Source organism: Streptosporangium lutulentum, assembly GCF_030811455.1.
GTDB classification, from domain to species: Bacteria; Actinomycetota; Actinomycetes; order Streptosporangiales; family Streptosporangiaceae; genus Streptosporangium; species Streptosporangium lutulentum.
The window spans coordinates 9,613,098-9,669,238 of record NZ_JAUSQU010000001.1; the positions used below are offsets into that span (position 1 = coordinate 9,613,098).

The following is a 56,141-nucleotide window of genomic DNA, read 5'->3' on the forward strand; positions in this document are numbered from 1 at the left end:
CGCTCGCTGATCGCCTACGACCACTGATCACATCGGACTTACTCGTCTAGTACGTACACCCTGGACGATGGGGAGCGAGCGATCCTGGCAGCGCACCAATCGGCTGGCAGGATGGCTCTTCGCCGGCCAGGGTCTGATCTTGCTCGTCATCGCGTTCGTCGTTCCGCCGCCCGCCCTGTTCCCGACCCTGATCGTCGGAACCGTCGCCGCCGGCGTCGTTCCGCCGGCCCACTCGTGGTGGAACCGGAACACCGACCCGGGCGGCTCCCCGGCGGACGCCGGGCGATAGGGAAAGGCCGGGAACCCGCGCGTCCGGGGCGCAGACCCGCCCCAGACGCCACCGGTTCGTGCGCCGCCTTTGACGAACGCGGTCCTAAGCGGCTCCTTCCAGCTGCTCGACCTCATCCATGGGGCGCAGCTCGTCGGCGTAGCTGACCGAGACGCGGCGCATCACGCCGCTGTCGCTGATCGAGTACTGGCCGAGGCGCCACAGCGGCGGCGAGTAGGCGTGGATCGAGACGCTGCCGTGCACGGCGCCGGTCAGCCGGTGGATGTGGTCGGGGCCGAAGGAGAAGGACTCGCCCTCCGTGACCGTGGTCTCCAGGTGCTCGCCGCCGATCCGCGGGTTGCACTCCAGCAGGGTCCCGGCCACCACCCGGACCGCACCGGAGGAGGTGTCGTGGTCGTGCCAGCCGGTGTCGTCCTCGGGCCGCCAGCACAGGAGCCAGATGTCCACGTAGGAGTCACGGTAGAGGGAGGCGTAGTGCCTGCCCCCCTCCTCGGGGAACTTCACCTCCTCCGCCCAGCGGGACGGGTCGGCGGCCAGCTCGTTGACCAGGTCGAGCAGTTCGCGCCGGTCGAGGGCGCGGGTGGGCAGGGTCTCGTAGCTCATGAGAGATCCCGGCCGGCGGATTCGGATCCCACGCTCGCTCGCGCGGTGATCGGTGTGCCTCGTTCGCCGGAAGGCCGGCCTCCGGGAGGCGCACAGCTCTCACGGCCCTTGGACTGGTTCACTTTCGCGACTCCTTTCGGTTCAGCAGACGGCTGGGATTGGTGACCGCGATGGCGTGCCAGGCGGCGTCGCCGAGCGCGGGGTCCGGAGCGGTGGCATAGGGCAGGTCGGAGCCGTTGATCACGACGTCGATGCCGAGTTCGCGGACGATCGCGTCGATGGCGCGCGGGCCGTAGGAGGAGGTCTCCAGGAACATGCCGGGGTCCACCGTCCCCCGGTTGTCCCCGCCCCGGTTCGCCAGGCGCTCGAAGTGGAGCGGGGCCAGCCCGGCCAGCAGGGAGAAGCAGACCCTGAGCTCGGGGTGGCGGGTGCGGCCGAACGCGGCGAAGGCGAACCAGGAGGCGTGCAACTGCTGCACGTACGGCACGACGGCGGGCCACCAGGCGGGCCCCTCCGGTTCGGAGGCCGGGCCGGGGTGCACGAAGAGCGGCAGGTCGCGTTCGGTGAGCACGTCGAGCAGCGGGGCGATCCGCGCGAGGTCTCTCGCGTTCCGCAGAGCCGTCGCGGGCAGTTGGAGCCCGGCGAACCGCGTGACCCCCCCGTCGAGGGCCCCGGCGAGCCTGTCCGGGTCGATGTCGCTGAGGCAGGTCGCCGCCCAGGCGCCGAACGACGAGGGCAGGACGAGGGCGTCCTCGTGGTAGGCGTCGATGATCGGCCAGGCGTCCTCGGGCGGCAGCGACTCGATGCCGAGCGGGCTGGACAGCGAGACCAGGGCCAGTTCGAGTTCCTCGTTCAGGGTGAGCCGCCGGGCGAGGTCGTGATCGTCGGGATTCACCTCGTAGGCGGGCTCGCCCTCCAGGTGCAGGGTCCAGCCGTCGAGGCGAGGTGAGGTCGCGCGCCGTCGCAGCGCGTCCACGAACGCCGGTGCCCACAGGTGCTGGTGTACGTCAACGGTCATCTCACTCCCTCCCTTCGAGGCTTACCTGCCCGCTACTTCTCGATGCATTTCCTACCTAGAATACATGCAATCCGTCTGACCACGTCATACTTCCGACTGACGCGTTTCAGTGAACCGCTTCAGTGAACCGCTTCACAAGAGGGGTGTCAATGCCCCCGATCCCGGTGATCAGGCGGTTGCCGCCCTCCCGGCGGGCCGGAGCCATAGGCTTGTCGAATGCCTCAGCCCAGGAAACGAGCGACGATCCGTGAGGTGGCGAAGGCCACGGGTCTCTCTCCGGCCGCGGTCTCGTACGCCCTGCGCGGCATGCAGGTGTCGGAGGAGACCATCGAGCGGGTGCGTCTGGCCGCCGCGGAGCTCGGCTACGAGGCCGATCCCATCGCCCGCGCGCTGGCCAGCGGCCGGACCGGCATGATCGGCCTTCTGTGCGGCTCCCTCGAAGATCTGTGGCAGCAGGCCCTGGGGGTCGGCATCGGCCGGGCACTCAAGGACAACGACCGCTACGCGTTGATCCTCGACGCCGCCGGCGACCCGATCCGGGAGCGCACGCTGGCCCGCCAGCTCCGTGACCAGCGGGTGGACGCGCTGATCGTGCAGCCGGTGAACCCGGCGGCGCCGTTCTGGGCCGAGCTGTGCGAGAGCCTGCCGGTGGTGTCGATCGGCGACGGGCTGGCCGGGGCGCGCACGGCGGGGGAGGTCGTCTTCGACAACCGGTCCGGAGTGACCCTGGCGCTGGAACACCTACGCGACCGGGGTCACGGGCGTCTCGTCCTCCTCACGCCGACCATGGCCAGCACTCCCGACCGGCCCGCCGACGTGCACTTCCTCGCCGAGGGCGGGCGGCTGGGGCTGGACATCGAGGCGGTCACCGCGCCCCAGGCGCTGGCGGCCGCCACGGAGGTCGCCCGCCAGATGCTCGTCGACGGGCACCGGGTCTTCTTCTGCTTCGCCGACTCGATCGCCTACGGGGTCTACGCGGCGGCGAGGGAGCAGGGGCTCCGGATCCCCGCCGACGTGTCCGTGATGGGCTACGACAACCATCCCATGTCGGGCCTGCTCACCCCCGGGCTCACCACGGTCGACTGGGACATCGACGGCATCGTCCGCGCGGCCGTCCGCATGGTCGTGGCCGCGGCCGACGGCAACACCCGCCGCCGCCGTATGGTCCAGGCTCCACAGCTCCGCGAGCGTGGTTCGGTCGGCTGATCCGGCCCCGCCGTCCGCCTGGAGTCGTGACGGGCACCGGCGCGCGAGCCCGGACAGCAGCCCGCGTGCCGCGTCGATGTCGCCGTCCAGGGGGCGGTCGGCCATGGCGGGATCGAGGGGGAGGCCGCAGGGGAGACCGCGCTGGCGCAGAGCCCGCACGGCGGCGACCAGCTCGCAGGCCAGGATGATCTCGAACGGTTCCACCGCGGCGAGGGCGGAGCGGGCCGCCTGCGGAGTGAAACTCGCGTGGTCCTCGGTTCCGAGCGAGAGCACGCCGGTGCCGAGGGTGACGGGCGAGGCCAGCTGGCGGAGAGCGGCCAGGGCGGAATGGGCGACGTATTCGAGGATCATCACCCCGGACAGCCCCGGGCGCTCGGCCAGGAACGGGAGCAGGCCCGTGTGGGCGGGGTCGGTCAGGGTGGTCAGCCTGGTGGCGCTCAGCGTCGCGGTCTGGACGAGCGCGGCCCTGAGGGCGTCGAGGGCGAGCGCCACCTGGGCCGAGTGGAAGTTGCCGTTGTGCCAGGCCCTGCCGTCCGCGATCAACGGGTTCTCCGGGGCCGCGTTGAGCTCCTCGGTGACGGCCCGTTCCGCGTGGTCGAGGATGTCGAGGACGGCGCCGTGGACCTGCGGAAAGGCGCGGTAGCCGTAGGGGTCCTGGACGTGCCGCGGGCTGGTGGCGCCGACCAGGGCGCGCAGCCCGGCCGCGACCGCCGCCTGGTTCGGACGGCGCTGCACGGCCTGCGCCAGCGGTTCGAGCGAGGCGTCGATCGCCCGGAAGGAATGGGCCGCGACGGCGGTGGTGGCGGTCAGCAGGAGCCTCAGGCGGTGACAGGCCAGGGCCGCGTCCGCGAGGGTCGCCGCGCCCGAACTGATGAAGGGCAGCGCGTCACCGGAGGTCAGCGCGAATCCGGGCACGTCGTCCGCGTCCCGCGCGTGCCCGTCGTGGAGGGACGGAGTCCAGGGAAGCTCGCCGAGGAGGCAGAGGGCGGTGGTGGCCAGAGCGGTGAGGTCACCGGTGCCGATGGCGCCGTAGCCGCGGATCGGGGGAGTGAGGCCGTGGTTGACGGCGGACGCGAGGACGGGCAGGAGGGCGGGATCGAGTCCGGAGCCGCCGGCGAGGAGCTGGTTGAGGCGGACGACGAGGGTGGCGCGGGCGCGGGACTCCTCGATCAGGGGGCCGGCGCCGCCCGCGTGGCTGCGGAGAAGATCGAGACCGGAGGCCTCGACCGGGACGTCCTTGTTGGCGCCCACACCGGTGGTCTGGCCGTACACCGGCCCGACGAGAGAGCCCGCCGTCCGCCAGGCGGCCTCGGCGCGCTCGGTGGAGCCCATCAGGATCCCGGAGCCGTGTGCCGCCCGGTGGACCTGCTCGCAGGTCAGGTGGGCGCCGTCAAGGACAACGACCATCGGGTCAGTCGCCGAGCACCAGGTCGAGCAGCCAGCTGATCAGACCGACGATGATCGCGCCCCAGAACGCGGCCCAGAAGCCCTCGACGTGGAAGGACAGGTGGAGCTGGGAGGCGATCCAGCTCGTCAGAAGCAGCAGCCCGGCGTTCACGACCAGGGCGAACAGGCCGAGGGTGAGGATGTAGAACGCGCAGCCGAGGGTTTTGATGATCGGCTTGAGGACCGCGTTCACGACGCCGAACACGAAGGCGACCGCGACGAGGGTGAGGAGCTGCTCGGTGGTGGTCGCGGCGGAGACGGTGATGCCGTCCACGAGCTGTGTCGCCGCCCACAGGGCGGCTGCCACAACCAAGATCTTGATGATGATTTTCACGTTTCGGCATCCTCGCATGGATGTTCTGACGAGCGATAGGCCCGCAACCTTAAAAACAGATATATGGGGACACTAGCTATTTGGTAGCCATTTTGGCGGTTCTCCGTGCGACGGGGGAGTGCGGGGACAGGGCCCGGACCGGCGGTTTCGCGGTACGGAGAGCCGGACGCGTGCGAAAAGCCCTCGGCTCGTCGTGACCGTTGGAGCGTAGGGGCGAGGTTCGCCGTCTCTCGGGGGGAGAGATTCAATCGGAGGGGAACGGTTCCCGGCAGGGGCACACACCGCGGAGAGGGTTCGATCATGTCGGACGACGCTGGATTCGCAGACGGTACGAGAACTCGGGAGATCAGGCTCGCCTCGCGGCCCGAAGGATGGCCGACGCCGGAGAACTTCGAGCCGGCGGAGGTGGAGCTGCCCGGCCCCGGAGAGGGGCGGATCCTCGTCCGGAACCTCTTCATGAGCGTCGACCCTTACATGAGGGGACGAATGAGAGACGTCAAGTCCTACAGCCCTCCCTTCGAGGTCGGAAAACCCCTCCAGGGAGGAGCGGTCGGCAGGGTCGTCGAGTCGCGTTCCCCCGGTCTCGCCGCCGGTGACCTCGTTCAGCATGGGTACGGCTGGCGCGAGCACGCGGTCCTCGACGCGAGCGAGGCCCGCAAGATCGAGGAGATCCCCGGCCTTCCGCTCTCTGTCTATCTCGGGGTGCTCGGCATGCCCGGTCTCACCGCCTACGCGGGCCTGCTCGACGTCGCCGCGTTCAAGGAGGGCGAGGCGGTGTTCGTGTCGGGCGCGGCCGGGGCCGTCGGCAGCCTGGTCGGGCAGATCGCCCGGTTGAGGGGTGCCTCGCGGGTCGTGGGCAGCGCCGGGTCGGACGAGAAGGTCGCCTACCTGACCGGGAAGCTCGGTTTCGACGCCGCCTTCAACTACAAGAAGGGCCCGGTCCACGAGCAGCTCGCCAAGGCGGCTCCCGACGGGATCGACGTCTACTTCGACAACGTCGGCGGCGAGCATCTGGAGGCGGCCATCGGCGCGCTCCGGAGGTACGGCCGGGTCGCGTTGTGCGGGTCGATCTCCGCGTACAACGCCACCGCCCCCGTCCCGGGGCCGCGCAACCTGGGCAGGGCCGTCGGCGAGCGTCTCACCCTGCGCGGCTTCATCGTGGGCGACCACGCCGAGCGCATGCCCGACATGATCGCCGAAGTGGGCGCCGGGCTGCGTGAGGGAAGGATCACCTTCGAGGAGACCGTCGTCGACGGCCTGGAGAACGCCCCCGCGGCCTTCATCGACATGCTCCGCGGCGCCAACGTGGGAAAGATGATCGTCCGGTTGGCTCCCTGATCGCGCATGATCGCCGCATTCTCGGGGCAGAAGGGGCCTGAGGGGGTGGGTCAGTTGGAAACGGATGATCTTGAGGCGCTGTCGGCCCAGGAACTACATGAACGCGCGGTCCACTACGCCGTGCGCCACGCGGATGTCGGCTTCCTGTGGGAACTGCTCAGCATGATCCCCCCGGCGCAGGCGTCCAGCGGGAACGAGGACGAGACGGCCAACGACCTCAGCCGGCTGTCGGCTCTGCTCAGCGACGCGATGGCGTCGGGGCAGGGCGAGCTGGGTGAGGCCCTGCGGCCGTTCTACATCCGCTACCTGTCCGAACATCCTGATGCCTGAGGTTCTCGCTCCACTCTGACCGCCGCCATGACCGGGCTCCGCTCGCGTTCCGGTCGCCTCGATAAGGTGACCGGCAACCAAAGGGAGGAATGTCATGGCGTCGGTGAGAGTGGAGCGGACAGAGAGCGGCGGCTTCGTGGCCCGCAACGGCCGCGGGGCCGAGGTCGCCATGGGCGGTGGTGACGAGCAGGGGGTGTTCACCCCCGTGGAACTGCTGCTCGCGGCGCTGGGCGGTTGCAACATCGTCACCGTGGAGCCGCTGACGGCCCAGCGCGGCCATCGGCTGGTCCGCCTGGCGATGACCGTCCAGGGGGAGAAGATCGAGGCGACGAGGCTCGGGCCGATCACCGTCACCTACGACGTGGAGTTGCCCGAGGGCGACGAGAAGGCCGCCGAGGTCTTCAGTGCGGTGGCTCGGCGGGTGGAGGAGAAGTACTGCACGGTGAGCCGGGCGCTGCGGGACGAGACCGAGGTGCGGCTCGAACTGCCCGATTTCTCCGCGGGATCCGGGGCGGTCGATCCGGCGAGGGCGTGACGGTCTTGCCGGACTGGTTTGGCAATACCGGGCGAACCTTGGGTGTAGGCGCAAAATCAACCGTTGTATGGGCTGCTCGTTACATTTGGCTCGGTAATGTTGAGGCAGGTCAAGGGGGTCTGCGAAGCCCGGGGGAGCGTTGCAGAGACTTTTCACCGGATAAGGGCGCGAGGGGGATCGCGTCCCTGAGCGGCGCCGCCGGAGTCTTGGGGGAGACGACGGAGAGGCCCGTGAAGAGGCCGGGGCCGGACAGTTGGGGGACTGTCCGGCCCCGAGTCCGTTTTCTGGGGGTTTCTGATGTGCGAGGGTGCCGACACTGCTGCTAGAGTTTCCACCGTTGCAAGCGCCGCTAGCTCAGTTGGTTAGAGCAGCTGACTCTTAATCAGCGGGTCCGGGGTTCGAGTCCCTGGCGGCGCACCAGCTCGCAGGGCTGAGACCTGTGGTTCATCAAAACGGCTCGCCTTCGGGCGGGCCGTTTTGCGTTCTCCGGACTCCCGGCGGGCCCGCGCGTGCGGATCGTGTGCGCCGGTGATCGTCATGCCGCCTCGCGCGGGGTTCGACGACCGCCGTCCGCGAAATCCGGTGTGCCGCAGTTGTGGCCGGTGAGATCGCGTCGTCCGTGGTGGCGCACCTCCTGGCCGTGCAGGACGACGCGCACGTCGTCGCCGCGGGCCGCCGCCAAGCCGGCTCAGCCGTCCCCGACCCCGACCCCGACCCCAACCCCGACCCCGGCCCCGGCTCGGCGCCCCCGCCCCCGTGACCCCCGACCCCCGGCCGCCGGTCACGGGGGCGGGTCCGCCGAGCTCTGGAGGCCGGCCGTACGCCCTGACCCGAGCCGGCCGCTCCACCGTTCGGACAGCGTGTGCGGGACACCGATCACGTCGAGGACCTTTCCCGCCACGAAGTCGATCAGCTGCTGGACGTCGCGCGCCCCCGCGTAGAAGCCGGGCGAGGCGGGCAGGATCACCGCTCCCTCACCCGCGAGATCGGCCATCTGCTGCAGCGCGACGCGACGCAACGGCGTCTCGCGCGGTACGAGCACGAGCGGCCGGCGCTCCTTCAGCGTGACGTCCGCCGCGCGCTGGATCAGGTCCTTGCTCATGCCGGTCGCGACGCCGGCGACGACCGCCGTCGTGGCCGGCACGATGACCATCCCCCGGGCCGGGTACGTGCCGCTCGCCGGTCCCGCGGTGAAGTCGGCGGCCTTCCACACGACCATGTCACCCGGGTCGCGCCCGAGGAACGCCTTCACGTCGGTCCGCCACCGCGCCTCCCGGAACGACAGGCCGGTCTCGTCGAGCATCGTCAGGCGCGCCGCCTTGCTGACGATGAGGTCGATCGCCTCGCCCGCGTCGAGCAGCGCCCGGATGACCGCCGCCGCGTACGGGGTCCCGCTGGCTCCGGTGATTCCGACGACCCACGGCACCCGGAGTGTGGTGTGGTGATTCATGGTGAGACCCTTCAGAAGAGCGACGAGGCGGTGGGTGGCGATGACGACCGACGAGAGGGACCACGACCTCCGGCTGCGGGCCGGATCGTCGCCGACCGCCGGAGAGCGCGAGATCCTGAGGGTGCTCGGACGGGCCGAGGACGCCGGCGGCGTCGGCGCGCAGATCCTCGTCTCGCTCGGCACCGCGATCGTCGAGGGCCGGCTCAGGCCCGGAGACGATCTCAACTCGGTCGAACTCGCCAGGCGCTTCAACAGCAGCCGCACCCCCGTCCGCGAGGCGCTCCTGACCCTCGAACGCGAGGGCCTGGTCGAGATCGTGGCCCGCAAGCGGCCCCGGGTGCGCCGCCTGGAGATCGCCGAGGTCCGTGAGATATACGAGCTGCGATCGGAGCTGTACGCCCTGGTGAGCCGGCGGATCGTCGCCCGGTGCGGCGCGCGGGACCTGGAGGTGTTCGGCCGGATCCAGGAACGGCTTGAGGACGCCGCGGCCGCCGAGGACCTGGACCGGTACTTCTGGCTCGTCGTCGAGTTCCGCAACACGGAGGCCCGCCTGGCCGGGAACGAGACCGTCCGCAACGTCCTCGACTCCGTCGGCATCCGAACCCTCCAGTTACGCCACTTCAGCCTGTCCCTGCCCGGACGGATCGCCACGTCGGTCGACGACCATCGCAGGCTGGTCCGGGCGTACGTCGAGGGGGAGGCCGAACTGGCGGCCGCCCTCACCCGGTCCATCGTCAGCCGCGGGCTCGCAGCGGTGGAGCGCTCGGGATGGACCGGCTCGCCCCGCTGACCTCGCCGAGCAGGCCCGCCCCGCGAAGGACGGCCTCGCGCTCCGGCCGGTCCAGTCCCGCGGCGTCGAGCGCGCCGACCGGATGGTCGAGGCCCATCGCGAACGGGTAGTCGCTTCCCAGCACGACATGGTCCGGGCCCGCGAAGTCCAGGAGGTAGCGCAGGGCGCCGTCGTCGTGCACCACCGTGTCGAAGTAGAGCCGGTCCAGGAGCAGGCGAGGGCCGAACGCGCCGCGCGGGCGGACCGCCGGCGGGGCCGCGACGAAACCCCGGTCGAGCCTGCCGATCTGGTACGGGACGAAACCTCCCCCGTGGACCAGCATCACGCGCAGGCGCGGATGGCGTTCCAGGACCCCTCCGAGCAGGAAGGCGGCCGCCGCGAACGTCGTCTCCGACGGGTTGCCGACGAGGTTGTTGAGGAACAGCCGCCTGAGGCGCTCGGGCACGTCGGACCCGCCGGGGTGCACGGTCACCGGGATGCCGAACTCCTCGACGGCGTCCCAGAAGACGTCGAGGCTCTCGTCGTCGAGCCCCAGGTCGTTGACGCGCGCACCGATCTGCACCGCCTCGTGGCCGAGGTCGGTGACGGCGCGGCGCAGCTCGCGTACGGCCAGGTCCGGCCGCTGCAACGGCACCGTCGCGGACGCCCGGAACCGATCGGGATGGGCCGCCGCGAGGGCGGCCACGGAGTCGTTCTGGACGCGGGCGAACCACGCCCCGTCCGGGCCGTCGAGATCGTAACCCGCGAGGTCCATCCACGACGAGACCAGCTGGACGTCGATCCTCTCGGCGTCCATCCAGGACAGCCGGGCCTCCACGTCGCTGAGCCGGGGGAACAGCGGTTGCCCGCTCGGCCGCCCGGCCACCTCGATCCGGGTGGCCGCCTGGTCTGTGACGAGCCGGACGCCGTGCCCGGCGCCCTCGTCGCGGATGCGTTCGACGGCGTCCACGCCTATGTGATGGGCGTGGAAGTCGATGGTCTTGGTGCTCATGAGTGACTCCTCTCGGCCGTTCGTTCCAGAAGATCCGTCAGCGCGCCGGCCACGGCCCCGGGGTTCTCCAGCGGGGTGAGGTGCCTGGTCCGGGGCACGACGACGGCGGCGCCGTCCCCGATGCGGTTCGCGAGGTCCCGCGCCATCGCCGGGGGCGTCGCCTGATCGTCCTCTCCCACCAGGACGGTCGCGGGATGAGCGATCATGGACGCGGACCGTCGCAGGTCCGCGGCGCCGAGCATCTCGCACGCCGCGTCGTAGCAGGCGAGGTCGTTGGCGGTGAAGACGCCGGCCAACCGGTTCATCAGCTCCGGCTCGGCCTCGCGGAACGCGTCTCCGAACCAGCGGGCCAGCTGGAGCGGGACCAGCGCCCCCAGGCCCTTCTCCCGTGCCGTCGCGGCGCGGCCGGCCCAGTCTCGCGGCGCGTCGGGTCCGTACCACGCCGTTGTGTCCACGAACAGCGCGGCCCGCGTGCGATGACGGTACCGGGAGGCGAACGCCTGCGCGGCGCAGCCGCCCATCGAGCACCCGGCGACGACGGCGTCCGTCCAGCCGTGGTGGTCGAGCAGGTCGGCGAGGTCGTCGGCGAACTGCCCGGTCGTGTACGGCCCGCCGGGACGGCCCGATCGTCCGTGTCCCCGGCAGTCATAGGTGATCATGTCGGCACGCCCGCCGAGGGCCTCGGTCACACCGGACCACAGCGACCGGTCCAGGGCCAGGCTGTGCGCGAAGACGATCCGTGGGGCCCCCTCGGCCGCCGGATGCCTGGTGAAGGACAGTGCGACGCCGTCCCGCGTGCGGGCCTCCCCGTGAACGGCCGGCATGGTCATGGGTCTGCTCCTTCCCCGCATGGCGGCTCCTCGGCGCGGCGGGCCGCCCTGGTCATGGCGCGGCGCGAGAACTCGGCGATCATGCGGGACTTGTACTCCGCGGAGCCCTTGACGTCGTTGTACGGGCGGGTGGCGGCCGCCGCGCGCCGGGCCACCTCGTCGATGAGCGCGCTGTCCACCACGTCGCCCCGCAGCTCGGTCAGGTCGACGGTGACCGGCCCGCCCTTCACCGACCCGACGGCGAGCGAGAGCCGCCGCGCCGCTCCGGCGTCGTCGAGCCGGACGACCGCGCCCACGTTCACGCAGGCGTACTCCCACACGCCGCGGACCAGGAACTTCTCGTACGCCGAGCCGGTGCGATCCGGGGGCGTCAGGAGCCGGACGTCCTGGATGAGCTCGTCCTCGCCCAGCTCGTTCGCCTCCCCGACGCGGAGGATCCTCAGCGAGGAGGCGCTGCGCACCGTCAGGGTGGCGCCGGCGGCGGCGAGCGCCACGGGAGGGTCGTGGCCGTCGTCGCCCGCGGCGATGTTCCCGCCGAGCGTGACCAGCCTTCGGACCCGGTCCGTCGCCACCGACCCGACCGCCTCCGTCACGATCGGCCACACCCGGGCGAGCCGCTCGTCGGCCTCGATCGTGCCGAGCCGGACGCCGGCGCCGATCGCGACGTGCTGGCCGGACCACGAGATCGCGCGGAGCTCGGGAAGGGAGCCGACCGAGACCAGCGCGGCCGGGCCGGGGCGGCGCCTGTCGTGGCGGCGCAGCGTGTGGCCCACGCCTCCGCCGAGCACGGCCGCGCCCTCGGCGGCGAGCAGGCGAAGCGCCTCGTCGAGGGAACGCGGTGTCAGCAGGACCGTCGGATCACGGGAGGTCCCGGGGAACGGGGGGCCGGGGTCGAGGGCCGTCATCACCGATCACCCTCCCGCCGGTCGGCGCGGGCCGCACACCCCGGAAGAGCTTCTCCGCGGGGATCGGACCGGATGCCCCAGAAGATCTTCTCGGCCGTGATCGGCAGTTCGTGGACGCGCACGCCCACGGCGTCGGCCACGGCGCTCGCCACGATCGACGGGACCGGGTCCAGGGCGATCTCGCCGACGCCCTTCGCGCCGAACGGTCCCGTCGGCTCGTAGGAGCCGGCGAACTCGACGTGGAGCCTCGGCATGATCTGTGAGGTCGGCAGCTTGTAGTCGGCGAAGTTCGGACGCGCCGGCGCGCCGTCGGCCCAGTCGAGGCGTTCGGTGACGGCCATCCCGAGCCCCTGGGCGATCGCGCCCTCCACCTGGCCCTCGGCGAGGGGCGGGTTGAGGACGGTCCCGCAGTCGACCACCGCGGCCAGCTCCAGCACGGTCACGGCGCCGGTGGCGGGATCGACCTCGACCTCGGCGGCCTCGGCGGCGAAGGTGTAGGCGCCGGACTCGTTGCCGTACCTGACCTCGTCGGGAAACTCCGAGGGGTTGTCGAACGAGCCGAGGCCGACGATCGGTTCGCCGCCCGGCCGGTAGAGCTCGGCGCGGACGACCACCCCGACCGGCAGCCGGACCGGTTCGTCCCCGCCCGGCGCGGTCGGGGCGCACACGAGGCCGTTCTCGACCCAGAGCTCCGGCTTCGACCGCCCGAGCTGCCGTGCCGCGGCGGCCAGCAGCCGCTCGCACGCCTGCTCGGCGGCGCGCTTCACGGCGTTGCCGGCGACGTAGGTCACGCGGCTCGCCAGCGCGCCCAGCGCGTGGGTCGTCAGATCGGTGTCGGGGCGCGAGACCGTGACGTCCGTGACCGCGAGGCCGAGTTCGGCGGCCGCGATCTGCGCGAGGGTGGTGCGCGCTCCCGTGCCGATCTCGCCCTCGCCGGTGATGACGACGGCGCGTCCGTCCTCGGTCAGCCGGACGATCGCCGAGCTTCCGTCGTAGTCGCCGAAGCTGCGCCGGCCGGAGACGTGGACGCTGACCCCCATCGCGAGGCCGTGGTGGGGCGTGGGAGCGGCCCGCTTCTCGTACCAGCCGATCGCGTCGGCCGCCTTGCGGATGCACTGCTTGAGCTCGCAGCTGCCGATCCTGTGGTTGTGGAGGGAGACGTCGCCCTCCTCGACGGCGTTGAGCAGGAGCAGATCGGGCATCTCGATGCCGAGCCTGGCCGCCGCGAGGTCCCACGCCTGGCCGACGGCCCAGTCCGCGGAGGGGTTGCCGAACCCCCGGAACGCGCCGGTGGGAACGAGGTTGGTGTAGACGAGCCGCGAGCGCGCCCGCACCGCGCGGTAGGCGAAGAGCGCGTCGTGCCGTACGGTCGCCGCGCCGAGGACGGCCAGTGACTTGCCGGTGTAGGCGCCGTTGTCGGCGATGAGGTCGAGGTCCTTCGCGGTCACCAGGCCGTCCGAGGTGAACCCGAGCCGGACCCGGCAGCGCATCGGGGTGCGGGGACGGCCGGCGAGGAACTCCTCCTCGCGGGTGTTGAGGAGCTGCACCGGGCGGCCCGTCCTCCTCGCCAGGATCGCGCAGATCACCGAGGTGTTGTCGTCGCCCGACTTGCCCCCGAAGCCTCCGCCGACCTCGGTCTGGACGACGCGCACGCTGCGCAACGGCAGACCGAGCGCGGTCGCGTAGCGCTGGCGGGCGAGGAACGGCGTCTGGGTGTTCACCCACAACGTGACCCGGTCCTGTGACCATTCGGCGGTGCAGCCGATCGTCTCGATCGAGCCGTGCCACTGCCGCGCGCTCTGCCAGACGCCCTCGACGATCACGTCGCTGCGCGCGAACCACTCGTCGGCCCCGCCCCGGTCGAAGGAGAACTCGTGCGCGACGTTGCCCGGCGCGTCGTCGTGGACGAGCGGCGCGCCCTCGGCGAGCGCCTCGTCCAGGCCGAGTACGGCGGGCAGCACCTCGTACTCCACCGAGACGAGCTCGGCCGCGCGCCGCGCGGTCTCGGCGTCGGCCGCCGCGACGGCCGCGACCTCGTCACCGACGTAGCGGACCCGTCCGACCGCCAGCGGGTAGAGATCGGGGCGGAAGGCCCCCCATCGGATCCGCGCGGTGTCGGCGCCCGTGACGACGGCGTGAACGCCGGGCATGCGCTCGGCCCGCGAGGTGTCGATTCTCACGACGCGGGCACTCGCGTGCGGCGAGCGGACCACGGCCCCGTGAAGCATCCGGGGCAGCCGCACGTCGCCGGCGTAGACGGCCCGACCGGTGACCTTCTCCGCCGCGTCGACGCGTTCGACCGCGCTTCCGATCAGCGGAGGCGTGGCGTGTTCGGACAGCAGGTCGACGACGGGATGTTCCGTGATCGGCATCAGCGCCTCCTCTCGGCAGGCGTCGTCGCTCCGGCGCGCTTCCCCTGGGTGGCCACGGCCTCCCGCGCCGAGTCGAGGATCTTCACATATCCGGTGCAACGGCAGTAGTTGCCGTCGACGGTCCGCCGGATCCGTTCGTCGTCCGGTTCCGGGTCCTCGTCGAGCAGCGCCCGGAGCGCCATCACATGGCCCGGCGTGCAGAAGCCGCACTGCAGGCCCGCGCGTCTCACGAACGCGGCCTGGACCGGGTCGAGGCCCTCCGGGCCGTTCAGGTCCTCGATGGTTCGCACCTCACGGCCTTCGAGCAGGCCGATCATCAGCAGGCAGGCGGGGACGGCCTCACCGTCGACGATGACCGTGCACGCTCCGCAGTAGCCGATGGCGCAGCCCGACTTCGTGCCCGTGAGACCGAGGTCGTCACGCAGGACGTCGAGCAGCGTCGCGGCCGGATCCCGGACCTGGATCTCCACGTCCTCGTGATTGAGCCTGAGGCGCAGGCCGTTCATCGGGAGCCTCCCAGTATGTCGGGCCAGCGTCGTACGACGTGGTCGATCAGGTCCCTGCCGGACTCGGCCACGCGGGGGAAGTCCGGCAGCCGGTTCCAGGGACGGCACGCGTCGATCACGGCGCGGGTGTTGAACGGGGGGAGACCGGGCGCGCGGAGCGGATCGACCCGGCTGCCCCACGTCTGGCGCATGATCTCGATGTCCTCGGCCGGGTCGGTGCGGGTGCAGACGGCCCACATCACGTCGTCGAGGCTGCGGAAGTCGACGTCGGCGTCCACGACGACCACGAACTTGTTCATGTAGGCGGCGGAGGGAAGCTGCGAGGCGAGGTAGGCGGCCTGGCGCGCGTGGCCCGCGTACCGCTGGTGGAGGGCCACCGCGAGCAACTGGCGGCCGCCGCCGGCCTCGTGCGCCCACACCCCTTCCACACCCGGAAGGCCCGCCCTGACGAGCGCGTCCTGGATCATCGCCGACTTCATCACGCTGCGCATGTAGGAGTAGTCGTGCGGTGGTTTGCCGGGAGGGGCGCCGAGCTGGATCGGGTCGTCGCGGTGGTAGACCCGCTCGACGTCCATGGTGAGCACCGGCTCGATCCCGCCGCTGTAGTAGCCGGTCCATTCGCCGAACGGCCCCTCCTGCTCCCGCCGGTCCGGATACAGCCAGCCCTCGACCGCGAGCTCGCCGCGCGCGGGAATCGGCAGACCGGTCACCTCGCCGCGGATCACGTCGACCGGCCGCCCCATCACCGCACCGGCGTATTCGAGCTCCGACAGTCCCGCCGGCACCTCGGTGCCGGCGACGACGAGCAGCAGCGGATCGTGCCCGAGCGACGCGGTGACGGGAGCGCGTCCTTCCTTGTCGAACCACTCCCGGACGTGCGCGGCCCCGTGCTTGCCCGCCTCGATGTTGACGCTCACGGCCCGTCCGTCGTTCTGCACCTGCATCCGGTAGGCCCCCGCGTTGAGCGTGCCGGTGGCCGGGTCGGTCGTGAACACGGCGCACCCGGTGCCGATGTATCGGCCGCCGTCCGCCTCATGCCATCTCGGCACGGGGAAGTCGAGCAGGTTCACGTCGCCCGACGTGATGACGTTCTCGCAGACCGGCCCGGAGCCGACCTCCCGGACGGGGTATCTCGCCGCGTCGGCGATCCACTCGTTCGGGCGGTTGCGCAGCGCCTCGACCAGCCCGCGGTCGTCGAGCGAGGTGCCCAGCCGGAGGGTCATGCCCAGCCTGCGGGCGTTCGCCATGCTGGCCGTGAGGACCCGCGGGCCCCTGCCGTAGCCCACGATGTCGTCGAACAGCAGCGCCGGGGGCGACGGGCGTCTGTAGTTCACCTCCGAAGCGGCGCCGATCTCCTTGTCCCAGTGGGCGCCGGTGATGGTCCGGACCTCTCCGAGTTCGCCGGCGAGTTCGAGCCAGCTACGAAGGTCGTCCACCTCCTCAAGGGATCCCATCTTTCTTGCCTCCCCCCTGCCTCCTCATCGTTCGGGACCGCTCCGGCCGGTCTGGAGCCGGGCCGGTCTCGCGTGGGGGAACGGCCCGCGGACACCTTCCGCGGGGAGGGCGGTCATGGCGGTCCACGGTGAAGTGTCGACACTTCGATTTAAACACGCCGAATCCTGATCTCTGTCGGCCACCCCCCCGGACAGGTCGCCGGAGGCCGTCTCCCGGGAGATCACCGGTCCGCGTTCTCCTCGGAGGGAATGACGACGGGCACCGGGCCGAAGATCTCTTCCTGGGGTGATGCGCATGCTGTTGTCGACAACCGCGAACAGCGTGGGCCGCACGTGGAACCCCTCTCCGGGGCGTCGGAGCCGCCCGGTGGCGAGGCGGGCGTCTTTTGCCAACTGACTGGTTGGTTGTGCGTAGGATGGGGAGATGGCGCGGGACGCGGATCGAACCAGGAGGAGACTGCTGGAGGCCGCGACCGTGGAATTCGCCGCGCTCGGCATCGCGGGAGCCCGGGTGGATCGCATCGCCGAGGCCGCCGGATGCAACAAGGCGATGATCTACGCCTACTTCGGCAACAAGGATCGGCTCTTCGACGCGGTCTTCACCGCGCAGGTCGCCGACTTCCTCGATCAGGTGCACCTCGACGCGTCCGACCTGCCCGGTTACGCCGGACGGCTGTTCGATCGCTACGAGGACCACCCCGAGACCCTGCGACTGGCCACCTGGTACCGGCTGGAGCGACCTCGGGGAGCCCCCCTGCAGGCCGTCGTCTCGTCCAACCGGGGGAAACTCGAGGGGCTGGAGCAGGCCCAGCGGGAGGGCGTCCTGCCCGGTCACTACACCCCGGTCGAGCTCCTGACGCTGGTCCTGTCGATATCCACGGCATGGGCGTCGATGCCCCCTGAGCTGGGGGCGAGCGCCGCAGGTGATCGCGACCGCCGCAGGCACACCGTCGTGGACGCCGTACGGCGGCTGCTGGTGGAGAACCGCCCGGTGCGGTCGTAGGCGGCACGCACAGGTGACGTCCGGCCTCGCTCGCGGAGGGCGGTCCCGCCGGCGGGCCGGTGCTCGTGGTCCGACCGCGCCCGGCCCTCGCGAGGGGGACGATCCCGCGTTCTTCGCGGCCCGAATCCGAATATGTCGCGGTATGTATGGCCTGAACGAGTAAATCCTTAGTAAGGTTTCCTATCAATAACGCGCTATCCGTCGGCCGTTGGACAGCACCACCTCCCTTTTCCCCCCATCAGGAGGAGTCCACGTGCACCTGCGACACAAGGTGGCCGCCACGGCCGCCACGCTCATGGTCGGGTCCCTGCTGGCCCTGCTGCCGTCCACTCCGGCGGTCTCTCACGGAACGATGTCCAATCCCCCCAGCCGCGTCTACGTCTGCAAGAACGAGAATCCGGAAAACCCCACGTCGGCGGCTTGCAAGGCCGCTGTGGCGGCAGGCGGCACCCAGGCGTTCTACGACTGGAACGAGGTGTCCCGGCTCGACGCGGGCGGGCAGCACCGTCAGATCATCCCGGACGGCAAGCTGTGCAGCGGCGCGCGTGACAAGTATCGGGGGCTCGACCTCGCCAGGGCCGACTGGCCCGCCACGCGGGTCTCCCCGGGGCCGCTGACGATCACCTATCACGCGACCGCGCCCCACGCGAACAGCAACTTCGAGTTCTACATCACCAAGCAGGGCTGGAACCCGACCCAGCCGCTCCGCTGGTCGGACCTGGAACTCCTCAGGACGTTCAACAACCAGAACCCCACCACATTCACCAACTGGACGATCAACCTCCCGCAGCGCAGCGGACGCCAGATCATCTACTCGATCTGGCAGCGCGTGGTGGGCAGCGCGGAGGCCTTCTACACCTGTTCCGACGTGGACTTCGGCGGCGGCACCAACCCGAACCCGAACCCGACGCCCACCCCGACCCCCACGGTGACCCCGACCCCGACCCCGACGCCCACCCCGACGACGCCGCAGCCGGGCGGAACCTGGAGGGCGGGCGCCGCCTACACGGCCGGCACGCAGGTGACCTACGGCGGCCTGACCTACCGGTGTCTGCAGCCGCACACCGCGATAGCGGGCTGGGAGCCGCCGAACGTCCCCGCGCTGTGGCAGCGCGTCTGACCCGGCGGGAACAAGCGCGTCTGACCTGAGAACAAGCGTGTCTGATCCGACAGGAGCGGCGCGTCTGATCCGGCGGGAACGAACGCGTCTGATCTGACATGGAACAGCGCGCCTGATCCGGCAGGACCGGGGCGGCCACCGCCGCCCCGGTCCGAGCACGGCGGCCCGCCGCGCTCGCCCATGGCCGAAGCCCGAGATCTCCAGGCGGAAGGATGAAGATGAAGCGCGTGATCCCGGTCCTCCTGAGCGTCCTCCTTCTCACCGGTTGCGGCGCCGACAGCATCCAAGAGCTCAACGGCGGTCCCGGGGGACACGGGGGACACGCGGGACACGGCGCCGCCGCGTCCGCGTCCGCACCCGCGATCGGCGCGGATTTCAACCCCGCCGACGTGATGTTCCTGCAGATGATGACGATCCACAGCGGCCAGGGCGCGGAACTGGGACGGCTGGCGCAGGATCGGGCCACCCGCGAGGAGGTCAGGACGCTGGCCGCGGCGATCGCCGCGACCCAGGAGACGGAGGCGGCGTCGATGTCCGCCTGGCTGAGCGGGTGGAAGCAGCCCGCGACCGCCGAGCCCGACGAGCACGCCGCCCACGGCGGGATGCCGGGGGCGAGCAAGGAGCAGATCGCCGCCCTCGCCGGCGCGGCACCGGCCGACTTCGAGGAGAAGTTCCTCAACCTGATGATCGCCGAGCAGGACGACGCCATCCAGATGGCCAGGGTGGAGACGGCCACCGGCCTGAACCCAGAGGTCAAGAAACTGGCCGGCCGGATCGACACCTCGCGCACGGCGCAGATCAAGCAGATGCTGGCGCTGCTCGGCCAGTGACAAACCCGCTCCGGGACCTGCGCCGGACTCACCGCCGACGCCGTCCCGAGCCGGTCGATCCGAACATCCGATACACCCGAGGACCGATCCGAACATCCGATACACCCGAGGACCGATCCGGGCCTTCCGGTACGCCTCGAAGATCGAGGTGGGTGAAGGGGCTTTTCCCGATGGGATCGCTGTGAACTGCGTTTTTTCCGGTGAGGCGAATGCGCTCCACGATGACTTCGAGGGACGACGTTTGAGATCCGTGTGGGGGATAGGTGATGAAACGTTGGCTCGAAGGAGGGAATCCCATGACCATTGCAGGCGGAATCATTCTCATCATGCTCGGGGCAATTCTTACCTGGGCGGTCGAGTTCGACATCGCGGGCCTCGACATCAACGTCGTCGGCGTCATCCTGATGCTCGGTGGTCTCGCGGGGTTGCTGTTCGGCATCTACCGGATCAGCGTCGCCCGCCGTCCCACGGCGTCCACCACGACCGTCGTCGAGGACCCGGTGACCCACCAGCGTCGTGTTTACGAGGAGCGTCACCACACCGATCCCCCGGTCGTGTGATCGGTCGTTCCCCGGCGGGAAGCCCTTCGGGCGTCTTGCTGCAGGCATCGCCTGATGGCTTTGTCCCAGATAGGTCCGTTAAGGTCCGGCCGCGGGGGGTAGGCGGGCCAGCAGGCGGACGCGAATGGAGGAGGGGACGTTGAGCAGGGTCGTATCCCGAGGGGCGAGCGCCGTGAGCGGAATGCTCGGTGGCGCCATCGCCGGAGCCATCTTCAAGCAGGTCTGGAAGTTCGCATCGGGCAAGGACGACGCGCCCCAGGCGACATCCGATGAGTACGGCTGGCGCGAGATCCTGATCGCCTCGGCCATCCAAGGCGCGATCTTCGGTGTGGTCAAGGCCGCGATCGACCGGTCCGCGGCTCGGAGCATCCATCGAGCCACCGGTAAGTGATCTCACCTGACAGGACTCCGGCCCCGCGAACGGGGCCGGAGTCCTTTTTCGGGTTTCAGGCGGCGCCCGTCTCCATCCGGGCACAGACTCCTTCCCGTCCGTCGCGACAGGAGGCGATCACGTCCGCGTACACGGTGGCGGTCTGCGCGGCCACCCTGTTCCAGTCGTAGCGGGATCTCGCCCGGTCGGCGGCGGCGATGCCGTACGCGGAGAGCAGGAAGGGGTCGGCCAGCAGCCGCCGTAGGGCACGGCCGAGGAGGGACGCCTGGCGCGGCGGGACGAGCAGGCCGGTGACACCGGGGACGACCGTGTCCAGATGCCCGCCCACGGCCGAGGCGACCACCGGAACGCCGCAGGCCATGGCCTCCAGCGGCACGATGCCGAACGGTTCGTACCAGGGCACGCTCACCACGACGTCCGCCGAACGCATCAGTGAGGGGACGGCCTTCCGGCCCACCTTGCCGAGGAACCGGAGGCGGTCGGCCACGCCGTACCGGTCGGCGACCCGTGCGAGCCGGGTCACCTCCGGGTCGGCCGGGTCGCCGCCGGCGATGACGAGGGTGGCGCCGGGGACCTGGCCCAGGGCCCGGATCGTGGTCTCCACGCCCTTGCGCGGCACCGGCCGGCCGATGGCGAGCAGGATCGGACCGGGGCCGAGGTCCATCCGCGGACCCGAGGGGGCGAAGGCGCTCAGGTCGACGCCGCAGGGGACGACCCTCACGCGATGCCGGGGCATCCGCATCCGGCCCAGCTCCGTCACCTCGTCGGCGCAGGTCGCGATCACCGCGTCCACCCGGTGGGCGACGACCGTCTCGGCCTTGATGCGCCCGCTCGGGCTGGTGTCGGCCTTGCCCTGGTGGCGGCGCTTGACGGTGCCGAGGGCGTGGAAGGTGTGCACGACGGGCACCGAGGTGTCCCGGGCGGCGGACAGGGTCGCCAGGCCGCTCATCCAGAAGTGGCTGTGCGCGATGTCGGGAGGATCGGCCTTCCAGCGTCTGGCCAGCCATCTGCTGAAGTCGGGCATCCAGGGAAGCAGGTCGTCCTTGGAGATGACCGTGGCGGGTCCGGCCGGGACGTGGACCACGGTGACTCCGGGGGCGAAGGCGGTCTCCTCCGGCTGGAAGGGGCATTCCCGGCGGGTGTAGACGGTCACCTCGTGTCCTCGCGCGGCGAGCGCGAGGGAGAGGGCGGCGACATGGACGTTCTGGCCACCCGCGTCGGCACCGCCAACGGTGGCGAGGGGGCTTGCGTGCTCTGACACCATCGCGATTTTCATGGGCACGGCTCCGCTGACATGCGAAACAGACGTGCCTGCGTCCTAGGCATCCAGATGCTTTTTACCCCCTGCTGACGGGGTTTCAAACGAGTTTGACCTTGGTCTTCCCGGGAAGGCGAGCTGTTTTGGGGACGGAAGTCGAGGAACAGCAGTCGAGGGATGGAAGGAGTCGGACATGGAAGCTCCGCAGTATGTGGCCGCGCGCGTGCAACGCGCGCTGGCGGAGGACGAGAGGACCAACGAGCTCGGCATCCTCGTGGACATTCGGGGCGGGCAGCTCTTCCTGCGCGGCCGGGTGGCCGGCGCCGAACACCGCGCGCTGATCGCCAACGTGGCGGGGGAGGCGGCTCCCGGCCTGACCGTGCGCAACGAGATCACCGTTCTGGATGTCCGGGACCCGTGTGAGGAGGAGAAGCTGTGAGAGAGCTGCGGATCGCGGCGGTCGGAGACGTGCACCTGGACGAGAGTCTCAGGGGGTCCTATCGCAAACGACTCCACGACATCGAGGAGCGAGCCGACGTGCTGCTGCTCGCCGGTGATCTGACCCGGCACGGCACGCTGGAGGAGGGGCAGGTGGTGGCGGACGAGTTCCACGACCTGCCGATCCCGGTCGTCGCCGTTCTCGGTAACCACGACCACCATTCCGACCACCCCGCGGAGATCGCGGCCATGCTGCGCGACGCCGGGATCGCGGTCCTGCACGACGACGCGATCGTGCTCGACATCCACGGAGTACGGCTCGGCGTGGTCGGCGGCAAGGGCTTCGGCGGGGGATACGCCGGCAAGTGCGCCAGCGATTTCGGTGAGCCGGAGATCAAGGCGTTCGTCGGGCACACCAAGCGGATCGCGGACCGGTGGCGGGTCGCGCTGAAGGAGCTCGACGCCGACCGGAGGATCGTGCTGTCGCACTACTCACCGGTCAAGGACACCCTCGCGGGGGAGCCTCTGGAGATCTATCCCTTCCTCGGCAGCTATCTCCTGGCCGAGGCGGTGGACGCGGAGGGCGCCGATCTGATCGTCCACGGGCACGCGCACGCCGGGACGGAGAAGGGGGTGACCCCCGGAGGCATCCGGGTCCGCAATGTGGCGCTGCCCGTCCTGGGGCACGCGTACGGGATCTACTGCCTCTGACAAGGGCGAACCGAGTGTGTTCCGCCCGTCCGGCCGGGCGGGCAGGTTCGCTTTGTTCGGTTCGGTTTGGTAAGACCCCACCGGATGAGCGCCCGACCGTCCGGCCTTCGAGCGCGCGCCTTTCCCGGCTTTTCCGGGATCCGACGCCGGCCCCAAGGGTGTGCGACCGTCTTTCGACGGTCAAATTTGTGGTAAAGGAATGGCATCGGCCGGGGCCGGGCGCGTTCGCGCGGTTCAAAGCCGGTCCCGTGACCCGGCGGCGTTCATTCGTCCGGCGATTTCCGGCCGGTCGGAGATCGATGATTTTCCGCCCGGCGACGATCGTGACATGAAGAAGCGGGCCGGGTGGACCCGGCCCGCGAGTCTTCGGTGAGAATTCGGGGCGACTTGAGATTTCCGGAGCGGGCCTGAGAACCCGCGTCAGACATTAAAAATGCTCACACCTCCGGGACCGACAAGGAAGCCGAGGACGATAAGGACGATCCCCCAGAGGAGGTCGCGACGGGCCAGGATCACATAGATCCCGGAGATGACGAGAATGACTGCGATGATCCAGAGCAAGGTAACCATGAGAATTCCCTGCCCTCACAATTCACGACTTAACATCCTTGCTTCGATACAGATCGGCAATCGGCTGGAGGAACCAGAGCCAGGCGCTGGTCAGCGCGACCACACCGCCGAACAACGCGGCCGGCCAGGCGTTGATGACCGTCTCCGCCACCAGCGCCACCGAGCTGGTCATCGCGACCGCCAGCCCTATGGCTCCGGCGACGCCGAGTCCGTTGGCGCGGTGCACCATCTTCTCCTTCAGGCTCGTCCGGAACAGCAGACGGTGCTGGGCGGCAGGGGTGATGAAGCAGACGGAGGCCAGGGCCGCGCTCAGCAGGGCGATGAAGAACAGCCAGTAGCCGAGGGTGTCGACCTTGTTGAAGCCTGCCGCGAAGGGGAGCGTCAGAAGGAAGGCGAACAGGACCTGCACACCGGTGACCGCGACTCGAAGGCCCTGAAGGAGTTCGCCGAGCTCGCGGTCCACGCGTTCCTTGGGGGTCTCACCCGGCTCGGGCTCGTCATTTTGCGTGTGTTCGGGCTCAATCATGGAGATCGGTTACCCTATTTGCAGTTTGTCATGCCTAACCGCTGTGCTCTGCCCACCTGTTGTTATGCCTATCCATGAATCTTCGGGGTACTCGTGGGCTATGGGAAGCCACAGTCATGAGGTAACCGACGCGATCCTGGAAACGCTCAAACGCGCGAGCAGCGGGCTGAAGGACGCCGAGGTCAGGTTCGCACTCGCCGGAGGCTGTGCCGCATACGCGCGGGGAGCCGCCCCTTCACTCCACGACGTGGACTTCGTTCTGCCCGAGGAGGATGTTCCAGCCGCTCTGGAAGCACTGCGCGCGCTGGGGTTCGAGACGGTCAAGCCACCGGAGGACTGGCTGGTCAAGGCCTACGACGAGGGCAGGCTGGTGGATCTGATCTTCTCGATCTGCGACCACCCCGTCACCCCGGAACTTCTGGCGCGAGCCGAGCCGATGAAGGCGTCCGCGGTGATCGTGCCGGTCCTGGAGGCCACCGATCTGGTCATCTCGTGGCTGCTGCCGCTCTCGGAGCACAGTTGCGACTACGGCTCGCTGCTGCCGCAGGTGAGGGCACTGCGTGAGCAGGTCGACTGGAACCGGGTCGCGGCGGTCGCGGAGGACTCGCCGTACGCGTTCACCTTTCTGACCCTGCTCGAACGGCTCGACGTCATCCCCGACCCCGTCGACCCGAAGGGCGATTCGTCCTGGCCCTGAGCCGATCGGCGTACACGTGGGCACCCGGCTGTCAGCCGGGTGCCCGCCTGCGTGTTCGTCCGGCCGCCGGACGGGGCGCGCCCGTGTGTTTCGCCGGACCGGGTGACCGTCTATAGGTTCATTCTTTTTTCATGTGAATTATCGGCATTTAAGGTATTTATCTTTTTCTGTATTGGCAATGGGGACCGTGTGTCTGCCGTTGTCGCCGGGAAGCCGGAAGCGAGTCGAGACGAGCCGGAAAAGGTGAAGGGGCCCCGCCGTAAGGCGGGGCCCCTCCGTGTTCACCGTGCCGGGTCAGAAAGTGCCCGTGCCCCCATAGGGGAAGCGGCCGTAGTACTCGCCGACGCGGTCGCGATAAGCGGACTCCTTGAAGTTCGACTCGTCGAACTCCGGGGCGTCCTTGATTTCCTGCTTGGTGCGTGCGACGTAGACCTTGCGCTCCTGCGGGTCGATCTGGGTCACCGTGCTGGCGGGAAGCATGACCTTCTTACCGAAGATCCAAGGCCCGGTGTCGACGACGATGTAGCTCTCGCCGACCTCGTAGGTAGCCTCGTCGACGGAACCGATCTTTCCGTCGGTGGCTTCCACGTGATAGCCGGCGATGTCGAGACTCTTATTGACGTCGTAGACATCAGCGCGATAATTCCACAGCTCGGGCTGCATGGTGTACATCTCCCTTTGGTTTGATTCTCCGGGCTCCAGTTCCGTACCCGAGAGGAGAGGGCTAAACGGAATCAACCTGAAGTCATCTGGAATCGGCTCGTGACCTCCGGTCCTGTCTCGCGCCGCAAGGAGAACATTGCGACTCGATCAAGTAAAGGCGTCCGAAGCGGGGGTGTCCGGCATGCGTCGGTTCATGTACCGACCACGGCTGAACATCCGGTAGTCTTGTCGAGGTCAAGCGCCGCTAGCTCAGTTGGTTAGAGCAGCTGACTCTTAATCAGCGGGTCCGGGGTTCGAGTCCCTGGCGGCGCACCACGACCACAGGCTTTTGGCCTGCGGTTTTCGAAAACGGCTCGCCTTCGGCGGGCCGTTTCGTGCTTTACGGGCCTCCTCGTGTTCGCGTGGACGGATCGGGCCTCGATCGTCGCCGCGTCGCCGCGACCTCCTGGCCCGTCGTCGCGGCCACCGCCCGTCCGACGGCTCCGAGGAGCTGCGGGCAATCCGGCCAAGGAGCGTACGGCCGACATGCCCAGGTCACCGGCCCCGGCGGCGGTAATGGGCGTCCGAACGACGGGGCCGGTGGCGCGAACCGCTCACAACGGGCTGCCACATTCCAAGAGGTGCCGGACACTTACCAAGTGTCCGGCACCTCTTGGCAAGGAGACTCTGTGACATACCGAGATCGCTTCGAAGCGATCTATGACGCGTACTACCCGGCGATACACCAGTACGCCGCCCGCCGTACCGGCTCCCCCGACGACACGGCCGACGTCATCTCCGAGACGTTCCTCACCGCCTGGCGGCGCATCGACGATGTGCCCAAGGGTGAGGAGGCGCTGCTGTGGCTGTACGGGGTGGCCCGCCGGGTCCTGGCCAACCAGCAGCGCGGCGCTTCCCGCAGGGCCGTGCTCGCCGAGCGGCTGCGTGCGGAACTCGCCGCCGACCGGCCGGTCAGACCGGTCGAGCTGAACCATGTTCGCGCTGCCTTCGACGAGTTGCCCGAACGTGACCGAGAGGTCTTGGCGCTGGCCTGCTGGGAGGGCCTGACCAGCGAGCGGATCGCCCAAGTCGTGGGATGTACGGCCATCGCCGCCCGGACCCGGCTGCATCGGGCGCGCAAGCGGCTGGCGGCGGAGCTGGAGCGGCAGGCGTCCTTGACGATCGCGATGGGAGAAGCATGAGTGACATCGACAACCTGGTAAGGGCCATCGACCTCGCACCACACGCGCCGGAGCAGGGGCCCGGCGCGCGTGAACTGCGTGAGGCGATCATGGCGACCGAGACCCAGACCCAGGCACATCGGCACCGGACGCTCTGGCGGCGCCTGCCATGGCGGGCCGGTGCTCTCGGGCTCGCCGCGGCAGCGGCCGCGACGGCGGTCTTCCTCGGCCAGGTCGCCCCCACCCCGTCGCCCTCTCCCACGGCCGCACCCGGCGTCGCCTCCCTGTCGGGCGCCTCGATCCTGCTGGCCGCCGCCGCCAAGGCCGAAGCCGCCCCCGAAGGGGCCTACTGGCGCATCAAGGAGCTGTACACGCAACAGTTGCTCTGGCCGTACAGCGAGAACGGCGTCACCTACCGTCTGGAAACCTCCAGCCTCTCGGAGAGGTGGGTGGCCAAGGACGGTCGAACCTGGATCGGCCACAGGGAGCTGGCCGCACGCCCCCTGGACCTGGAGGCATGGCGCCGGGACGGCTCGCCGACCGAATGGGCAAAGGGCAAGGACCCCGCCCCCCCTTACTCCACGTCGCCCGGCCAGGGCACGTTCTTCCAGAACAAGGGAGAGCAGAAACTCTATTGGAGTGCCATGCCCATGACCCTGAAGGAGATCGAGGCGCTGCCCGCCGACCCCGAAGCGCTGAAGAAGCGGGCACTTGAGGCGATCCGCAGAGACAAGGACGCCGTCGGTCCGGCGGAGGAGTCCCTGTCGCGCACCCTGGCCTCGCTCCTGTACGAACTGCCCGCCTCCCCACAGGTGCGCGGCGCCGCCTATCGGGCGCTGGCGACGCTGCCCGCGGTGCGGGTCGAAGGCCCGGCCACCGACCCGCGGGGGCGCTCGGGTGTCGCGGTGTCCTTCCTGATCCAGGGAGACCGAACCCCCCGGGTCAGGTTGATCATCGACCCCGACACCTCCAAGGTGCTGACCTCCGAGGTCGCGGGCGTGCCGGAGAAGGCGGACGTGCCGGAGAAGAGGGTCACCGTGGTGATGGAGTCCGGCTGGACCGACACCAAGCCGTCCCCGCCCTCGACCGAGTGACGGCCACCGGGCCGGCCGGCGCGCACGATCGCCCGGCCGGCCCGGACGCGTCCACCTTCGGTGAGGGGGCGTAGGCGGGGGAGCGGCGGCGAGGTCGAGCCGGGCGTCCACGTCGGCGAAACTCCGGCGGACGGTCGTCCGGCACGGTGAACTCCTGCTTCCGGGAACCGGGGTCCCTCAGAGATCAGGTGTCCACCGAACCGGGGCAGCCCCAGCCGGGGGAAGGCCGACAGGGTGGCGGGACGCCACTACGAGTCGGCCAGGATGACCGAGCGAGTGAGGTTGCGAGGTTCGTCAGGGTTGAGGCCCTTGTTCTCGGCGATCGCCACCGCCAGCCGCTGCACCCGGATCAGGTCCGCGACGGGGTCGAGAGCCGAGACGGAGACGACCGCGCCCGCCCGTTCGACCTCGGCGGCCAGCCCGTCCGGCGGAGTCCCGAAGAACCAGACGACGCTGTTCTCGTCCGTCACGCTGATCGGCCCGTGCCGGTACTCCATCGCCGGATACGACTCGGTCCACGACCCGGACGCCTCGCGCACCTTCAGCGCCGCCTCGTGCGCGATCCCGTTGGTCCACCCCGCGCCGAGGAACGTGAACTGCGTACGGCCGGCGGCACCGGGCGGCAACGGCGCGTTCACCGCCTCCGCGGCCTGAGCGACCAGATCGGCGGGCAGCAGCGAGGGCTCGGTGCGCGCCAGATGGGCTCGCAGCAGGGTCAGCGCGGTGGTCGCGAACCGCGTCTGGACGACGGACGTCTCGTCGGCGAAGTCCAGGACGACCAGCGAGCCCGCGGAGTCCGCGATCGGCGTGGACGGGTCCCCGGTCACCGCGACCGTCGGCAGCGAGGTCGTCCGCAACAGGTTCAGCACCTCGGTCGTGGTTCCGGAACGGCAGATCGCCACCACGCGGTCGTACTCGCGCCGGTACGGGAACTCCGAGGCCGCGAACGCGTCCGTCTCGCCCAGCCCCGCGGACTCGCGCAGCGCCGCGTAGGCCTGGGCGATGTACAGGGACGTCCCGCAGCCGACGACGGCGATCCGCTCACCCGGCGAAGGGAGCTCCGGGGCGGCCCCCGACAGCTCGATCGCCCGTTCCCAGCAGGACGGCTGGCTGGCGATCTCGTTCGCGACGAACATGATCTCTCATTTCAGTGCGCATATTTGATTGATTTGCGCCTTAAACGTACAAGTATGAGCATGGGCGTGCAAGGGTGAGCGTCGGAGGCGCCGTCGCGTCTTCCGTGGCGGTCTCTTCTCCACGGGAGGTGTGGAGCGTTCCATACGCCTCCCCGCCCCGGCGGTCGGAGGGCGCGGGAGTCGGTCGAACCCCTGAACGGCGTGAATGCCGGGGGGTGGGTCGAGTCCGGTCACACGGTGGTGACGGTGACTCCGGCGTCCGCGATGCCCGCGAGGTGGTGATCGGGAGCGCCCGCGTCGGTGATGAGGTTGTGGATCTCTCCCAGACCGCAGATCTTGGCGAAGGTGACCTTCCCGATCTTGGAGTGGTCCGCCACGACGACGACCCGGCCGCTGCTCCTGACGAACGCGCTGTCGGTCGCGGCCTCCAGCTGGTCGTGGGTCGTGCACCCCTGCGCGGAGCTGATCCCGTCCACGCCCAGGAAGGTCACGTCGATGTGGTGGTCGGCCAGCGTCTTCTCCGCGATCGGGCCGATGAGCTCGTAGCTCTCGCTGCGCGCGTTGCCGCCGCTGACGACGAGCGTGATCCCCCTGTGCAGGACGAGCTCGGCGGCGATGTTGACGGCGTTGGTGACGACGGTCAGGGGACCGCGCTCGACGAGGAGCCGGGCGACTTCGGTGGTGGTGGTTCCGCCGGTCAGCCCCACCACCGCGCCGGCGGGCACCAGTTCGGCGGCGGCCCTGGCGATGGCTCGCTTCTCCGGCCGGCGGCTCTCCATCCGGCGGTGAAGCGGCACCTCGATGCCGATGCCGCCGGTGACCGCGCCGCCGTGCGTGCGGCGCAGCAGGTTCATCTCGCTCAGATACTGCAGGTCGCGCCGGACGGTGGCGCCTGAGACGGCCAGCAGCCGGGACAGCTCGCCGACGTCGACGCTTCCCCTCGCCGAGACATGCTCAAGGAGTCGCGCATGCCGCTCAGTTCTTAGCACTTCATGAGCATATCGACCCGTAGGTCGAGGACGATCTGTCCGTCCGCGCCGGTCCGGGACCGTCAGCGGCGGGTGTCCGGCCGGCCTGGATGAGCAGAGGTGCCCGGGTCGGCTCCAGGCTCGCCGAGGCTCATGATTCTGCGTGTGTTGGCCACCAGCGCGTCGGTGGTTCTGCGTATCCAGTCCGTGATCGCGTAGAGCTCGGCCTCGCTGTACCTGGTCGTTATCTCCGTCATGTCCTCGACGAATTCCCCGAACGCGGAGGCCATCAGCGCGTCCATCCGCTCGTTCGGCAGTAGCCGCACGACGACCTTGCGACGGTCGTGCGGGTCGCGTGCGCGTTGAACGTAGCCGGCGGTTTCGAGCCGGTCCACCAAGCCGGTTACGGCGCCGGTGGTCAGGCCGGTGTGTTCCGCGATCGCTCCGGCCGTCACCGGTCCCAGCCGTTGGAGCACGTCGATGCACTTTCGCTCGACCGAGCTGAGCCCCACGAGTTTGCCGACCGCCTCGTGGAACACCACGATCGCCGTCGCGAACTCGCGGCCGAGCAGCGCGGCCGCCTGAGCTTCGGGGAGTGCGTCTTGCGTCACCTTCCCAATATAGCTTAGCCTCTGGTTATCTTTGTTGCTAAGAGATTTACTGTCAAAGGCTTTAGACGATCGAACCGGGAGGCCAGGTGCGAGTAGTGGTAGTAGGGGCGGGACCGGGTCATGCCTGAGATCGGCGCCCGGCGCAAAGCCATGTACTTCATCGTGATGATCGCGAATCTGGCCGCCGATCTGCTCCTTCCGACGCTGGTCCTGGCCGCCCTCGCGCCGACCGGCATGCCCGCCGCGGTACGGCTGGCCATCGGCGGGACCCTTCTGACCGGGAAGGCGATCGGCGGTCGAGTCGAATCCGGGGAGTTCCGTTGGAGGCCGGCCGTGGTCGTGGCACTCGTGCCCACCATGGCCATCGCCGGCTGCTATCTCGCGGGCCTCGGCAGCACCGCGAGCATGGTGGCGGGCGCGGTCGCCTCCGGCGCGGTCGTCGTCGCCGATCTGCTGCGGACTCGAACGCGCGGCAAGGCCGGACATCCGATCGACGGCTTCGCCGTACTGGTGCTGGTAGAGGTCGCGGCCGGCGTCGTGCTGACCGCGATCAGCGGTGACGCGCGTTTCGCGCTCGCCCGGGGCTCGTTCTACGTCGCCATCGCGGGAGTCGTCGTCCTGGCGACCACGTGGTCGGATCGGCCGTTGATGCGCGTCGCCCTCAAACCCGTGGCCTCGAAAGGCGACCCGGCGCGCGCCGAGGCGTTCGAGCGGGCATGGCGGAACTCACGGCGGTTCCGGATGCTCTACCGGGCGATGACCGCCGGCCTCGGAGCGGTGCTGCTCGCCGACGCGGCGCTGCGCGTCGTGATCATCTACAGCAGCCCGGCGGAGGATGTGCTCCAGTCGTCCCTCACCTCCCAGCTTCCCCTGTTCGTGCTGATCGGGCTGTGGTTCGCCGTCGGCCGCGGCCTCGCGGTACCCCGAGCCGAGCGTTTGCTCGACGCCGAACTGTCGAACGCCTGAGCGCCGTGTCCCTACCGGGGCACAGGTCCCCGCCGGCACGAGGTGCGAGGGCGGGGGAGGGCGTCCGGCAACCTCGGGTTCACTCCCTCTGCCGGGGAACGCGGGACTAGATGACGGCCGGTTGCCGGGTGGGGGAGAAGATCTCTCCCAGGAGGAACTCCTCCACCACGAGGGTGGCGGCGCCGAGCGCGACCGCGTCCGGTCCGAGCCTGCCGAGCGTGATGGAGACGGACGTGTACGGCTGGGACAGGGAGTTCTCGGCGACGGCCTTCTTGATCTTGACCAACTCGTGCTGGCCCAGGAGCAGCCCGGCCCAGCCGCCGATGACGATCCGCTCGGGGTTGAACAGGTTGATCAGGTTCGCCAGGCCCGCGCCGAGATAGTCGATCGTCTCGTTGATGACGGGGCCGCCGGATCTCACCAGTTCGGCGAGCGCGGCCTGCTCGCCGGCCATCTCGGCCGTCAGTCCGGCACGTTCCAGAATGCCCTCGGCTCCGATGTAGGCCTCAAGGCAGCCGCGGGCGCCGCAGCGACAGGGGCGGCCCCCTACCGCGATCTTCGTGTGCCCCCACTCGCCGGCGCTGCTGTTGACCCCGCGGTAGGTGCGCCCGTCGGTGATGACGCTGGCCCCGACCCCTGAGCCGATCAGCACGACGATGACGTGCCGCGATCCGCGGCCGGAACCGAACCACAGCTCGGCCTGGGCCAGGGTCTTGGCGCCGTTGTCGATGTAGAGCGGCAGCGAGGTGCCCGCGCGCAGCAGGGCGCTCAGGGGAACCGCGTCCCAGCCGAAGGTCTGGGCGTGGATGAGCGCCTCCGGGCCGCTTTCGACGATGCCGGGGACGCCGATGCCGACCCCCATCACCTGGGCGGGGTCGACGCCGCCGGAGGCCATCACGGCGTCGATGCCGGTCAGGATGTGGCGCACGACCAGGTCGACGTCGTGCTCGCTGGGGCGCAGCGCGAACTCGGACTTGGCCTGCTCGTTCATGTCCAGGTCGAACAGCGCGACCTGCACGTGGGTCTCGCCGACGTCCACTCCGATCACGTGCCCGAACGTCGGGTTGACGCGGAGCAGCACCCGGGGACGTCCGCCGTCGGACTCCACCAGTCCGGCCTCGACGATGATGTTCTCGGCGATGAGATCGCTGGTCACGTTGCTGATGGAGGCGGCGCTCAGGCCGGTCAGGCCGCTCAGTTCGTGGCGGGTGGTCAGACCCGCGAAGTAGAGGGTGCGCAGCAACACCGCGCGGTTTCCGCGGCGGAGATCGCGCACCGTTCTGCGTTCGGGCGTCGCCATGTTTTCCCTTCCCCCGTCACACGCAACCCCCCGGTTACCTGCGACCATGTTAGATCGAGCCGTGAACTAAGTCATCCCGCCCCTTGTCACAAGTTGATTTCCTATTTTCACTATTAAATTAAGTTTAGAATTAAAAAATGTCATTTTCGGCTGATGTCGAGCCCGTCCGACCGGTGGGGCGTGCCGGTCGGCGTGCTCCCGAAACCGGCGCACGCGTCTCGGGCGATCTTCTCCGCGCTCCGGGTCCCGGCCGCCGTACGGCTCCGGCCGGTCTGGACGGCCGGCGGCGGATCCTTCGCGTGTCCGCACGGAGGAGACCCCTCCTGGCCTGGTATGTAGCGTGGAAGGAGCGGTGACGCGACGACCGGCCGTGTTCACCGCGGCGACGCCATGTGTTCTGCAAGGTGGGATAGGGTTCTGCAATGGTAGACTCGGGACATACAAAACCGACTCTCCCGCACCTTGGAGACGCCGGTGTGCGGTGACAACTACAGAACGGGCTGGTGACGCGATGGAGCATTCCGGATCCGAGGACGCACCGAATTACCCCATCGGATCGGTGGACAACGCGCTGCGGCTGCTCCGGCTCTTCGGCAGGCAGAAATCCGTCCGTGTGGCCGAGGCCGGCAGGGACATCGGGGTCGCCCGATCGACGGCGCACCGATTGATGCAGATGCTGCAGTACCACGGCTTCGTGAGTCAAGATCCGGAGTCGAAGGCCTATACGGCCGGGCCCGAGCTGATCGGCATGGCCGTGTCCCTCGTGGGGGGGCTGGACCTCCGGGTGGTCGCTCGTCCGATCATGGAGGACCTGGTCCGGGAACTCGGGGAGACGGTGCACATCAGCGTTCTGCGCGGCTCTGACATCTTCTTCGTCGAGTCGATCGAGACGACGAAGTCGCTGCGCGTCGGCTCACGGACGGGGATGATCCTGCCGGCGCACGCCACGGCGTCGGGCAAGGTGCTTCTCGCCGGGCTGGACTCGGGTGAGGTCCGGCGACTGCTGCCCAACGCCAAGCTCGCCCCCATGACGGAGGTGACCCTGACGAGCCGCCGCGACCTGGAGGCGCATCTGGCGCGAATCCGCGAGGTGGGATACGCCTCCAACTTCGGCGAGAGCGAGGACGAGGTGTGGTCGGTCGCGGTGCCCGTACGGGACGCGGGCGGCAACGTCCGTGCCGCCCTGGCCATCTCGGCGCCACCGTCCCGGCTGAGCGAGGACGCGGTGGCGGGCATCGCCGCGGTGCTGAGGGAAGGCGCGAACAGGATCAGCGCCGTGCTGCCCACCTGAGTCGTGCCGCTTACCTGAGGTGTGCCGTCCACCTGAGTCGTGCTGCTTACCTGAGTCGCGCCGCCCACCTGAGGTGTGCAGCTTACCTGAGTCGCGCTCCGCTCGGGTGACGGCCGTCGCCGCCTCGTGACGTCGGCCACGGCGACCTCCGGCTCCCCGGCCGGTCGCCCGCTTCCACCGTCATCGGTCGTGGAACGTCATCCTCCGATGACACGATTTCGCAGGTCAACGGGCCGGGGAGTTTCCTCTCAGGGTCTCGCCGCCATCGTCCGAAGGCGCCGTGCCTCAGCGGTCCGCACCGCCCGATCACACGGGCGGGGGAGGACCGAGCTCAGATCACGTAGGACTCGTCGATCGACGCGGGGAAGAGGTCGTCGGGGGTGAGCAGGCGCTCGCACACCCGCTGCTCGTGGGCGTAACGGAGGAACGCCTCCAGGGTGGTGCGGTTCGGTGCCGTTCCGTACGGCCACAGATCGCGCCCGAAGACCCGCTCCGCCAGGCGGGCGCGGTCCGGCCCCCACGGCAGGGGGAAGTGCGGGGCGGTCGGGTCGAGCAACCTGGCCAGACTCCGGTCCTTGGCGGCGGTGAACGCCGTGACGAGGTTCTGAGCCACCCACGGATGCCGCTCGTACACCTCGCGACGCAGCACCACCAGGTGCATGATCGGGAAGATGCCGGTCCTTCGGTAGTACTCCTCCTCGACGGCGGGGGAGTCGTCGAAGAGCTGGACGATGCGCCCCGAGCGATCCTCGAACCCGGCGGGCGGATGAGGCACCATGATCGCGTCCAGCTCGCCGTCGAGCAGCAGCCGGTTCAGCGACCGTTGCCGTTCGGGGGTGACCTTGACGCCGTCGGGCAGGCCGGCGGGCAGCGTCTCGATGCGGCCGGGCTCGTTGATCCCGCCCTGTACCCATTCGACACCGGTCAGATCGACGCCGAATTCGTGCTGCAGGAGCGCTCGCTGGTAGACGGTCGCGGTCACCGTCCATTCCGGGATGCCGATCCGCGCCCCGGCGAGCTCCGCCGGATCGTTCACGGGGCCGTCGGCGCGAACGAAGATGCCGGAGTGCCGGAAGGACCGGGAGGGGAACACGGGCAGCCCGACGAGGGAGTCGTCGCCCCGGGCGCGCAGCGAGGAGTACTTGCCCAGCGACATCTCCGAGATGTCCCACTCCCGGAACTTGGTGAACCTGAAGAAGATCTCCTCGACCTCGAGAAGGAGGCAGGTCAGGTCGACGCCGTTCACCGGCACGCGCCCTGACACCAGATCGCGAACCTGGTCGGAATCATTGATCGCGAGGGTGAGGTGGACGTTCGATCGAGACGAACTCACAGGAAATTCATCCCCCCGTCGATGACGATGCTCTGTCCCGTGATCGTGCGCGCGGCGTCGGACGCGAGGAAGACCGCCGTACCGGCGATGTCGGCCGATTGCAGGCGCCGGTGCAGAGCCTGGCCGGCGATGATCTGCTCGGCCTGGCCGGGTTTGACGGAGTCGCGGGGGATGCCGGTGTCCACCGAACCCGGCATCAGGGCGTTGACGGTGACATCGGCGGCGCCCAGCTCTCGCGCCAGCGATCGCGTCAGGCCCACCACCCCGGCCTTGGACGCCACATAGTGCATGTAGTTCGGCCGTCCCTGGAGCACCGCCGCCGAGGAGACGTTGATGATGCTGCCACCGCGCCGGGCCCGCATGTGCCCGCCGACCGCACGGCAGCAGAGGAACACGCCGGTCAGGTTGACGTCGATGACCTGCCGCCACTCGGCCGCGCTGATCTCGTCGAACGGCTTCATCACGATGGTCGAGAAGATCGCGGCGTTGTTCACAAGCGTGTCGACCCGCCCGTAGGTCTCAAGCGTCAGGCGGAGCAACGCCTCGACGCTCTGTTCGTCGGCGACGTCGACGGTCACCGCTGTGGCGTCGTGACCCTCTTTGCGCAGCTCGGCCGCGGTGGATTCGGCGCCGTCGGTGTCGCGGTCGGCGACGACGACGCGGGATCCGGATTCGGCGAAGGCGCGTGCGAAGGTGCGGCCGATGCCCTGGGCCGCGCCGGTGATGACGCAGACCTTGCCTGCCGGGTCGGGCCCGGATGTCGTCCGGGGAGGGAGAGCAGAGTGCTCCATGGAGTCCACCGGGTGTCTCCTATCTCTTCGTGACTCGCCGCCGCGCAAAGGGTCGATTTGACCCCAAATGGTCAAGAAAGGGATGTCTTGACGGTGGGCGACGTGCGTGCCTAACATCCATGGTGTTCTGCATGACGGTCTACCGTTCTCCACCGTAGAACGCAAGACTTCAGGCGAAAACACGTCGCCAGACCACTGGCCGGACGGGCCGGCGACGGCCCGGCTCTCTCGCCGGTGCGACGCGGCACCCAGGACATCTCAGCTGATCGTGAGTGGGAGGAGTGACACGCGGATGATGAGGCCACCCGACGCCCCGGCGGTCGTCGACCGGGAATGGCGCATGATCATCGGCAATCGGCCGGTCGGCGCCGTCGACGGAGGCAGACTGGACGTCGTCGACCCGGCCACCGGCCAGGTCGTCACGACGATCCCGGCGGCCACGGAGGCGGACGTCGACGCGGCCGTCGCGGCGGCGAAGGACGCGTTCGGCGGATGGAGGCGCACTCCGGCCGTCGTGCGTGCCCGCCTGCTCAACGAGATAGCCGACGCGGTCGAGACGCACGGCGAGGAACTCGCCCGGATCGACGCGATCGACAACGGCACGCCGGTCAGCATGCTGCGCAACGACATCCGCCTCGCGACCACCCAGCTGCGCTACTTCGCAGGACTGGCGCTTGAGCTGCGCGGACAGTCGATTCCCCCGCCCGCGGGCGGGCTGAACTACACCGTGCACGAACCCTTCGGCGTCGTCGGGCGGATCGTGCCCTTCAACCATCCGATGATGTTCGCCGCGACGAAGATCGCCGCACCGCTCGTCGCCGGCAACACGGTGGTCCTCAAGCCCTCCGAGCACACGTCGCTGTCGGCGCTGCGCATCGGCGAGCTGTGCGCCGAGATCCTGCCGCCCGGTGTGGTGAACGTGGTCACCGGGCTCGGCGCCACCGTCGGCGCGCGCCTGACGACGCATCCCGACGTCACCAGGATCGCCTTCACGGGCAGCGTCCAAACCGGACTGGGCATTCAGCGGCAGGCCGCCGCGGACCGCGTGAAGACGGTGACGCTGGAGTTGGGCGGCAAGAACCCGCTGCTGGTCTTCCCCGACGCGGACCTCGACGCGGCCGTCGCCGGGGCGATTCGCGGGATGAACTTCACCTGGCAGGGGCAGAGCTGCGGGTCGACCTCACGGGTGTACGTGCATCGAAGCCTGTGGGACGAGTTCCTCGGCCGGTTGAAGGTGGGGGTCGAGAAACTCCGGATCGGCGATCCCCAGCGCGACGACACCGAGGTGGGCGCCATCGTCTGCCGGTCGCAGTACGACCGGGTCGTCCGTTTCATCGAGGCGGGGAGCGCCGACCCGCGGGCGCGCCTGATCGCGGGCGGAGACGTCGAAGGCCCCGATGCCGGCCTTTTCGTACGCCCGACCGTCTTCGCCTTCGACGAGGGCGACTGCGACTCGCCGCTGCTGAACGAGGAGATCTTCGGCCCGGTGCTGTCGGTCCTGCCGTTCGACGAGTACGACGAGGTGATCGCCCGCGCGAATCGGCTCCCGCTGGGATTGACGGCCAGCGTCTGGACCACGGAGCTGAGCACGGCCATGCGGGCGACCCGGGACCTGGAAGCGGGCTACGTCTGGGTCAACGCGAGTTCGATCCACATTCCCGGCGCGCCGTTCGGCGGATTCAAGAACAGCGGCGTGGGTCGTGAGGAAGGGATCGAGGAGCTCTATTCCTACACCCAGCAGAAGAACGTCTACATCCAGTTCGAGCGAGGGGGCGATTCCCATTAACGCTGAATATGACGGAATCATCATTGGCTCCGGCCAGCACGGCCTGGTCCTTGGCAGCTACCTGTCGAAGCTTGGGCTCAAGATCGCGATTTTGGAACGGCGCATGATGTTCGGCGGCGGCTTGAGCACCGTTGAGCCGGGACCGCCGGGGTTCTACCAGAATCCGCACTCCATCAATCATTTCAACATCACCGAGACGCCGTGGTACCGCGACCTCGGTCTGGCGGCGACCGTACGGTATGAGACGCCGCGGTTCGACTTCGCCCAGCCGCACGCCGACGGCACATCGCTGGTCTTCTCCCGCGACGTCGACGAGACCTGCGCGTCGATCGGCCGGTTCTCGCAGCGCGACGCCAAGACCTTCCGCGAGTGGAACCGCCGCGCCGACGCCATCAGCGATTCGATCTTCCTCGCCGAGCGCTACTCCGAGCCCCTCGACGAGGACGAGCGCAACGAGCTGCTCTCGGGCAGTGCCGTCGGGCGCGACTTCCTCGACATCATCGAACGGCAGCCGCTGGACCTGATGAACGAGCTGTTCGAGAACGAGCGCGTCAAGCTGCTGATGCTCTTCAAGCTCTCGATTTTCGGCACCGTCCTCTACGACGCGGTGAGCCAGCGCAGCCCGATGGGAGCGGCGATCCGCGGCTTCGACCTCGCCGCCGGCTACCAGGTGTGCGTCGGCGGGAGCTGGAACCTGGCACGAGGGCTGATGGAGAGCTTCATCCGGGCCGGTGGGACCTTCATCAACCACGCCGAGGTGGAGCGCATCGTCGTCGACAACAACAAGGCGACCGGTGTCGAACTGGCCGACGGGCGCAGCCTCACCGCACGGCGGTTCGTGGCGAGCACCCTCGACGTCCCGCAGACGTTCACCAGGCTCGTCGGCCCGGACCAGTTGCCCGCCGCGTACCGGGAGAAGGTCGAGAAGTTCAAACAGACGGCCTGGACGCTGTTCGGCGTGCACCTCGCCCTGCGTGAGGCGCCCGACTACCTCGGCTCGGACTTCGACCCGAACGTGAACAAGGCGCTCAAGTACAACGTCGGGTGCGAGAGCATCGAGGAACTGTTCGCCCTGCACGACGAGGTGGCGGCGGGCAAGGTCCCCGAGCACATCTCCTTCGGCACCGGGCACATCACGCAGTTCGACCCGTCGCAGGCCCCGCCCGGGCACCACACCGCGTACGCCTGGCACGTGATGCCGTTCGCCCCCGGCGGCAGCCCGGAGAACATCGAGCCGGTCAAGGCGGAGTTCACCGAGCGCGTTCTCGACAAGTGGCGGGAGTACGCGCCGAACATGACCCGCGACAACATCCTGCACACCTGGACCCACACGGCGAACGACTACAGCCGTCAGTTGATCAACATGGTGCGGGGCGACATCTTCATGGGGTCCTTCGCGGGCGAGCAGAGCATGTGGAACCACTTCGGCTACCGGACCCCCGTCGAGGGCCTGTACATGGCCGGGTCGGCCACGCACCCGGGCGGCGCGATCTCGGGAGGCGCCGGCTACATCGTCTCGCGGATCATCGCGGAGGACCTGGGGCTCGCCCCGTGGTGGGAACCGGTCGACGTCCGGGCCGCGCTGAAGAACGCGGCGAGCTGACCCCGAGGCAGTTGAGGTAACCGGCCGCGGTCACGGCCGGGCAGGTGCTCGAACCGGTGGGAACTAAGGAAGGCTGTACATGACGGACCAATCAATCAATCCAGCGGCTGCGGTCGGATACCCCGGCAACCAGTCCGGCGAGTTCAAGGGCTGGGTGCGCTACCAGGACTGGTTCGAGATCCGGGACCTCCGGCTGCGGCCCAGGCGGCCGACCGACGTGGTGATCCGCAATCTCGCGGCGCAGGCCTGTTACACGCTCGTGCCGAACGTCGCGGATCTGTCCACCACCCACCACGACAAGGCCAGGAGCCCGGGCCACGGCGCCATGGGGGTCGTCGTCGAGGTCGGTTCCCAGGTCCGGCGGGTCAAGGTCGGCGACCGGGTCGTGACGCCGGTCCTGCCGAGCTGTGGCACGTGCTACAGCTGCGTGCGCGGCGAGTGGCACGCCTGCGGCCACAAGAACGACCTGGACTTCGCCACGCAGGAGGCCCCGCCGTTCGCGGAGCTGGAGGACGGCACGCCGGTGTGGCAGGACCACACGGGTGGCTTCGCGGAGCTGGCGGTCTGCGACGAGTCCTGGGTCGTGCCGGTGTTCGACTCCCCGCTGTCCGACGTCGAGCTCGCGTCGCTCGCCTGCGTTCCCGGGCCGGGCTGGAGCTTCGCGCTCTTCGGCATGCCGGTGGAGATCGCCTCGAAGGTCGCCGTCCTCGGTGCCGGCGCGCTCGGCCTCTCGATCATCCAGGCCGCCAAGATGATGGGCGCCCAGCTGATCATCGCGGTCGAGCGCATCCCGCACCGGATGGAGGCGGCCAAGCGCGCGGGGGCGCACATCGTCCTCGACGCCGACGAGTACGGCGCCGGCATCGTCAAGAAGATCCAGGAGCTGTGCGGCCCGGACACGCCGAACATGGCGGCCGGCGGGAAGCCGTCCGAGGGTTTCTACCACGGGCGTGGCGCCGACCACATCTACGAGGCCGCGGGCAAGACGATCGGCGATCCCACGACGGGCAAGCCGGCCGACGTCAGCGGGTCGGCGGCCCTGGGCTACGGCTACCAGGCCACCCGGCGAGGCGGGACCTTCGTGCACACCGGATGGATCGAGCGGACCAACGACCCGCAGTGGTGGCCGGCTTCGCCGGGTCCCTTCGACTACGAGGGCAAGAAGTACCTCTCCGCGTCCTACGGCGGCGCCAACGTCCTCCGGGACATCCCGCGCCTGGCCAAGCTCATCGAGATGGGATACCTGGACGCGAAATCGCTGTGCGATCCCGTCATGCCCTTCGAGAAGGGAGACCAGGCGCTGTGGCACTCACTGAACCGGGACAGCCTGCTTCCGATCATCACCTACGACGAGTGAACGCGATGACGCGCGTACGGCGGGTCCCCGGTACGAGCACGGACGCCACCGATGATTGAGATCGATTACACGGTCGAGATCGCCGCCCCGATCGACGAGGTGTGGGCCTACCTGTGGACCATTCCGAACTGGGCTCACCTGATGATCGGATTCCAGACCGTCAAGGTGGTCGACGAGCAGCACTCCGTCTGGACGCTCAAGGGCGACGTCGGCATGCTCAGCCGCGAGGTCGACCTCGAAGTGATCATCGATGAGTGGGAGCCCAGGAGTTTCCTGAACTTCACGGTCAACGGTCTGACCGAGCAGATCGCGGGCGGGGGCACGTTCAGGATCGGTGAGGTGCCGGACGACTCCGCGCCCGCTTCCGCCGGGCCGGTCGCGTCCCCGGCCAGAGAGCCGTGGAGCCGGCGACTCCGCCGGCGCTGGGCGGAGTTCCTGTTCGGAATGATCGCCAAGTCGGCGAGGAAGAAGGCCGGCCGGCGTACTCGGGACGAGTCGACCGGCACCCCCACCACTACCCCCACCACTACCCTCACCGCCACCACCGCTCCCGCGAACGCGTCAGGGAGCGGCCCGAGGTCCAGGCTCAACTTCCACCTCGAAGTGAGCCCGGGCGGACCGATGGCACCCATGATCGAGCTGCTGATGTCACCTCTCCTCGAACCGGCGGCGAAGGACCTGGCGATCGGAATTCGTACGGAACTGGAAGGACGGGAACAATAAAATGACCGAAGAGAACGACGCGGTCATCATCGGTTCAGGAGCCGCCGGCTTGACGGCGGCCCTGTCGGCGGCCTCCCGGGGGCTGCGTGTCACGCTGCTGGAGAAGGCCCCGGTGTTCGGCGGGACGAGTGCCGTCTCCGGCGGCTCCGTGTGGGCGCCGAACAGCAAATACCTGGAGGAGGGCAGCCCGCCCGACAGCCGGGAGGACGCGCTGACGTACGTGAGAGCGCTGGCTCTGGGCCGGGTGGACGACCGCCTCATCGAGACGTTCGTCGACACCGTCAACCCGACGCTGGACTTCCTCGAGAAGGAAACGGCGATCGAGTTCTCCTCGAACCCCCACCACCCCGACTACCAGCCACACCTTCCCGGGGCCCGGGCGGGCGGGCGCACGCTGCAGGTCGGCATCTACGACACCAACCTCCTCGGCGAGCGCGCCGCCGAGCTGCGCAAGGGGCACAGCTCGGTCCCGATCACCCGGCTGGAGGGCGACGCCTGGGGGATGGAGCGGCCGGAGCGCTGGGACTGGAAACTGCTCGCGGAGCGTGTCGCGAGCGGCATGGTGGGCATGGGCGCCTCCCTGATCGGCACGCTGCTCGACGCCTGCCTGAAGAAGGGCGTGCGGGCGGTGGTCAACGCGCGCGCCGTCGAACTCGAACGCGACCCGCAGGGCCGGGTGGTCGGCGTGTACGCGGAGGTGGACGGCGAGCGGCGGTTGTTCCAGGCGAAGAAGGGCGTCGTCCTGGCCTCCGGCGGGTTCGAGTGGAACAAGGAGCTGGTCGACACCTTCCTCGGGGTGCCGTGCGACGCGCCGGCGAGCCCCCCGGCGAACGAGGGCGACGGCCTGACCATGGCGATGGCCGTCGGCGCCTCGCTCGGGAACATGAGCGAGGCCTGGTGGGGGCCCATGATCGCCGCGTCGGGAGACAGCTACGACGACGCGCCGCTGTACCGCCCGACGAGCGGTCTGCGCACGCTTCCCGGCGGCATCATCGTCAACCGCAAGGGCCGCCGGTTCCTCGACGAGGCCATGAACTACAACGACTTCGGCAAGATGCTCGCGTCGTTCGACTCGCATGACTACGAGTACGCCAACCTCCCGTGCTGGCTGGTCTTCGACGAGCGTTTCCGCCAGTCGTACCCGATCGCGACGGTCACCCCGGGAACCCCGACCCCGCGCTGGATGCTCACCGCGCCCACCCTCGCCGAGCTCGCCGAGGCGGCGGGAATCGATCCTGCCGGTCTCGAAGCGCAGGTCGAGGAGTTCAACGGGCACGCGGCGAACGGCGTGGACCCGGTCTTCCACCGCGGCGAATCGGTCTACGACCTCTACCGCGGCGATCCGGAGGTGACGCCGAACCGCAACCTGCGGCCGCTCGAATCGGGTCCGTACTACGCGGTCCGGCTCCACCTGGGCGCCCTGGGCACGAAGGGCGGCCCGCAGACCGACACGGAAGGCGCCGTCCTCGACACCCGTGGAGCCCGGATCCCCGGACTCTACGCGTGCGGAAACGTCGCATCCAGCCCGTTCGGCCCCGGATACCCCGGGGCGGGGGCGACGCTCGCCGCGGGGATGGTCTTCGGTTACCTGAGCGGTCAGGCCCTGGCCGGCTGATCCGCCGGCCGTCACCCGAACCGCGAGATCCCGCGGGTTCCCGAGCGCGGGCGGATCATCGGATCCGCCAGGCCATCGCGTTCCGGAACCCGCGCGCCCGCCTGAGAACCAACCGGCGAGGCCCGGTTTCCCGCGGCCGTTCCACACGAATCCTCTCCAGCCCGGTTCGCGAACCCATCGGGGGATCGGCACGCGGTCCGACCTGCCGGTGTTTCGCATCGGAGACCGCTGGGCCAGCGATTCGCGACATTTCCTGACCCTGGCGGCAGGAGTCCGGGGAAAAGGTCCAGCAGAAAGACAAGGTTCGCCATTAAAAGCACGCGTTCAGTGAACGCACCTGCATAACGCGGTTTCGGGGGACTATCTCTGCCACGTCTGGATGACCAGGAGAACCGGCATGCCAAATCCAACCGACGACCACGTTATCGAAACGACAAAACCGCGTCCCAGAGCGGTCGCGGCACTGGTGCTCGGTCATTTCATCGAAGTATACGACACGGCCCTTTACGGGCTCTTCGTGGCGCCCATCGCCACGGCTTTCTTTCCCGCCGGAAACGCGGACGCGGCGCTCATCGCCACGCTCGCCGTCTTCGGTGTCTCCTTTCTCTCCAAGTCGGCCGGAGGCCTGTTCTTCGGGGTCCTGGCCGATCGGGTCGGCCGGCGTAACTCGCTGATGGTCTCGATCCTGCTCGTCGGAGGGTCGACGGCCGCCATCGGTCTCATTCCCACCTACGAGACGGCGGCGCTGCTCTCACCGATCCTGCTCGTCGTCTGCCGGCTTCTGCAGGGCTTCGCCTCGGGCGGCGAGGCGACGGTGGCCCCGGTGTTCCTGGGTGAGTACGCCTCCCGGAAGCGCCGAGGGTTCATCACCTCGTTCGTCGCCGCCGCGGGCAACCTGGGCACCCTGGTGGCCGCCGCCACCGGTGTGATCGTCGGCCTGAGCGTGAACGAGAGCACGTTCAACGACTACGGGTGGCGGTTCGCGTTCCTGATCGCCGCGCCGTTGGCTCTCTTCGCCCTCTACCTCCGCTACGGCCTCGAAGAGCCGGTGACGTACCAGAAGGCGCGATCACGGGTGAAGTCCGCGCCGATCAGGACGGCCCTGCGGCACTGGCGAATGATCCTGCGGGTGAGCTGCCTCGGCGCCCTGGGGACCACGTTCTACATCATGTTCGTGTACTACCCGACCTATCTCGTCAAGGAGACCGGGCTTTCCGCGAGCGACTCCCGGATCGTGCCGCTGATCCTGATCTCGATGCTCGTGGTGTTCAATCCGCTGGTCGGGATGCTCGGTGACCGCTACGGCCGGAAGCTTCCGCTCCTGCTGGGCGGGCTCGCGTCGGTGCTTTTTGTCCTGCCGGGCTTTCTCGTCGCGCAGAGCGGCGGTTTTCTCGCGGCCGTGCTCGGCGGCGTGCTCATCCTGATCAGCGTCCCCCTGTGCCTCGGGTCGATCCATGCCATCTCGATGGAGTTCTATCCCACCGAGGTGCGGGCGACGGCGGCCGGAATCGCGGGGACCCTCGGCACATTCATCTTCGCCGGCCTGCCACCGGTCATCGTCGACGTGCTGACCACGAGGTACGACATGCCGCTGGCCCCGGCATTCGTGATCGTCGGAACGGCCGTGATCGGCCTGCTCGCGGCCTGGGGCCTGCCCGACACCCGCAAGATCGACCTGGAGACCGTGGGGACCTCGTCAGAGGGGGTCGCGACGGTCGAGAGCCCACGGCACGGAGTACCCGGCCGGGTCGCACCGTGACGGCCGCGAAGGACATCAGGACAGACAACAAAGGAGGAATTCCGTGAGCGACGGAGAGATCCTGGTCATCGGCGGCGGTATCGGAGGGCTCACCGCCGCCCTGGCCATCGCCCGGTCGGGACGCGCGGTGCGCGTGCTGGAGCGCGCGCCCGAGTTCGCCGAGATCGGCGCGGGCCTGCAACTGGCGCCGAACGCCACCCGGCTGCTGGACCGGCTGGGCGTGCTCGACGCGTGCGTCGAGGTCGGCGTCCTGCCCGAGCGCCTGGTCTTCAACGACGCGCTCACCGGGGAGCGGCTCACCCACCTTGACCTTGGAGAGGGGTTCCGCCGCCGTTACGGGGGCCCCTACGTGGTCATGCACCGTAGTGACCTGCTCAGGATCCTCGTCGAGGCCTGCCGTGCCCAGGGCGTCGCCCTGGAGAACGGTAAGCAGGTCGACACGGTCACCACGGAGCCCGGCGGGGTGACCGTCACCTGCGCGGACGGATCGCACCACACCGGTGTGCTGGCCGTGGCGGCCGACGGCCTGCGGTCGGGCTCGCGTGGGCGGCTGTCGGACGACGAACCGATCGACTCGGGCTACGTGGCCTACCGTGGCGCGGTCCCGCTGGACGAGGTCACCGGCCCGGTCTCGCTCTCCGAGGTCGTCGTCTGGTTCGGCCCCGGACTGCACCTGGTGCAGTACCCGCTGCGTTCCGGGCGGCTGTTCAACCAGGTCGCGGTGTTTCGCAGCCCGGGGTTCGCCGCCGGTGACCCCGACTGGGGCAACCCGGACGAACTCGACGCGGCGTTCTCGGTCACGTGCGAGTCCGTCCGCATGGCGATCCCGTCCCTGTGGCGCACCAATCGCTGGCCGATGTACGACCGTGAACCGCTGGACAACTGGCTGACCGGCCGTACGGTCCTGCTCGGCGACGCCGCCCATCCGATGCTGCAGTATCTCGCCCAGGGCGCCTGCCAGGCGATCGAGGACGGAGTGTCGCTCGCCGGCTCGCTGGACCGGCACCTGACGGACGCCGTCCCTGACGCCGTCTCCGTGGACAAGGCGCTGCACGCCTACCAGGACGAGCGAATCCCGCGCACCGCCCACATCCAGCGGACCGCCCGGATATGGGGCGACATGTGGCACATCGACGGCGTGGGAGCGCTGTTGCGCAACGAGGTGTTCACCCAGCGGGCCGTGGACGACTACCGGCATGTCGACCCGATCTATGGCGCGTGATCTCAGGCGAACGGGTCAGGGCAGGCGTACCGGCGTCGTGCCCGTCAAACGAGCCGGACGTGGGGGGACGAGGTAAGCCGGAAGAACCATGGATGACCACATGATCATGTGGGGGTCTCGGTGGCAACGGCGGAGAAAACAACGGATATACAGGTCAGCGGCCCGTCTTGCGGTCTGCGCTCGAAGGCCCTCACAAAGGGCTTGGGCCTGTATATCCGTTGGAGTTGGCCCGGTTTGATGGATACCTGATGTCTTAGGACAGACATCAGGAGACTCCGCTATCCCGCAGTTTGCGTGAGCCACTCGCCCTTTTGGTCGGCGAATCCGCTGTTCAGCGCGAACTGAAACTTGCTGATCTTCGCAGCCTGGGGCACCTCGAAGACGATGATGCCTTTACGGCTGTCACCGGCCCCCATGGTGACTGACCCGCCGAACGACACGCCTTCCTGCACGTCCCCGTACGCTTGGCAGGTTTTGTCGATGAGTATCGTCCGAAGAGGTATCTGGGAGCGATAAACCTCGCCTCGTAGGTGGTGTGGCGTTTTCCTGTGTGATCAGCCATTCACGGTTACCGATCCGGGACGCGAGCCGCAATCAGGCACGCGGCGCCCCTCCTGGAGGTTGACGCCGATGACGGCACATGTCAGATCAACACCTTCGTGACAGTAGGGAGATCTTCCTTCTATCGTGGCTATCCGGTTTCAGCCCGATATCGCCTCTCAGTGAAGGCACCCATGGCCCTCCGCTACAACCCCCCGCCTACCTGGCCGACCCCACCGCCCGGTTGGACCCCACCGCCCGGTTGGCAGCCGGACCCCTCTTGGCCGCCTCCGCCGGTCGGCTGGCAGCTGTGGGTTGTGGAAAGAGATCCTGCTTGGCTCCGGGTGATCAAGCGGATTTACCTCGGCCCGGCGCACACGCAACTGGGACGCAAGGTGATTCGGGTCGGACTGCTGGGGCTACTGACGGTCGCGGTGCTGATCGCCCCGTTCCAGCGCATTGATCCTGCCCCGGTGGCGAGCGACCGCGTCGCTTTGCAGCGCTCTTCGGCACCCGGCATCGTCACCCCCACGGGGGTCGGGCTTCCGAGTGTGCAGCCGATGACGGCCCCGCCCCCTGCCCCGGAGATCACGGTCACGACCACGACCACGAGCACAGGGACGAGGATGCCCCACCTGAGTGGCCTTGACGGTGCAAGCGCCCGAAAGCAGCTGCAGGAGCTGGGCGTGCGCGGCATCACCATGAAGGCGGTGAACGGCGGAGCGGTGATTGACGAATCGAAGTTGATCGTGGTCGGTGTGTCCCATCTGCCCGGGGAGAAGATCACTGCTGATACCGCGATCACGCTGATGCTGGGCCGATCCCTGGTGCCTCGACCGACCCGGAGCGCAGCGGTGCAACCACCGCCGCCGGTCGGGGAAACCAAGCGGCCGGAGCCGTCGGCTTCATCACCGGTACCCGAGCAGGCGACATCATCACCAAAGCCCGCGCCCGACCCTCGCTTCGGCACCTGCCGGGAGGCGAACGCGCACGGTTATGAGGGCTATCGACAAGGCATAGACATCGAATACGACTGGTACGAGGACCGCGACAGCGATGGCGTAGCCTGCGAACGCTGACAACTCCACCACCATTGCGCCGGCGGAACCAGGGCTTCACCGTCGAGGTCAGCCACCTCTGCAAGAGGATGCAGGCGTTGCATGACAGGCTCGGCCACGACGTGGCCCGATGCCGGCGTCGTGCACGTAGGAGTCCGAGATGTTCGCGCGGTGAACAGGCTGTGTAGCCGATGTAGCAGGTCGTCAGAACTGCCGGTTTTCAAAGCTCGTGGCGCCAGGTTCGGACGCGTCTGGTCTCGAAAATGGGACTGGGCGCGTTTTTGTATTTTTCGGACCCACCTACTTCAGGCTTCCTTTTTTGCTTCTGAACCAGATCGTCGAGAACTCTGGGCTGTCACTAATACCTACGTACAAACCGCCTAGCGAGTTGGAGGGCCCACCTTCTCGGCCGAGGTGATGATCCCGTCTTGGACCCTCAGCGTGATGAGATCGCCTGGCTTGATCGCGCTGAGGTTTGCCAAGAGGTTTCCGCGCATGGGGTAGCACTGCCTTGCGCTATCGTCGCTGGGGTTGGGGGATCGGATGCAGAGCTCACGTAGATCAACTGACTCGAGCGGGCCTGTGACATGAACCGTTACCGTGACGGAGCAAGAAGTCATAGTCGTGCAGAAAATCAAAGCGGATAAAACCGTCACGGATTTGCGCATGGGTGCCCCCTGGACGGCTTGGCCTATGCCTGGATTTTAACGCTCCAGTGGCACTTTTTGATCTATTTATAGAGATGATATGAAAACGGCCAATGTGTGATCATCAGGTGTTTTTGAGGGCAACCAAAGATCGTGCAGTGGCGGCAGGTGACAGCGTAGACATTGTCAGGTGGAAGATCGCCTTCGACGAGCTGATGGGGCGGATCGCGGGCCGGTTCGGCTGGACAGACATCGTCGCATCGCCCAGCGGCGAACTTCCGCGCTGACTGCAAATCGCTCAACTCCAGGCGTCTCCCCGACTTGTTGGCGATGGCTGACGCCTTCGCTGACGTACTCCTGGAAAGGTGATAGCCATGAGCGACAGCGATACGGCCGCGCAACTCCGCCTTGCTCTGGCGGAGAAGATCAGCTCTCCTGGCTGGCGGCACGCGTTGGAAGCGGTGCCCCGCGAGCTGTTTCTGGGTGACGCCGTCTACCGGCAGGAACCCGGCCGCGGCTGGGTTCCCATACGCCGGCCCGAGCTGAGCGCCGAAGACTGGTTGGCACTCGCCTACACCGACGAGACGTGGGTGACCCAGATCGACGGGGTCATGGCCGAAGACGCGACCGGGCCGGTGACGATCTTGCGGCCCACATCGTCGTCGACCTTCCCCGGCCTGGTCGTGCGGATGCTCGAAACGGCCGGGATCGGTGAAGGCGACACGGTGCTGGAGATCGGCACCGGCACCGGTTACTCCACCTCGTTGATGTGTCACCGGCTCGGCGACAAGGCCGTGACGTCCATCGAATACGACCCGGTGGTCGCGGCTCGGGCGAAGGCCGCCATCGCCCAGGCCGGATACGCGCCCATCCTCGTCCACGGTGACGGGCTCCTCGGGTACGACGACGCGGCCCCATACGATCGCCTCATCGCCACCTGCGCGGTACGCACGATCCCGCTCGCGTGGCTGTGGCAGGTCCGCGCAGGGGGAACGATCACTGCCCCCACGCGGGGGTGGTTGGACGGCGTCGCGTTCGCGCATCTCCAGGTCGCTGAGGACGGCTCCGCGAGCGGACGCTTCGTCAACGACGACGTGTATTTCATGACCGCCCGGCCGCACCTTCCGCCGCCGCGGCCACCCCTGGTGATGGGCCGTGGGGCGATGAGTGAGAGCAGGATTGACCCGGCGATCCTGCAGGACGACACGGCGCTTTTCGTCGCCCAGCTCGCCGCCCCCCAGGCGCAGCACAGTTGGGCGGAGGAAACCCGCATGCTGTCCGACACGGGGACCGGATCGCAAGCCGACGTCAGGCCGAACCCCGTCGGCGGATGGACGGTTCACCAGCACGGCCCCCTACGTCTGTGGGACGCGGTCGAGGACGCCCTCCTGACCTGGCGGGGCGCCGGGTCGCCGCACCAGTCGGCGTTCGGGCTCACGGTCACCCAGAAAAGCCAATACGTCTGGCTGGGTGAACCAGGCGGACCGTCCTGGGACCTGCCCGCCTGAGGAAACCCGCCGCGGAGACGTCATGCACACGCACTGGACTACCGCTCCTCTGGTGGCCTTCGACCTGGAGGGCACCGGCGGGCAGGACCACGGACACGAAGCGATCCTGGAAGTCGGGGTTGTGCCGGCCGTCTTGGAAGCACTGTTCGCGGCGAGGCGATGAGAAAGCTCCGGAGGCGGCGGACCCGCCTCCTCCGGGGCTCGGGAGGTCACGAGGAGTAGACCTCGAACTCGGAGAGCTGGCCGGCGGGCCAGCCGCTGTTGGCGGTGAAGGTCAGGCGCAGGTGACGCCTGCTGGTGGCCGGGAAGGTGATGGTGGCCGTGTTGCCGGTGGCGGGGTTGAAGGTGTAGGTCGCCGAGCCGACGACGTTGGTGAAGGTGTTCCCGTCGGTGCTGCCCAGGACGGTGAGCGTCTGGGTGCGGGTGGCCCAGGCGGCGGCCGGGGGCAGCTTGAGGACGATCCGGCCGACGCTCGCGGACGAGCCGAGGTCGACCGTGACCGACTGCGGGAAGGCGTTGTTGGCCGACTCCCAGTAGGTGCTCGCGTTGCCGTCCACGACGTTGCCCGAGCCGTACGTCTGGGAGTGGCCGGTCTCCGTGGTCGGCCTGCCCTGCGCCAGGTTGGTGACGGGCGCCGAGCCGCCGGTGCCGGTGAGGGCCACGGTCAGGGGCCCGTTCGGGTCGTTGCTCGCGACGCTCAGGGTGCCTGTGCGGGTGCCCGTCGCGGTGGGGGTGAAGGTGACGTTGACGGTGCAGGAGGCTCCGGCGGCGAGGGTGGTGCCGCAGGTCCTGGTCTGCGCGTAGTCGCCGGTGGTGGCGACCGTGCCGAGCGTCGCGGACCCGGTGCCGTTGTTGGTGACCGTCACGGCCTGCGCCGGGCTGGTCGTGCCGCTCTGGCGTGCCCCGAAGGACAGGCTGCCGGGAGAGGCGGTGAGGGCGACGCCGTTGGTGCCGCTGCCGGTGAGGCCGACGGTCACCGGGCCGCCGGGGGCGCTGCTGGCGAGGGTGAGCGTGCCGGTACGGGTGCCCGTCGCGGTCGGCCTGAAGGTGACGTTGACCGTACAGGTCGCGCCCGCGGCGAGGGAACTGCCGCAGTTGTTGGTCTGGGTGTAGTCGCCGGTGGCGGTCACCGAGCTGATCGGGGCCGCCGTGGTGGCTCCGTTCGTGATGGTGACGGACTGCGCCTGGCTGGTCCCGCCGACCTGGAGCGCGGGGAAGGACAGGCTGCCGGGGGAGCCGGACAGGCCGCCCGTGCTGCCACCGCCGCCGGGGTAGATGTAGTTCGGCGCCGGCCAGGTGCCGGTGCAGGTCGTGGAGGTGGGGCTCCAGCCGGTGTTGCCGGTGCCGACGACGGGCGTGAAGCTCGCGCCGACGCAGTTGTGGATGGCGACGCCCGCGCCCAGGTGGGCGGCCTTGACGTTGTTGAACGTCATGTTCGCGCCCGACTGCGCCTGGATCATGTAGGTGCCGGTGCCGTCGATGTTGACGTTGTTGAAGTTGACCGTGCTCGTGCTGCCCTCGATGACGTGGATGGCGGCGTAGGAGCTGTCCAGGATGTCGGTGTCGGTGACGTTGATGGTGGCGTTGACCGGCTCGTTGAGCCCGCTGAACCAGATGGCGCCGACGCCGAAGTGCCAGTTGAAGTCGTTGTTGCCGGCCCGGAGCAGGGTGTTGCGGGCGACGGTGTGGGTGCCGGCGACCGCGGTGCCCTGGCCGGAGTTGACGCCGGGGTAGCGGTTGGCGATGTGGATGCCGCCGCCGTTGCTGACGGTGTCGGCCACCACGTTGTCGGTGATCTGGATGTTCCTGCCGCCGTACGTGACGATGTTGTTGGCCAGCAGCGTGACGCCGACGGTGTTGAAGGTGAACTTGTTGTTCACGTTCGGCACCCGTTCGGGCCACATGGCCAGGCCGTCGTCACCGGTGTTGCGGACGAAGGTGTTCGCCACGGTCGAGTTGGTGACGCCCGTGTGGAAGTTCACGCCGTCGGCGGTCTGGTCGAGGATGCGGCTGTTCTTGATGGTGAAGTTGTCCATCGGGCCGTCCATCCAGGCCCCGACCTTGGTGTGCTGCAGCCACAGGTTGTCCACGACCGAGTCGGTCATCGCGCCGCCCAGAGCGTTGACCTGGTCGTTGTCCTCACGCTCCATGACCTCGCCGATGATGGCGAAGTCCTTGAGCGTGACGTTGCGGCTCGGGCCGCCCGCCTCGTGGGAACGGATCTCACCGCCGTAGCCGCCGCCCTGGACGTACTTGCCGTAGACGCCGACGGCCCTGTTGCGCTGGGTGGGGTGGCGTCCGCCGAGCACGCTGTACCAGGGGCCTGCTCCGCGCAGGGTCACCCCGTCGACGACCACGTGGTCGTAGAGGTTGTAGGTGCCCTCGGGGATCCAGACCTCCTTGGCCTGGGCCTTGCCGGCGTTGACCGCGGCCTGGAAGGCGGCGGTGTTGTCGACGCCGGTGCTGTTCTTGACGGCGCCGAAGTCGTCGACCGACAGCGAGCCCGCGGGCCGGGTGATCGGGCCGGGGACGACCTCGAAGTCGGCCAGGTCGACGGTGATCGGGATGCCGCCGGTGGACTGGACGCGGACCTTGGCGCCCGCGGCGAGCGTGGACCCGAACAGGGTCCGCGTCTCGTCGTAGAAGTGGTGGGGGTTGGTGTCGCCGGGGTTGTTGTTGAACGGGTAGCCGCCGTAGTACCAGCCGTACTTCGAGGTGAGGGACAGGTCCTTCAGGTGTGCCCCGTTGACCCGCAGGTCGGCGGTGGTGGTCTGGCCGGTTCCCGAGGCGTTGTCCGGCACGCTGTAGCGCAGGGACATCCCGTTGGCCGGCCTGGTGAGCGTGAACTCCACGTACTCGCCCGAGGAGTCGAGCGTCACCGCCCGGCGGCCCGAGGCCTCGGAGGGGAGGCGGCCGTAGATCCTGTCGGGGCCGATCACCTGGCCTGAGGTGACGGCGTCCTCGGCTTCGATCTCGACGAAGGGCACGGTGGCACCGCGCCCTGCGAAGTCGAACGGGGAGTCGGCTCGCGCGGCGGCTGAGGCGGAGGTGGCCGGCGACCCGGCGAGCCCTCCCGCTGTCAGCACCACGACCGTGGCGATCGTCCAGGCCTTGAGCCTGCCGGACTTCTTCATCGACTGACCCTTCATTTTACGAAGAGCCGGACGCTTCGCGGTCAGAGACGCACAGACCGGTGGTGCCCGGGGGGGTATCCACACCTTAAAATGACGCACAGATGTCTGCAAGGTTTCGTCTGTTCCATGAAATGTATCGACTATGTTGCGTTGTTTCTTTTACTGCAATTTCTGCGCAAGTGCTTGCTTGGCTCTGGAAGCCGCTTGCGCCGAGGTGGAAGTGGCAGCCCGGAAGAAGCGCTCGGCGGGTTCGCCGCCACGGCGCCTTGACGGCGAACCCGCCGTGGCGGCGATCGCGGCGTGGTTCGGGCGCACTCCCGGTAGGCGACCCTCGGCTTTCGTGGGAGGCGTTCAGCGAGCTCCGCGGGAATCACCTCCAGGTTGGTCACCGACGACTGCGGCGGACCTGGGCGCGATAGTGATCAAGGACGTCTTGGCGAAGGAGGTGGCCGAAGCCCGCGGCGTCGATGCGCAGGCCGAGTTCATGCTCGGTCACGCTGAGCGTGGCGGCGGTGTAGGTGAGGTTCCAACCGTTGGCGGCGAGCTGGGTCAACAGATGACCGCGTCGAATTTGGTTCTCCGACAGACGGAACGTTTTGAGGTACGCGAGCCGGCCGGCGCTGTCGGTGATGAGCTCGCCGATGTGGTTCTCACGCTGCCGTTCGAAGGGTGGCAGGAAGCGGGACAGGCAATAGTCGCCCATCTCGTAGACGCGCTGATATGTGTAGCCGGTGCCCAGCAGCCCGCCCGCCATGACCTGGTCGTGGAAGGCCGCCCACTCCTCTTGCTGCCGACGGGCCTGCGCGCGCAGATCGGCGAGCGACCGCACCGTCGCGTCCACGATGCGGGCGCGGAAATCGGACACCGGCATGCTGAGCATCGCGTAGTGGTAGATCAACTCGCCGTACAGGTCGTGGATGAGGGTGGAGTGCAGGGCACGGTAGTCATCAGGGTGCGGCACCACGAACGCGGCGGCGAGCGTGTCCGCGGCGTAAACCAGGACGCCGCACTGGCCGGGGTGAATCTCGAAGACGCGAAGGGCGTCCTGCAGGCCTCTGACCGTGGCGCCGGCGTACGCCTCCTCGACGCGGGGGGAAAGCCCGCGGTCGATCGCGCGGCGTGACCATTCCTCCCACGCGATCTCCGGCCCGCCGAAGTGCAGCGCCAGGTACCCCTCAAGAGCCAGGTGCAAGGGCAGGAACCGCAGCCGATTCTTGTCGGCGCGGCGAGCCATACGGCGGTGGAACCGCAGCGGCATCCGGCTGGGCGTGCGGTCACGCTCCGCCGGCCCCCGCAGCTGGGTTCCGTACGCCGCGGCGGGAGTGGCGTCGCGCGTCCAGCTCGCCACGAACCCGTGAGGGATGTAGGAGGAGTACACGGTCCGCGAGTCCACCTCTACAACGCCGAACTCCGCGTCGTAGAGCCGGGCGTCCAGTCGCAGGTCCTCGATCGGCTTCTCGCGGATCAGCGGGACGAGCCGTACGCCGCCCCATGCCTGCGCAGGGCGAGTGCTCAGCCCGGTGAGAGCGAGGTCCGTCATGCGTCCTCCCGTAGGAACTCCTCGATGCGGCGTGCCAGGTGGGCACGCAGCTCGAAGAGCCCGGTGCGCCCCTCTGCGAACTGAGCCAGCTCCACCAAGGCGACCAGGTTTTCGGCGTCGCGGATCCCGGCGGTCGGGACGGTGGGCGCCAGCCGCCGTACATCGAAGTCGGCGGCGTCATACACCGGGTTGAGGTGCACGATGCCGCAGGTGTGGTGGGGGTCGAGCCGGGTGCGCCAGATCCGCAGCACCTCTCCCGCGAGCCCCGGCGGTGAGTTGTCCCATCCGTCGGAGACGATGAGAAGGCGCTCGGGTCGGAGGTCGAGGCCGTCGAGGATGCGTTCGCCGAGCGGCGTCGCCCCGTACGGCCGGGCGAGCAGTGCGTCCGATCGGCCCGAAAGCCACAGCGGCGTGTACTCGGAGGCCAGCGCCTCCAGAAGGAAATGGCAGGCGAGCGCGACGGCGAGCGGACGGCGGCGCTTGTGCCCCGAGCCGTACGCGGAGAAGCTGTCGTCGAGGACGGCGACCACCGCGCCCCAGCGCCCGGCCTGATCGCCCGCGCTGCGGCGAGCGGCCGTGCGCAGCGCCGCCGTCAGTTCGGCGCGGCGGTGCACGCGATCGTCCGGTGAGAGAGCGAGTACGTATGACGCCAACCGGGTCAGCGGCATCGTGGCCAGGTCTGCCCGCACCGCATCGGCCCCCAGACCGCGCGCCGACTCCTGCAGGCGCAGGCGCTCCAGCCGGGTGAGCCGGGGCGCGATGCGCTCCAGGAAGGCAGCGCGTGCGATGCGGTGCTTCGCCGCGAACCCCTCCGCCACCGTGTAGGGCAACTTGTACAGCGCGGCCTGCTCGTAGTGGGCCCGCCGCCAGGTCTCCAGGATCGGTGTGGTGTAGGCGGCCGGTCGGTGCGGGGTGAACAGGAACGGCCCCAGCTCTCCACCCGGCCTCAGGTGGGCATGGCGGACGGCGTCCTTGACGGCGCCGCGGTACTTCACCGCGTCGAACGCGAGGTCGGGACGCGCGGCCAGCCAGTCACGCATAATCGCTCTGGTGCGCCGGTTGTTGACCTTGGCGCGGCGCAGTTCGCGAAACAGGCCGTACACCCGAGGCGGTGGCAGCAGGGCCAGCCGCCGGGCGATCAGGCGCCCCTCGGCGTGACGCTGGTCCGGGTCCGCCTCCGCGGTCGTGGCCAGCAGGTTCCGGGCGATCAGTACGGCGTTGTGGTCGTTGACGTCCAGGGCGAGGGTGGCCGCGTACAGGTCGCGGTAGTTGCCCAGCAGGTAGCGATGCAGGAAGTCCAGCGAGAGGCTCTGCTCGCCCGCGCCGGAGTGGAACTCACGCTGGCCGGTGGAGGTGATCGCCGCGTTCACGAACAGCAGGACGTCGTCGGCGGCTATCAGATCCGCGCTGGTCTCGATGTGAGTATTGATCGCCGTCTCCGGGTTGACATAGGAGGCCGACCGGGGAATGGGGGCACGAACTGCGAATCATCGCTTCAAAGGCGGGTCCCGGAAGTCGCACCGGAGTCCCGCGGTCGGCCCCGGAAGAATAGCACCGGCATATCATCTTCTTCTGCCCTATTTTCCGCCGCCTGCAACGGTCGGCGGCCGGGATCACCCGTCGGCCGAACCGCTCACGGATCTTTAGTCAGCCCGGTGCTCCCGAAGCTACGACGGGGCTGTCTGGTAAACGGCTCCGGCACGAATCCGATGGTGACCGTCGGTGTTCTGTGCGAACAGGATCCTCTGCCGTTTTCCTGCCCGGCTCGTCCGGGAACCCGTTCATGTGGGCACGCGCCCAGGTGAGTTTCTGCCCGGTCGCGGCACGCACCGGTG

The 56,141-nt window shown here is 69.0% G+C and carries 54 protein-coding genes, 2 tRNA genes and 1 pseudogene (1 of these 57 only partly in view); 32 read left to right on the forward strand and 25 right to left on the reverse strand.

The features are described 5' to 3' along the window. Together J2853_RS43360 and J2853_RS43365 are read left to right on the forward strand one after the other, a co-directional pair. On the forward strand, window positions 1-27 hold the 3' portion of the coding sequence (locus J2853_RS43360; RefSeq protein WP_307555729.1) for an IS982 family transposase. Its footprint begins 867 nt before the window's first position; the window shows 27 of its 894 coding nt (coding positions 868-894); the start codon falls outside the window, past its left edge; it ends in the stop codon at window positions 25-27. 4 nt (window positions 28-31) lie between these two features. After that, window positions 32-289 carry an SdpI family protein gene (locus J2853_RS43365; protein ID WP_307569023.1) on the forward strand — a complete coding sequence of 86 codons (258 nt, stop codon included), beginning with the start codon at window positions 32-34 and terminating at the stop codon, window positions 287-289. 84 nt (window positions 290-373) lie between these two features. Here J2853_RS43365 and J2853_RS43370 read toward each other — a convergent pair whose 3' ends face one another. Together J2853_RS43370 and J2853_RS43375 are read right to left on the reverse strand one after the other, a co-directional pair. Continuing rightward, window positions 374-892: a cysteine dioxygenase gene (locus J2853_RS43370; RefSeq protein WP_307567564.1), complete on the reverse strand. Its 519-nt coding sequence runs from the start codon at window positions 890-892 to the stop codon at window positions 374-376. A gap of 118 nt (window positions 893-1,010) precedes the next feature. Next, entirely contained in the window at window positions 1,011-1,910 is a 900-nt protein-coding gene (locus J2853_RS43375) for an amidohydrolase family protein (protein WP_307567565.1), read from the reverse strand. 216 nt (window positions 1,911-2,126) lie between these two features. Between J2853_RS43375 and J2853_RS43380 the strand changes: the two genes are divergently transcribed. Continuing rightward, window positions 2,127-3,116, forward strand: a complete 990-nt coding sequence (locus J2853_RS43380) for a LacI family DNA-binding transcriptional regulator (protein WP_307567566.1) — start codon at window positions 2,127-2,129, stop codon at window positions 3,114-3,116. Between the two features lie 147 nt (window positions 3,117-3,263). Here J2853_RS43380 and J2853_RS43385 read toward each other — a convergent pair. Both J2853_RS43385 and J2853_RS43390 read right to left on the reverse strand, forming a co-directional pair. After that, window positions 3,264-4,523: pseudogene (locus tag J2853_RS43385) on the reverse strand (aromatic amino acid lyase); the annotation flags it as partial. Between the two features lie 4 nt (window positions 4,524-4,527). Beyond that, window positions 4,528-4,896, reverse strand: a complete 369-nt coding sequence (locus tag J2853_RS43390; RefSeq protein WP_307567568.1) for a phage holin family protein — start codon at window positions 4,894-4,896, stop codon at window positions 4,528-4,530. A 300-nt stretch (window positions 4,897-5,196) separates the two neighbouring features. Here J2853_RS43390 and J2853_RS43395 point away from each other — a divergent pair, with 300 nt between their 5' ends. The 5 genes from J2853_RS43395 to J2853_RS43415 all read left to right on the forward strand — a co-directional run bounded on the left by J2853_RS43395 (window position 5,197) and on the right by J2853_RS43415 (window position 7,859). Then, window positions 5,197-6,234, forward strand: coding sequence for an NADP-dependent oxidoreductase (locus J2853_RS43395; RefSeq protein WP_307567570.1), 1,038 nt, complete (start codon window positions 5,197-5,199; stop codon window positions 6,232-6,234). A gap of 45 nt (window positions 6,235-6,279) precedes the next feature. After that, window positions 6,280-6,564 (forward strand): hypothetical protein, encoded by a 285-nt coding sequence (locus J2853_RS43400; RefSeq protein ID WP_307567571.1) that lies wholly within the window; start codon window positions 6,280-6,282, stop codon window positions 6,562-6,564. Window positions 6,565-6,658: 94 nt separating this feature from the next. Continuing rightward, the gene (locus tag J2853_RS43405) at window positions 6,659-7,099 is read left to right on the forward strand and encodes an OsmC family protein (protein WP_307567573.1); all 441 of its coding nucleotides are present in this window, start codon (window positions 6,659-6,661) and stop codon (window positions 7,097-7,099) included. A 343-nt stretch (window positions 7,100-7,442) separates the two neighbouring features. Then, window positions 7,443-7,519 (forward strand) — tRNA-Lys (locus J2853_RS43410). Between the two features lie 175 nt (window positions 7,520-7,694). Further along, on the forward strand, window positions 7,695-7,859 hold the full coding sequence (locus J2853_RS43415; protein ID WP_307567574.1) for a hypothetical protein: 165 nt from the start codon (window positions 7,695-7,697) through the stop codon (window positions 7,857-7,859). 21 nt (window positions 7,860-7,880) lie between these two features. Here the strand turns inward: J2853_RS43415 and J2853_RS43420 are convergent, their stop codons facing one another. Beyond that, complete coding sequence (locus J2853_RS43420; protein WP_307567576.1) at window positions 7,881-8,549, reverse strand: UbiX family flavin prenyltransferase; 669 nt, start codon at window positions 8,547-8,549, stop codon at window positions 7,881-7,883. A gap of 40 nt (window positions 8,550-8,589) precedes the next feature. Between J2853_RS43420 and J2853_RS43425 the strand changes: the two genes are divergently transcribed. Then, window positions 8,590-9,339 carry a GntR family transcriptional regulator gene (locus J2853_RS43425; RefSeq protein WP_307567577.1) on the forward strand — a complete coding sequence of 250 codons (750 nt, stop codon included), beginning with the start codon at window positions 8,590-8,592 and terminating at the stop codon, window positions 9,337-9,339. Here the strand turns inward: J2853_RS43425 and J2853_RS43430 are convergent. Genes J2853_RS43430 through J2853_RS43455 form a run of 6 tightly spaced genes read right to left on the reverse strand, consistent with a single transcriptional unit; the run spans window position 9,284 to window position 16,397 of the window. Next, window positions 9,284-10,330: an amidohydrolase family protein gene (locus J2853_RS43430; protein WP_307567579.1), complete on the reverse strand. Its 1,047-nt coding sequence runs from the start codon at window positions 10,328-10,330 to the stop codon at window positions 9,284-9,286. The genes J2853_RS43425 and J2853_RS43430 overlap by 56 nt on opposite strands. After that, on the reverse strand, window positions 10,327-11,160 hold the full coding sequence (locus tag J2853_RS43435) for an alpha/beta fold hydrolase (protein WP_307567581.1): 834 nt from the start codon (window positions 11,158-11,160) through the stop codon (window positions 10,327-10,329). The genes J2853_RS43430 and J2853_RS43435 overlap by 4 nt, the downstream gene beginning before the upstream one ends. After that, complete coding sequence (locus J2853_RS43440) at window positions 11,157-12,065, reverse strand: FAD binding domain-containing protein (RefSeq protein ID WP_307567583.1); 909 nt, start codon at window positions 12,063-12,065, stop codon at window positions 11,157-11,159. Before J2853_RS43440 ends, J2853_RS43435 begins: the two co-directional genes overlap by 4 nt. Beyond that, a complete protein-coding gene (locus J2853_RS43445; protein WP_307567585.1) occupies window positions 12,065-14,437 on the reverse strand; it encodes a xanthine dehydrogenase family protein molybdopterin-binding subunit in 2,373 nt (790 codons plus the stop codon). Before J2853_RS43445 ends, J2853_RS43440 begins: the two co-directional genes overlap by 1 nt. Continuing rightward, window positions 14,437-14,943 (reverse strand): (2Fe-2S)-binding protein, encoded by a 507-nt coding sequence (locus tag J2853_RS43450; protein ID WP_307567586.1) that lies wholly within the window; start codon window positions 14,941-14,943, stop codon window positions 14,437-14,439. The genes J2853_RS43445 and J2853_RS43450 overlap by 1 nt, the downstream gene beginning before the upstream one ends. Continuing rightward, a complete protein-coding gene (locus tag J2853_RS43455; RefSeq protein ID WP_307567589.1) occupies window positions 14,940-16,397 on the reverse strand; it encodes a UbiD family decarboxylase in 1,458 nt (485 codons plus the stop codon). The genes J2853_RS43450 and J2853_RS43455 overlap by 4 nt, the downstream gene beginning before the upstream one ends. Before the next feature lie 424 nt (window positions 16,398-16,821). Here J2853_RS43455 and J2853_RS43460 point away from each other — a divergent pair, with 424 nt between their 5' ends. The 5 genes from J2853_RS43460 (at window position 16,822) to J2853_RS43480 (ending at window position 20,301) form a co-directional block, all read left to right on the forward strand. Next, window positions 16,822-17,400 carry a TetR/AcrR family transcriptional regulator gene (locus J2853_RS43460; RefSeq protein WP_307567591.1) on the forward strand — a complete coding sequence of 193 codons (579 nt, stop codon included), beginning with the start codon at window positions 16,822-16,824 and terminating at the stop codon, window positions 17,398-17,400. Window positions 17,401-17,653: 253 nt separating this feature from the next. Beyond that, the gene (locus J2853_RS43465) at window positions 17,654-18,520 is read left to right on the forward strand and encodes a lytic polysaccharide monooxygenase (RefSeq protein ID WP_307567592.1); all 867 of its coding nucleotides are present in this window, start codon (window positions 17,654-17,656) and stop codon (window positions 18,518-18,520) included. Between the two features lie 218 nt (window positions 18,521-18,738). Further along, on the forward strand, window positions 18,739-19,350 hold the full coding sequence (locus J2853_RS43470; RefSeq protein ID WP_307567594.1) for a DUF305 domain-containing protein: 612 nt from the start codon (window positions 18,739-18,741) through the stop codon (window positions 19,348-19,350). Between the two features lie 296 nt (window positions 19,351-19,646). Continuing rightward, window positions 19,647-19,910, forward strand: coding sequence for a DUF6458 family protein (locus J2853_RS43475; RefSeq protein WP_307567596.1), 264 nt, complete (start codon window positions 19,647-19,649; stop codon window positions 19,908-19,910). A 139-nt stretch (window positions 19,911-20,049) separates the two neighbouring features. Continuing rightward, window positions 20,050-20,301 (forward strand): DUF4235 domain-containing protein, encoded by a 252-nt coding sequence (locus J2853_RS43480; protein WP_307567598.1) that lies wholly within the window; start codon window positions 20,050-20,052, stop codon window positions 20,299-20,301. Between the two features lie 55 nt (window positions 20,302-20,356). Here J2853_RS43480 and J2853_RS43485 read toward each other — a convergent pair whose 3' ends face one another. Then, window positions 20,357-21,577 carry a glycosyltransferase gene (locus tag J2853_RS43485; RefSeq protein WP_417849568.1) on the reverse strand — a complete coding sequence of 407 codons (1,221 nt, stop codon included), beginning with the start codon at window positions 21,575-21,577 and terminating at the stop codon, window positions 20,357-20,359. Between the two features lie 175 nt (window positions 21,578-21,752). Between J2853_RS43485 and J2853_RS43490 the strand changes: the two genes are divergently transcribed. Then, window positions 21,753-21,998: a BON domain-containing protein gene (locus J2853_RS43490; RefSeq protein WP_307567599.1), complete on the forward strand. Its 246-nt coding sequence runs from the start codon at window positions 21,753-21,755 to the stop codon at window positions 21,996-21,998. Further along, entirely contained in the window at window positions 21,995-22,708 is a 714-nt protein-coding gene (locus J2853_RS43495) for a metallophosphoesterase family protein (RefSeq protein WP_307567600.1), read from the forward strand. Before J2853_RS43490 ends, J2853_RS43495 begins: the two co-directional genes overlap by 4 nt. A 420-nt stretch (window positions 22,709-23,128) precedes the next feature. On the opposite strand, the gene J2853_RS43500 is transcribed toward J2853_RS43495, so the two are convergent. Continuing rightward, on the reverse strand, window positions 23,129-23,278 hold the full coding sequence (locus J2853_RS43500; protein ID WP_204358420.1) for a GPGG-motif small membrane protein: 150 nt from the start codon (window positions 23,276-23,278) through the stop codon (window positions 23,129-23,131). A 22-nt stretch (window positions 23,279-23,300) separates the two neighbouring features. Further along, complete coding sequence (locus tag J2853_RS43505; protein WP_307567602.1) at window positions 23,301-23,804, reverse strand: DUF6328 family protein; 504 nt, start codon at window positions 23,802-23,804, stop codon at window positions 23,301-23,303. Window positions 23,805-23,904: 100 nt separating this feature from the next. Between J2853_RS43505 and J2853_RS43510 the strand changes: the two genes are divergently transcribed. After that, window positions 23,905-24,501: a nucleotidyltransferase family protein gene (locus tag J2853_RS43510; RefSeq protein ID WP_307567604.1), complete on the forward strand. Its 597-nt coding sequence runs from the start codon at window positions 23,905-23,907 to the stop codon at window positions 24,499-24,501. A 294-nt stretch (window positions 24,502-24,795) separates the two neighbouring features. On the opposite strand, the gene J2853_RS43515 is transcribed toward J2853_RS43510, so the two are convergent. Then, window positions 24,796-25,173, reverse strand: coding sequence for a PRC-barrel domain containing protein (locus J2853_RS43515; protein WP_307567605.1), 378 nt, complete (start codon window positions 25,171-25,173; stop codon window positions 24,796-24,798). Between the two features lie 229 nt (window positions 25,174-25,402). Between J2853_RS43515 and J2853_RS43520 the strand changes: the two genes are divergently transcribed. The 3 genes from J2853_RS43520 to J2853_RS43530 all read left to right on the forward strand — a co-directional run bounded on the left by J2853_RS43520 (window position 25,403) and on the right by J2853_RS43530 (window position 27,418). Then, window positions 25,403-25,479, forward strand: a tRNA-Lys gene (locus J2853_RS43520). A 353-nt stretch (window positions 25,480-25,832) separates the two neighbouring features. Continuing rightward, window positions 25,833-26,345 (forward strand): RNA polymerase sigma factor, encoded by a 513-nt coding sequence (locus tag J2853_RS43525; protein WP_307567606.1) that lies wholly within the window; start codon window positions 25,833-25,835, stop codon window positions 26,343-26,345. Then, on the forward strand, window positions 26,342-27,418 hold the full coding sequence (locus J2853_RS43530) for a CU044_5270 family protein (RefSeq protein WP_307567607.1): 1,077 nt from the start codon (window positions 26,342-26,344) through the stop codon (window positions 27,416-27,418). The genes J2853_RS43525 and J2853_RS43530 overlap by 4 nt, the downstream gene beginning before the upstream one ends. 248 nt (window positions 27,419-27,666) lie before the next feature. On the opposite strand, the gene J2853_RS43535 is transcribed toward J2853_RS43530, so the two are convergent. From J2853_RS43535 to J2853_RS43545, 3 genes are all read right to left on the reverse strand, one after another. Next, window positions 27,667-28,554: an SIS domain-containing protein gene (locus tag J2853_RS43535; protein WP_307567608.1), complete on the reverse strand. Its 888-nt coding sequence runs from the start codon at window positions 28,552-28,554 to the stop codon at window positions 27,667-27,669. A gap of 230 nt (window positions 28,555-28,784) precedes the next feature. Further along, a complete protein-coding gene (locus J2853_RS43540; protein ID WP_307567610.1) occupies window positions 28,785-29,543 on the reverse strand; it encodes a DeoR/GlpR family DNA-binding transcription regulator in 759 nt (252 codons plus the stop codon). A 62-nt stretch (window positions 29,544-29,605) separates the two neighbouring features. Beyond that, entirely contained in the window at window positions 29,606-30,133 is a 528-nt protein-coding gene (locus tag J2853_RS43545) for a MarR family winged helix-turn-helix transcriptional regulator (protein ID WP_307567612.1), read from the reverse strand. Between the two features lie 120 nt (window positions 30,134-30,253). On the opposite strand from J2853_RS43545, the gene J2853_RS43550 reads away from it, so the two are divergent. Next, on the forward strand, window positions 30,254-31,099 hold the full coding sequence (locus tag J2853_RS43550) for a VC0807 family protein (RefSeq protein ID WP_307567614.1): 846 nt from the start codon (window positions 30,254-30,256) through the stop codon (window positions 31,097-31,099). 106 nt (window positions 31,100-31,205) lie between these two features. Here the strand turns inward: J2853_RS43550 and J2853_RS43555 are convergent, their stop codons facing one another. After that, window positions 31,206-32,399 carry an ROK family protein gene (locus J2853_RS43555; RefSeq protein ID WP_307567615.1) on the reverse strand — a complete coding sequence of 398 codons (1,194 nt, stop codon included), beginning with the start codon at window positions 32,397-32,399 and terminating at the stop codon, window positions 31,206-31,208. A 511-nt stretch (window positions 32,400-32,910) separates the two neighbouring features. Here J2853_RS43555 and J2853_RS43560 point away from each other — a divergent pair. After that, on the forward strand, window positions 32,911-33,690 hold the full coding sequence (locus tag J2853_RS43560; protein WP_307567617.1) for an IclR family transcriptional regulator: 780 nt from the start codon (window positions 32,911-32,913) through the stop codon (window positions 33,688-33,690). Between the two features lie 331 nt (window positions 33,691-34,021). On the opposite strand, the gene J2853_RS43565 is transcribed toward J2853_RS43560, so the two are convergent. Both J2853_RS43565 and J2853_RS43570 read right to left on the reverse strand, forming a co-directional pair. Then, on the reverse strand, window positions 34,022-35,023 hold the full coding sequence (locus J2853_RS43565) for a substrate-binding domain-containing protein (protein ID WP_307567619.1): 1,002 nt from the start codon (window positions 35,021-35,023) through the stop codon (window positions 34,022-34,024). Continuing rightward, window positions 35,020-35,814: an SDR family NAD(P)-dependent oxidoreductase gene (locus J2853_RS43570; RefSeq protein WP_307569027.1), complete on the reverse strand. Its 795-nt coding sequence runs from the start codon at window positions 35,812-35,814 to the stop codon at window positions 35,020-35,022. Before J2853_RS43570 ends, J2853_RS43565 begins: the two co-directional genes overlap by 4 nt. Before the next feature lie 292 nt (window positions 35,815-36,106). On the opposite strand from J2853_RS43570, the gene J2853_RS43575 reads away from it, so the two are divergent. The 7 genes from J2853_RS43575 (at window position 36,107) to J2853_RS43605 (ending at window position 45,879) form a co-directional block, all read left to right on the forward strand. Then, the gene (locus tag J2853_RS43575; RefSeq protein ID WP_307567620.1) at window positions 36,107-37,600 is read left to right on the forward strand and encodes an aldehyde dehydrogenase family protein; all 1,494 of its coding nucleotides are present in this window, start codon (window positions 36,107-36,109) and stop codon (window positions 37,598-37,600) included. Continuing rightward, on the forward strand, window positions 37,515-39,203 hold the full coding sequence (locus tag J2853_RS43580; protein WP_307567621.1) for a phytoene desaturase family protein: 1,689 nt from the start codon (window positions 37,515-37,517) through the stop codon (window positions 39,201-39,203). Before J2853_RS43575 ends, J2853_RS43580 begins: the two co-directional genes overlap by 86 nt. Before the next feature lie 79 nt (window positions 39,204-39,282). Further along, window positions 39,283-40,560, forward strand: coding sequence for an alcohol dehydrogenase catalytic domain-containing protein (locus J2853_RS43585; protein WP_307567623.1), 1,278 nt, complete (start codon window positions 39,283-39,285; stop codon window positions 40,558-40,560). A gap of 51 nt (window positions 40,561-40,611) precedes the next feature. Continuing rightward, on the forward strand, window positions 40,612-41,283 hold the full coding sequence (locus J2853_RS43590; protein WP_307567625.1) for an SRPBCC family protein: 672 nt from the start codon (window positions 40,612-40,614) through the stop codon (window positions 41,281-41,283). Between the two features lies 1 nt (window position 41,284). Beyond that, window positions 41,285-42,898, forward strand: a complete 1,614-nt coding sequence (locus J2853_RS43595; protein WP_307567627.1) for an FAD-dependent oxidoreductase — start codon at window positions 41,285-41,287, stop codon at window positions 42,896-42,898. A gap of 397 nt (window positions 42,899-43,295) precedes the next feature. Next, window positions 43,296-44,657: an MFS transporter gene (locus J2853_RS43600; protein WP_307567629.1), complete on the forward strand. Its 1,362-nt coding sequence runs from the start codon at window positions 43,296-43,298 to the stop codon at window positions 44,655-44,657. Window positions 44,658-44,700: 43 nt separating this feature from the next. After that, the gene (locus J2853_RS43605) at window positions 44,701-45,879 is read left to right on the forward strand and encodes an FAD-dependent monooxygenase (RefSeq protein WP_307567631.1); all 1,179 of its coding nucleotides are present in this window, start codon (window positions 44,701-44,703) and stop codon (window positions 45,877-45,879) included. Window positions 45,880-46,157: 278 nt separating this feature from the next. On the opposite strand, the gene J2853_RS43610 is transcribed toward J2853_RS43605, so the two are convergent. Next, window positions 46,158-46,331, reverse strand: a complete 174-nt coding sequence (locus J2853_RS43610; RefSeq protein ID WP_307567633.1) for a hypothetical protein — start codon at window positions 46,329-46,331, stop codon at window positions 46,158-46,160. A 432-nt stretch (window positions 46,332-46,763) separates the two neighbouring features. On the opposite strand from J2853_RS43610, the gene J2853_RS43615 reads away from it, so the two are divergent. The 3 genes from J2853_RS43615 (at window position 46,764) to tgmC (ending at window position 49,632) form a co-directional block, all read left to right on the forward strand. Beyond that, a complete protein-coding gene (locus J2853_RS43615) occupies window positions 46,764-47,498 on the forward strand; it encodes an excalibur calcium-binding domain-containing protein (RefSeq protein WP_307567635.1) in 735 nt (244 codons plus the stop codon). Between the two features lie 739 nt (window positions 47,499-48,237). Beyond that, complete coding sequence (locus J2853_RS43620; protein ID WP_307567637.1) at window positions 48,238-48,411, forward strand: hypothetical protein; 174 nt, start codon at window positions 48,238-48,240, stop codon at window positions 48,409-48,411. A gap of 87 nt (window positions 48,412-48,498) precedes the next feature. Continuing rightward, window positions 48,499-49,632, forward strand: a complete 1,134-nt coding sequence (gene tgmC / locus J2853_RS43625) for an ATP-grasp peptide maturase system methyltransferase (protein WP_307567639.1) — start codon at window positions 48,499-48,501, stop codon at window positions 49,630-49,632. Between the two features lie 209 nt (window positions 49,633-49,841). Here the strand turns inward: tgmC and J2853_RS43630 are convergent, their stop codons facing one another. From J2853_RS43630 to J2853_RS43640, 3 genes are all read right to left on the reverse strand, one after another. Then, complete coding sequence (locus tag J2853_RS43630; protein WP_307567640.1) at window positions 49,842-52,766, reverse strand: choice-of-anchor D domain-containing protein; 2,925 nt, start codon at window positions 52,764-52,766, stop codon at window positions 49,842-49,844. A gap of 385 nt (window positions 52,767-53,151) precedes the next feature. Beyond that, window positions 53,152-54,306, reverse strand: a complete 1,155-nt coding sequence (locus J2853_RS43635; protein ID WP_307567641.1) for an ARPP-2 domain-containing protein — start codon at window positions 54,304-54,306, stop codon at window positions 53,152-53,154. Continuing rightward, window positions 54,303-55,676, reverse strand: coding sequence for a hypothetical protein (locus tag J2853_RS43640; RefSeq protein WP_307567643.1), 1,374 nt, complete (start codon window positions 55,674-55,676; stop codon window positions 54,303-54,305). The genes J2853_RS43635 and J2853_RS43640 overlap by 4 nt, the downstream gene beginning before the upstream one ends. Window positions 55,677-56,141 lie beyond the last annotated feature (465 nt).

Bases quoted from the DNA above. Each gene is read 5' to 3' on its own strand.
- J2853_RS43370 (WP_307567564.1), bottom strand. From the start codon at position 892: ATGAGCTACGAGACCCTGCCCACCCGCGCCCTCGACCGGCGCGAACTG.
- J2853_RS43375 (WP_307567565.1), bottom strand. From the start codon at position 1,910: ATGACCGTTGACGTACACCAGCACCTGTGGGCACCGGCGTTCGTGGAC.
- J2853_RS43380 (WP_307567566.1), top strand. From the start codon at position 2,127: ATGCCTCAGCCCAGGAAACGAGCGACGATCCGTGAGGTGGCGAAGGCC.
- J2853_RS43395 (WP_307567570.1), top strand. From the start codon at position 5,197: ATGTCGGACGACGCTGGATTCGCAGACGGTACGAGAACTCGGGAGATC.
- J2853_RS43405 (WP_307567573.1), top strand. From the start codon at position 6,659: ATGGCGTCGGTGAGAGTGGAGCGGACAGAGAGCGGCGGCTTCGTGGCC.
- J2853_RS43420 (WP_307567576.1), bottom strand. From the start codon at position 8,549: ATGAATCACCACACCACACTCCGGGTGCCGTGGGTCGTCGGAATCACC.
- J2853_RS43425 (WP_307567577.1), top strand. From the start codon at position 8,590: ATGACGACCGACGAGAGGGACCACGACCTCCGGCTGCGGGCCGGATCG.
- J2853_RS43430 (WP_307567579.1), bottom strand. From the start codon at position 10,330: ATGAGCACCAAGACCATCGACTTCCACGCCCATCACATAGGCGTGGAC.
- J2853_RS43435 (WP_307567581.1), bottom strand. From the start codon at position 11,160: ATGACCATGCCGGCCGTTCACGGGGAGGCCCGCACGCGGGACGGCGTC.
- J2853_RS43440 (WP_307567583.1), bottom strand. From the start codon at position 12,065: ATGACGGCCCTCGACCCCGGCCCCCCGTTCCCCGGGACCTCCCGTGAT.
- J2853_RS43445 (WP_307567585.1), bottom strand. From the start codon at position 14,437: ATGCCGATCACGGAACATCCCGTCGTCGACCTGCTGTCCGAACACGCC.
- J2853_RS43450 (WP_307567586.1), bottom strand. From the start codon at position 14,943: ATGAACGGCCTGCGCCTCAGGCTCAATCACGAGGACGTGGAGATCCAG.
- J2853_RS43455 (WP_307567589.1), bottom strand. From the start codon at position 16,397: ATGGGATCCCTTGAGGAGGTGGACGACCTTCGTAGCTGGCTCGAACTC.
- J2853_RS43460 (WP_307567591.1), top strand. From the start codon at position 16,822: ATGGCGCGGGACGCGGATCGAACCAGGAGGAGACTGCTGGAGGCCGCG.
- J2853_RS43470 (WP_307567594.1), top strand. From the start codon at position 18,739: ATGAAGCGCGTGATCCCGGTCCTCCTGAGCGTCCTCCTTCTCACCGGT.
- J2853_RS43475 (WP_307567596.1), top strand. From the start codon at position 19,647: ATGACCATTGCAGGCGGAATCATTCTCATCATGCTCGGGGCAATTCTT.
- J2853_RS43485 (WP_417849568.1), bottom strand. From the start codon at position 21,577: ATGAAAATCGCGATGGTGTCAGAGCACGCAAGCCCCCTCGCCACCGTT.
- J2853_RS43490 (WP_307567599.1), top strand. From the start codon at position 21,753: ATGGAAGCTCCGCAGTATGTGGCCGCGCGCGTGCAACGCGCGCTGGCG.
- J2853_RS43500 (WP_204358420.1), bottom strand. From the start codon at position 23,278: ATGGTTACCTTGCTCTGGATCATCGCAGTCATTCTCGTCATCTCCGGG.
- J2853_RS43505 (WP_307567602.1), bottom strand. From the start codon at position 23,804: ATGATTGAGCCCGAACACACGCAAAATGACGAGCCCGAGCCGGGTGAG.
- J2853_RS43510 (WP_307567604.1), top strand. From the start codon at position 23,905: ATGGGAAGCCACAGTCATGAGGTAACCGACGCGATCCTGGAAACGCTC.
- J2853_RS43515 (WP_307567605.1), bottom strand. From the start codon at position 25,173: ATGTACACCATGCAGCCCGAGCTGTGGAATTATCGCGCTGATGTCTAC.
- J2853_RS43530 (WP_307567607.1), top strand. From the start codon at position 26,342: ATGAGTGACATCGACAACCTGGTAAGGGCCATCGACCTCGCACCACAC.
- J2853_RS43535 (WP_307567608.1), bottom strand. From the start codon at position 28,554: ATGTTCGTCGCGAACGAGATCGCCAGCCAGCCGTCCTGCTGGGAACGG.
- J2853_RS43550 (WP_307567614.1), top strand. From the start codon at position 30,254: ATGCCTGAGATCGGCGCCCGGCGCAAAGCCATGTACTTCATCGTGATG.
- J2853_RS43555 (WP_307567615.1), bottom strand. From the start codon at position 32,399: ATGGCGACGCCCGAACGCAGAACGGTGCGCGATCTCCGCCGCGGAAAC.
- J2853_RS43560 (WP_307567617.1), top strand. From the start codon at position 32,911: ATGGAGCATTCCGGATCCGAGGACGCACCGAATTACCCCATCGGATCG.
- J2853_RS43570 (WP_307569027.1), bottom strand. From the start codon at position 35,814: ATGGAGCACTCTGCTCTCCCTCCCCGGACGACATCCGGGCCCGACCCG.
- J2853_RS43575 (WP_307567620.1), top strand. From the start codon at position 36,107: ATGATGAGGCCACCCGACGCCCCGGCGGTCGTCGACCGGGAATGGCGC.
- J2853_RS43585 (WP_307567623.1), top strand. From the start codon at position 39,283: ATGACGGACCAATCAATCAATCCAGCGGCTGCGGTCGGATACCCCGGC.
- J2853_RS43590 (WP_307567625.1), top strand. From the start codon at position 40,612: ATGATTGAGATCGATTACACGGTCGAGATCGCCGCCCCGATCGACGAG.
- J2853_RS43595 (WP_307567627.1), top strand. From the start codon at position 41,285: ATGACCGAAGAGAACGACGCGGTCATCATCGGTTCAGGAGCCGCCGGC.
- J2853_RS43600 (WP_307567629.1), top strand. From the start codon at position 43,296: ATGCCAAATCCAACCGACGACCACGTTATCGAAACGACAAAACCGCGT.
- J2853_RS43620 (WP_307567637.1), top strand. From the start codon at position 48,238: ATGTGTGATCATCAGGTGTTTTTGAGGGCAACCAAAGATCGTGCAGTG.
- tgmC (WP_307567639.1), top strand. From the start codon at position 48,499: ATGAGCGACAGCGATACGGCCGCGCAACTCCGCCTTGCTCTGGCGGAG.
- J2853_RS43630 (WP_307567640.1), bottom strand. From the start codon at position 52,766: ATGAAGAAGTCCGGCAGGCTCAAGGCCTGGACGATCGCCACGGTCGTG.
- J2853_RS43635 (WP_307567641.1), bottom strand. From the start codon at position 54,306: ATGACGGACCTCGCTCTCACCGGGCTGAGCACTCGCCCTGCGCAGGCA.